The sequence below is a fragment of the Blautia sp. ZXY-1-C6 genome (assembly GCF_056339875.1).
The window spans coordinates 1-57,671 of sequence record NZ_JBWJVQ010000242.1 but is presented as its reverse complement, the minus strand read 5'-3'; the positions used below and the strand labels follow the sequence as shown (position 1 = coordinate 57,671).

At 38.7% G+C, this 57,671-nt stretch carries 54 protein-coding genes and 2 pseudogenes (1 of these 56 running past the window's edge); 4 read left to right on the top strand and 52 right to left on the bottom strand.

Translation table 11 applies throughout. From position 1 onward, the window contains the following. A protein-coding gene (locus AC075J_RS15785; RefSeq protein WP_055200266.1) for an Ldh family oxidoreductase crosses the window boundary here: on the bottom strand, positions 1 to 795 show its 5' portion. Its footprint begins 336 nt before the window's first position; 795 of the gene's 1,131 nt are visible here — the first part of the coding sequence; the start codon lies at positions 793 to 795; the stop codon falls past the left edge of the window. Between the two features lie 518 nt (positions 796 to 1,313). Between AC075J_RS15785 and nudC the strand changes: the two genes are divergently transcribed. After that, entirely contained in the window at positions 1,314 to 2,162 is an 849-nt protein-coding gene (gene nudC, locus AC075J_RS15780; RefSeq protein ID WP_026649297.1) for an NAD(+) diphosphatase, read from the top strand. 149 nt (positions 2,163 to 2,311) lie between these two features. Here nudC and AC075J_RS15775 read toward each other — a convergent pair whose 3' ends face one another. From AC075J_RS15775 to AC075J_RS15675, 21 genes and pseudogenes are all read right to left on the bottom strand, one after another. After that, positions 2,312 to 3,463 (bottom strand): DnaJ C-terminal domain-containing protein, encoded by a 1,152-nt coding sequence (locus AC075J_RS15775; RefSeq protein ID WP_476390484.1) that lies wholly within the window; start codon positions 3,461 to 3,463, stop codon positions 2,312 to 2,314. A gap of 125 nt (positions 3,464 to 3,588) precedes the next feature. Next, complete coding sequence (locus tag AC075J_RS15770) at positions 3,589 to 4,056, bottom strand: Hsp20/alpha crystallin family protein (RefSeq protein ID WP_118330446.1); 468 nt, start codon at positions 4,054 to 4,056, stop codon at positions 3,589 to 3,591. A 187-nt stretch (positions 4,057 to 4,243) separates the two neighbouring features. Further along, on the bottom strand, positions 4,244 to 4,711 hold the full coding sequence (locus AC075J_RS15765; protein WP_008705428.1) for an Hsp20/alpha crystallin family protein: 468 nt from the start codon (positions 4,709 to 4,711) through the stop codon (positions 4,244 to 4,246). A 644-nt stretch (positions 4,712 to 5,355) separates the two neighbouring features. Beyond that, positions 5,356 to 5,772, bottom strand: a pseudogene (locus tag AC075J_RS15760) (conjugal transfer protein); the annotation flags it as partial. An 8-nt stretch (positions 5,773 to 5,780) separates the two neighbouring features. Continuing rightward, complete coding sequence (locus AC075J_RS15755) at positions 5,781 to 6,008, bottom strand: hypothetical protein (RefSeq protein WP_118338533.1); 228 nt, start codon at positions 6,006 to 6,008, stop codon at positions 5,781 to 5,783. 250 nt (positions 6,009 to 6,258) lie between these two features. Then, on the bottom strand, positions 6,259 to 6,819 hold the full coding sequence (locus tag AC075J_RS15750; RefSeq protein WP_182448118.1) for a hypothetical protein: 561 nt from the start codon (positions 6,817 to 6,819) through the stop codon (positions 6,259 to 6,261). Further along, on the bottom strand, positions 6,800 to 7,102 hold the full coding sequence (locus AC075J_RS15745) for an SIR2 family NAD-dependent protein deacylase (RefSeq protein ID WP_182448119.1): 303 nt from the start codon (positions 7,100 to 7,102) through the stop codon (positions 6,800 to 6,802). The genes AC075J_RS15750 and AC075J_RS15745 overlap by 20 nt, the downstream gene beginning before the upstream one ends. Before the next feature lie 30 nt (positions 7,103 to 7,132). Beyond that, the gene (locus tag AC075J_RS15740; protein WP_118338536.1) at positions 7,133 to 8,410 is read right to left on the bottom strand and encodes an IS630 family transposase; all 1,278 of its coding nucleotides are present in this window, start codon (positions 8,408 to 8,410) and stop codon (positions 7,133 to 7,135) included. A 246-nt stretch (positions 8,411 to 8,656) separates the two neighbouring features. Beyond that, positions 8,657 to 8,971, bottom strand: coding sequence for a helix-turn-helix domain-containing protein (locus AC075J_RS15735; RefSeq protein WP_019162573.1), 315 nt, complete (start codon positions 8,969 to 8,971; stop codon positions 8,657 to 8,659). A 79-nt stretch (positions 8,972 to 9,050) separates the two neighbouring features. Continuing rightward, positions 9,051 to 10,007, bottom strand: coding sequence for an ORF6N domain-containing protein (locus tag AC075J_RS15730; RefSeq protein WP_118338537.1), 957 nt, complete (start codon positions 10,005 to 10,007; stop codon positions 9,051 to 9,053). A 176-nt stretch (positions 10,008 to 10,183) separates the two neighbouring features. Continuing rightward, positions 10,184 to 10,531 (bottom strand): TnpV protein, encoded by a 348-nt coding sequence (locus AC075J_RS15725; RefSeq protein WP_118338538.1) that lies wholly within the window; start codon positions 10,529 to 10,531, stop codon positions 10,184 to 10,186. A 329-nt stretch (positions 10,532 to 10,860) separates the two neighbouring features. Next, positions 10,861 to 12,192, bottom strand: a complete 1,332-nt coding sequence (locus AC075J_RS15720; protein WP_118338539.1) for an ATP-binding protein — start codon at positions 12,190 to 12,192, stop codon at positions 10,861 to 10,863. Between the two features lie 372 nt (positions 12,193 to 12,564). After that, positions 12,565 to 14,139: a response regulator gene (locus AC075J_RS15715; protein WP_476390483.1), complete on the bottom strand. Its 1,575-nt coding sequence runs from the start codon at positions 14,137 to 14,139 to the stop codon at positions 12,565 to 12,567. Continuing rightward, positions 14,117 to 15,892, bottom strand: a complete 1,776-nt coding sequence (locus tag AC075J_RS15710) for a sensor histidine kinase (protein ID WP_025578048.1) — start codon at positions 15,890 to 15,892, stop codon at positions 14,117 to 14,119. Before AC075J_RS15710 ends, AC075J_RS15715 begins: the two co-directional genes overlap by 23 nt. A 76-nt stretch (positions 15,893 to 15,968) precedes the next feature. Continuing rightward, complete coding sequence (locus AC075J_RS15705; protein WP_055152187.1) at positions 15,969 to 16,817, bottom strand: MBL fold metallo-hydrolase; 849 nt, start codon at positions 16,815 to 16,817, stop codon at positions 15,969 to 15,971. 20 nt (positions 16,818 to 16,837) lie between these two features. After that, positions 16,838 to 17,476, bottom strand: a complete 639-nt coding sequence (locus AC075J_RS15700; protein ID WP_476390482.1) for a carbohydrate ABC transporter permease — start codon at positions 17,474 to 17,476, stop codon at positions 16,838 to 16,840. Between the two features lie 193 nt (positions 17,477 to 17,669). Next, positions 17,670 to 18,554 carry a carbohydrate ABC transporter permease gene (locus tag AC075J_RS15695; RefSeq protein WP_022380410.1) on the bottom strand — a complete coding sequence of 295 codons (885 nt, stop codon included), beginning with the start codon at positions 18,552 to 18,554 and terminating at the stop codon, positions 17,670 to 17,672. An 87-nt stretch (positions 18,555 to 18,641) separates the two neighbouring features. Further along, a complete protein-coding gene (locus AC075J_RS15690) occupies positions 18,642 to 19,901 on the bottom strand; it encodes an ABC transporter substrate-binding protein (protein ID WP_022380409.1) in 1,260 nt (419 codons plus the stop codon). A gap of 259 nt (positions 19,902 to 20,160) precedes the next feature. Next, a complete protein-coding gene (locus AC075J_RS15685; protein WP_025578043.1) occupies positions 20,161 to 21,210 on the bottom strand; it encodes a PDDEXK nuclease domain-containing protein in 1,050 nt (349 codons plus the stop codon). A gap of 157 nt (positions 21,211 to 21,367) precedes the next feature. Further along, the gene (locus AC075J_RS15680; RefSeq protein ID WP_055152189.1) at positions 21,368 to 21,721 is read right to left on the bottom strand and encodes a TnpV protein; all 354 of its coding nucleotides are present in this window, start codon (positions 21,719 to 21,721) and stop codon (positions 21,368 to 21,370) included. 23 nt (positions 21,722 to 21,744) lie between these two features. Then, entirely contained in the window at positions 21,745 to 22,950 is a 1,206-nt protein-coding gene (locus AC075J_RS15675; RefSeq protein ID WP_055200272.1) for an ATP-binding protein, read from the bottom strand. A 260-nt stretch (positions 22,951 to 23,210) separates the two neighbouring features. Between AC075J_RS15675 and AC075J_RS15670 the strand changes: the two genes are divergently transcribed. Next, on the top strand, positions 23,211 to 24,095 hold the full coding sequence (locus AC075J_RS15670) for an aldose 1-epimerase family protein (RefSeq protein ID WP_055200274.1): 885 nt from the start codon (positions 23,211 to 23,213) through the stop codon (positions 24,093 to 24,095). Positions 24,096 to 24,099: 4 nt separating this feature from the next. Here AC075J_RS15670 and AC075J_RS15665 read toward each other — a convergent pair whose 3' ends face one another. The 10 genes and pseudogenes from AC075J_RS15665 to AC075J_RS15620 all read right to left on the bottom strand — a co-directional run bounded on the left by AC075J_RS15665 (position 24,100) and on the right by AC075J_RS15620 (position 34,611). Beyond that, positions 24,100 to 24,714, bottom strand: a complete 615-nt coding sequence (locus tag AC075J_RS15665; protein WP_055200276.1) for a shikimate kinase — start codon at positions 24,712 to 24,714, stop codon at positions 24,100 to 24,102. Continuing rightward, on the bottom strand, positions 24,705 to 25,244 hold the full coding sequence (locus AC075J_RS15660) for an ECF transporter S component (protein ID WP_070102123.1): 540 nt from the start codon (positions 25,242 to 25,244) through the stop codon (positions 24,705 to 24,707). The genes AC075J_RS15665 and AC075J_RS15660 overlap by 10 nt, the downstream gene beginning before the upstream one ends. 136 nt (positions 25,245 to 25,380) lie before the next feature. Next, complete coding sequence (locus AC075J_RS15655; protein WP_055200280.1) at positions 25,381 to 26,868, bottom strand: lactate racemase domain-containing protein; 1,488 nt, start codon at positions 26,866 to 26,868, stop codon at positions 25,381 to 25,383. Positions 26,869 to 26,894: 26 nt separating this feature from the next. Further along, entirely contained in the window at positions 26,895 to 27,743 is an 849-nt protein-coding gene (locus tag AC075J_RS15650) for a triose-phosphate isomerase family protein (RefSeq protein WP_055200325.1), read from the bottom strand. Positions 27,744 to 27,829: 86 nt separating this feature from the next. After that, positions 27,830 to 28,600 carry a sulfite exporter TauE/SafE family protein gene (locus AC075J_RS15645; protein ID WP_055200282.1) on the bottom strand — a complete coding sequence of 257 codons (771 nt, stop codon included), beginning with the start codon at positions 28,598 to 28,600 and terminating at the stop codon, positions 27,830 to 27,832. After that, positions 28,566 to 29,720: a class II fructose-bisphosphate aldolase gene (locus AC075J_RS15640; RefSeq protein WP_476390481.1), complete on the bottom strand. Its 1,155-nt coding sequence runs from the start codon at positions 29,718 to 29,720 to the stop codon at positions 28,566 to 28,568. The genes AC075J_RS15645 and AC075J_RS15640 overlap by 35 nt, the downstream gene beginning before the upstream one ends. Before the next feature lie 12 nt (positions 29,721 to 29,732). Then, the gene (nagA, locus tag AC075J_RS15635) at positions 29,733 to 30,881 is read right to left on the bottom strand and encodes an N-acetylglucosamine-6-phosphate deacetylase (RefSeq protein ID WP_055200286.1); all 1,149 of its coding nucleotides are present in this window, start codon (positions 30,879 to 30,881) and stop codon (positions 29,733 to 29,735) included. Positions 30,882 to 30,917: 36 nt separating this feature from the next. Continuing rightward, a complete protein-coding gene (locus AC075J_RS15630; protein WP_055200288.1) occupies positions 30,918 to 31,739 on the bottom strand; it encodes a sugar phosphate isomerase family in 822 nt (273 codons plus the stop codon). A 132-nt stretch (positions 31,740 to 31,871) separates the two neighbouring features. Continuing rightward, a pseudogene (gene larC / locus AC075J_RS15625) lies at positions 31,872 to 32,729 on the bottom strand (nickel pincer cofactor biosynthesis protein LarC); the annotation flags it as partial. Positions 32,730 to 33,138: 409 nt separating this feature from the next. Further along, positions 33,139 to 34,611: an ISNCY family transposase gene (locus AC075J_RS15620; protein WP_055200932.1), complete on the bottom strand. Its 1,473-nt coding sequence runs from the start codon at positions 34,609 to 34,611 to the stop codon at positions 33,139 to 33,141. A 174-nt stretch (positions 34,612 to 34,785) separates the two neighbouring features. Here AC075J_RS15620 and AC075J_RS15615 point away from each other — a divergent pair, with 174 nt between their 5' ends. Next, entirely contained in the window at positions 34,786 to 35,844 is a 1,059-nt protein-coding gene (locus AC075J_RS15615) for a LacI family DNA-binding transcriptional regulator (protein ID WP_055200290.1), read from the top strand. Positions 35,845 to 35,959: 115 nt separating this feature from the next. Here the strand turns inward: AC075J_RS15615 and AC075J_RS15610 are convergent, their stop codons facing one another. From AC075J_RS15610 to AC075J_RS15570, 9 genes are all read right to left on the bottom strand, one after another. Then, positions 35,960 to 37,021, bottom strand: coding sequence for an SIS domain-containing protein (locus AC075J_RS15610; RefSeq protein WP_055200293.1), 1,062 nt, complete (start codon positions 37,019 to 37,021; stop codon positions 35,960 to 35,962). A gap of 60 nt (positions 37,022 to 37,081) precedes the next feature. Beyond that, positions 37,082 to 37,933: a class II fructose-bisphosphate aldolase gene (locus tag AC075J_RS15605; protein ID WP_025578020.1), complete on the bottom strand. Its 852-nt coding sequence runs from the start codon at positions 37,931 to 37,933 to the stop codon at positions 37,082 to 37,084. 52 nt (positions 37,934 to 37,985) lie between these two features. Further along, complete coding sequence (locus AC075J_RS15600) at positions 37,986 to 39,011, bottom strand: LacI family DNA-binding transcriptional regulator (RefSeq protein ID WP_055200295.1); 1,026 nt, start codon at positions 39,009 to 39,011, stop codon at positions 37,986 to 37,988. Between the two features lie 97 nt (positions 39,012 to 39,108). Beyond that, positions 39,109 to 40,122 carry an ABC transporter substrate-binding protein gene (locus AC075J_RS15595; protein WP_055200297.1) on the bottom strand — a complete coding sequence of 338 codons (1,014 nt, stop codon included), beginning with the start codon at positions 40,120 to 40,122 and terminating at the stop codon, positions 39,109 to 39,111. Positions 40,123 to 40,215: 93 nt separating this feature from the next. Beyond that, positions 40,216 to 41,007 (bottom strand): ABC transporter ATP-binding protein, encoded by a 792-nt coding sequence (locus tag AC075J_RS15590; protein WP_055152213.1) that lies wholly within the window; start codon positions 41,005 to 41,007, stop codon positions 40,216 to 40,218. Then, the gene (locus AC075J_RS15585; RefSeq protein WP_055200299.1) at positions 40,986 to 41,768 is read right to left on the bottom strand and encodes an ABC transporter permease; all 783 of its coding nucleotides are present in this window, start codon (positions 41,766 to 41,768) and stop codon (positions 40,986 to 40,988) included. The genes AC075J_RS15590 and AC075J_RS15585 overlap by 22 nt, the downstream gene beginning before the upstream one ends. Positions 41,769 to 41,822: 54 nt before the next feature. Then, positions 41,823 to 42,989: a diphosphate--fructose-6-phosphate 1-phosphotransferase gene (locus AC075J_RS15580; protein ID WP_055200301.1), complete on the bottom strand. Its 1,167-nt coding sequence runs from the start codon at positions 42,987 to 42,989 to the stop codon at positions 41,823 to 41,825. Positions 42,990 to 43,384: 395 nt separating this feature from the next. Then, on the bottom strand, positions 43,385 to 43,954 hold the full coding sequence (locus AC075J_RS15575; protein WP_055200304.1) for a chromate transporter: 570 nt from the start codon (positions 43,952 to 43,954) through the stop codon (positions 43,385 to 43,387). Continuing rightward, positions 43,951 to 44,526, bottom strand: a complete 576-nt coding sequence (locus AC075J_RS15570) for a chromate transporter (RefSeq protein WP_025578007.1) — start codon at positions 44,524 to 44,526, stop codon at positions 43,951 to 43,953. Before AC075J_RS15570 ends, AC075J_RS15575 begins: the two co-directional genes overlap by 4 nt. Positions 44,527 to 44,781: 255 nt before the next feature. On the opposite strand from AC075J_RS15570, the gene AC075J_RS15565 reads away from it, so the two are divergent. Beyond that, on the top strand, positions 44,782 to 45,822 hold the full coding sequence (locus AC075J_RS15565) for a LacI family DNA-binding transcriptional regulator (RefSeq protein WP_055200306.1): 1,041 nt from the start codon (positions 44,782 to 44,784) through the stop codon (positions 45,820 to 45,822). Positions 45,823 to 46,110: 288 nt separating this feature from the next. Here AC075J_RS15565 and AC075J_RS15560 read toward each other — a convergent pair whose 3' ends face one another. The 11 genes from AC075J_RS15560 to AC075J_RS15510 form a co-directional block, all read right to left on the bottom strand. Further along, the gene (locus AC075J_RS15560) at positions 46,111 to 47,289 is read right to left on the bottom strand and encodes an ATP-binding protein (protein ID WP_226839656.1); all 1,179 of its coding nucleotides are present in this window, start codon (positions 47,287 to 47,289) and stop codon (positions 46,111 to 46,113) included. Next, entirely contained in the window at positions 47,261 to 47,509 is a 249-nt protein-coding gene (locus AC075J_RS15555; RefSeq protein WP_226839655.1) for a hypothetical protein, read from the bottom strand. The genes AC075J_RS15560 and AC075J_RS15555 overlap by 29 nt, the downstream gene beginning before the upstream one ends. Next, positions 47,506 to 49,245: a GGDEF domain-containing protein gene (locus tag AC075J_RS15550; protein ID WP_226839654.1), complete on the bottom strand. Its 1,740-nt coding sequence runs from the start codon at positions 49,243 to 49,245 to the stop codon at positions 47,506 to 47,508. Before AC075J_RS15550 ends, AC075J_RS15555 begins: the two co-directional genes overlap by 4 nt. Positions 49,246 to 49,571: 326 nt before the next feature. Continuing rightward, a complete protein-coding gene (locus AC075J_RS15545; RefSeq protein WP_173706455.1) occupies positions 49,572 to 50,399 on the bottom strand; it encodes a carbohydrate ABC transporter permease in 828 nt (275 codons plus the stop codon). After that, positions 50,392 to 51,291 carry a carbohydrate ABC transporter permease gene (locus AC075J_RS15540; RefSeq protein WP_055054104.1) on the bottom strand — a complete coding sequence of 300 codons (900 nt, stop codon included), beginning with the start codon at positions 51,289 to 51,291 and terminating at the stop codon, positions 50,392 to 50,394. The genes AC075J_RS15545 and AC075J_RS15540 overlap by 8 nt, the downstream gene beginning before the upstream one ends. Positions 51,292 to 51,488: 197 nt before the next feature. Beyond that, positions 51,489 to 52,778, bottom strand: coding sequence for an ABC transporter substrate-binding protein (locus AC075J_RS15535; RefSeq protein WP_055054103.1), 1,290 nt, complete (start codon positions 52,776 to 52,778; stop codon positions 51,489 to 51,491). A 327-nt stretch (positions 52,779 to 53,105) separates the two neighbouring features. Continuing rightward, positions 53,106 to 53,615 carry a hypothetical protein gene (locus AC075J_RS15530; RefSeq protein WP_025577999.1) on the bottom strand — a complete coding sequence of 170 codons (510 nt, stop codon included), beginning with the start codon at positions 53,613 to 53,615 and terminating at the stop codon, positions 53,106 to 53,108. Positions 53,616 to 53,622: 7 nt separating this feature from the next. Further along, on the bottom strand, positions 53,623 to 54,561 hold the full coding sequence (locus AC075J_RS15525; protein WP_022380179.1) for a helix-turn-helix transcriptional regulator: 939 nt from the start codon (positions 54,559 to 54,561) through the stop codon (positions 53,623 to 53,625). Positions 54,562 to 54,975: 414 nt separating this feature from the next. Further along, positions 54,976 to 55,887, bottom strand: coding sequence for a 4Fe-4S binding protein (locus AC075J_RS15520; protein ID WP_476390480.1), 912 nt, complete (start codon positions 55,885 to 55,887; stop codon positions 54,976 to 54,978). A gap of 113 nt (positions 55,888 to 56,000) precedes the next feature. After that, a complete protein-coding gene (locus AC075J_RS15515; RefSeq protein ID WP_022380177.1) occupies positions 56,001 to 56,165 on the bottom strand; it encodes a CD1871A family CXXC motif-containing protein in 165 nt (54 codons plus the stop codon). Beyond that, a complete protein-coding gene (locus AC075J_RS15510) occupies positions 56,166 to 57,368 on the bottom strand; it encodes a TlpA family protein disulfide reductase (protein WP_476390479.1) in 1,203 nt (400 codons plus the stop codon). Between the last annotated feature and the right edge of the window lie 303 nt (positions 57,369 to 57,671).

Genomic DNA, 57,671 nt, shown 5'->3' with positions numbered 1-57,671 from the left:
TTTATCAGAAGTAACACCCATGGAAAAGATGGAGCTGAAAATCTCGCAGAGCATTCCATAACCGTAACCCTTATGACTTCCGTTTACCTCTTTATTACCACCAAGTGGCATGATTCCGCCGCCCCTCTTGGCAACAATATTGGCAAGTACATCCGGGGCATCTGTGCTTTCCTGACCATTTGCTCCCAGAGCCCAGCCCTGTGGAAGTGGTTTTCCCATCTTATTATACATTTCCAGTTTTCCTCTGGTAACTACTGTTGTGGAGCAGTCAAAAAGGAATGGATAAGGTTCTGCCGGCATTGCCACTGCAATGGGATTGGAACCAAGCATTGCTTTTCGTCCAAAGGTAGGTACCATGATTGCTTCCGAGTTGGTACATGCCATACCAAGTAAGCCCTGTTTGGAAGCCATTTCCGCATAATATCCTGCAATACCGAAATGATTGGAGTTTCTTACAGATACAAATCCAACACCTGTTTTCTTCGCCTTCTCAATAGCTTTCTCCATTGCAAAATGGGAAATCAGCTGTCCCATACCGTCATGTCCGTCGATCACTGCTGATACAGGTGTCTCAAATACGACCTCAGGTTTCGCATCCGGATGGATGGTTCCCTTCTCAATTCCTTTATCATATCTTACCATTCTCTGCATTCCATGACTTTCAATCCCGTACAGATCTGCGGTAAGCAAAACATCCTTGATGATATTCGTCTCTTCTTCATTAAAACCAAATTTACGAAATACGTCGTGGCAAAAAGTATTTAATGTGTCATAACTCCATTTTACATATCCCATAACTGTAAAATCCCTCCATTCAAGTATTACTCATTCCGTTTTTGGTATTACCAATTTGTTAAGTTGATTATACCACTCTCATTTTCAAAGTGCAATACGTTTTTTATTTTTTTCAGTATTTCTTATGTTACTGTATTATTGTTCCCTGGTAATATCCCGAGGCATGCAAGCCAAAATGTTACTGTTCACTCCGTTCTCAGCAACACGCTTTGCAAACTCAATTTATGCTAATCGCATAAATTCGCACGGTATGTCTCGGGTTTTCTGTGACCTTCGCTCACAAAAAACACCTCGCGGGATATCACCAGTGAACAGTAACAATTCATTCCAGATTGCCTGCGGCAATTGGACATCTTCTCTTGTTTTTCTAAAACTGCCGTAATATACTATGTACAGGCAATCCTGCCTGCAGGATTGCCTGCTCATTTAATAAATAATAGATTACTGCTCACTTCCGCACCTGTAATATATTTCACAGAACAACTCTGCGGCGGCAGTAACAGAAAAGGAACATTACTATGATTCAGGATATCGCACCACACACTTACCACAACGAATACAAACCTTCTGCCCCGGATAAGAACAGTTTTATCCTTGCCTACGAAAAAGGCAGTATTCTTCTTCCACATCAGGAACGGGAAGCAGATATTTATTTTCCACGTTTTCAGGATCTGGAGGAAAAAGTTTCAGATCTCTACAGCAAGTATATTTATCTGTTTTCTATCGATGATCAGCGTTTCTATCTGATCCCGGAATTGGATACCACCCTTCTTCCAGATTACGAATTCCAGGATATACGAAATCTTCGGACAGCCCGACCACAGCATCTGGCATTTGCAGGAGTTACAGGACATCAGCTTTTCCAGTGGTACAGCAAGCGCCGGTTCTGCGGCTGCTGTGGAAAGCCAATGCTGCACAGCCAAAAAGAACGTATGATGGAATGCCCTTCCTGCGGCAATCAGGAGTACCCTGTCCTGTGTCCTGCAGTAATCGTAGGAATCACAAACGGAGATAAAATCATTCTTTCCAAATATGAGGGCCGCAGATTTAAGCGTTACGCCCTTATCGCAGGCTTTGCAGAAATCGGAGAAACCATTGAAGAAACTGTTCACAGAGAAGTAATGGAGGAAGTTGGCCTTAAGGTAAAGAATCTCCGCTATTACAAAAGCCAGCCATGGTCCTTCAGCGGTACCCTGCTTTTCGGATTCTTCTGTGATGTGGACGGCGATGATACCCTGACCGTTGACCATGAAGAGCTCTCCATGGCACAGTGGGTAGAACGTGATAAAATCCCGGATCAGGGCAATAATATCAGCCTGACCAAGGAAATGATGATGCTCTTCCGTGATGGAAAAGAACCCAGATAAACAATATTCTATATCAGAAAAAGCTCATAGAATATTTTTCCCTATTATGCTAAAAGGATACATACACGGTAATGTTACTGTGCATGTATCCTTTTCGTTTCTCTGTAAAATTGCTTCACTATATTCTCAAAAATATTTCTGATTACTCTTCACGCCGCACTCCCGCTGCCAAATCCACGGCTTCTGTGGCTTCCATTACATTCCTGCTCAAATTCTTTCAGTTTCCGTCTTGCTTCCGGTGTCAGATTTGTCGGAACTTCAATCTGTACAGTTGCATATTCATCACCGTGTACCGACGGATTATTCATTGCAACGATACCTTTGCCTCTCAGACGTATCTTCATTCCGGACTGAGTACCCGGTTTAATGTTACAGAGAACATCACCGTAAATAGTGTGAACCTTCGCCTCACCGCCAAATACTGCTGTTGTAAATGGGATATTTACAGTTGTATAAACATCTCTGCCTTCCCGTTTATATCCCAGTTTATCCTGAACATTTACTTTCAGAAGCAGGTCACCGGCTTCACCTCCGCCGACTCCCGGATATCCTTTTCCTTTAAGTCTGATAGATTTACCGGATTCAATACCTGCCGGAATATTGACTTCGTAATTCTGGACGCCACCGTTGCTGCTCTGCAGGCGAATAACCTTCTTACCGCCAAAAGCAGCTTCATCAAAGCTGACAGTAACCTCTGCATGAAGATCCTCACCTTTACTGCTGTAAGAACCACCAAAGCCCTGACTGCGGAAATCACTTCCACCTGTACCAAAGCCACTGCCGAAGCTGCCAGTTCCATTGCTTCCGAATCCGTCAAAACCACTTCCGTGAAATCCACTGCCACCGAAACCGCTGCTTCCAAAACCACCGGATGATTTACTCTTCTTAAATCCACCACCAAAGATGTTCTTCAGGATATCATCCATATCTTCGCCATTCTCAAAATGATATTCATGATAACCATTGCCATCACTGTACGAGCCATGGAAACCACCGCCAAATGGATTGCCCTGTGCTCCGCCAAAGCCACTGCCAAAAGGACTTCCCTGTGCGTTTCCATAATTACCGGCACCTTCTTCAAAAGCAGCGTGGCCAAACTGATCATACAGTTTACGTTTCTTCTCATCACTCAGAACATCATAGGCTTCATTTACTTCCTTAAAATGCTCTGCTGCCGAAGCATTTCCCTCATTACTGTCCGGATGATATTTCTTGGCCAGTTTTCTGTATGCTTTCTTAATCGTTGCTGCATCTGCGTTTTTGTTCACGCCAAGAACTTCATAGTAGTCTCTTTTCAATATCATCACCTTCCCTCATAAACACATTCTAACGCAATCATTCCTGACTTCATATTTCTGCAATCCTCATTATGCAAACAACGGGAAGCCAAAAGATTTGACCTCCCGTTGCTGTAACTTAACATCTATTATCCTTCAATGGAGATGCTGTGCTTCTGTTCCACTGCTGGCTTTGCTTCTTTCTTCGGAACAAATAATGTCAGGATACCATGTTTGAATTCTGCTTTGATGTCGTCCTGATGTACTTCTTTACCTACATAGAAGCTACGACTGCAGGCACCTGAATAACGTTCTCTGCGGATATAACGTCCTGTCTCTTTTTCCTTCTCATCTTTATCCAGGCCTTTCTCTGCACTGATGGTCAGATAACCATTTTCAAGTGCTGCATGAACTTCATCTTTCTTAAATCCTGGAAGATCTACAACCAGTTCGTATCCGTTATTCATTTCCTTGATATCAGTTTTCATTACATGATTTGCTTTATGTCCATAAAGTTTCTTCTCTGCATCTTTCATTGCTCTGTCATCATAATAGAATGGGAAATCTCCAAAAAAGTCATCAAATAAATTTTCTCCAAAAATACTAGGCATTAACATAAGTCATATCTCCTTTTCTAATATATTTTATATATGTCAAATCTGTTCACCAGATTTACTTTCCAAATCTATCTTTACAGGTTTTTTCAACCTTTTATCTTCAATCTTTTAGCGCAAGCTTTTATTTTTATATCTGTTTTTAATCTCTGGCTGACCCTCAACGGGTCAGTCAGAATATTTTTATTCATCAGCCTTCAATGGCAATTGTTTTCTTCTGTTCTACTGCTGGTTTTGCTTCTTTCTTTGGTACAAATAATGTGAGGATACCATGTTTGAATTCTGCTTTAATGTCTTCTTTCTCAACTTCTTTACCTACATAGAAGCTACGGCTGCAGGCACCTGCGTAACGTTCCTTACGGATATAACGTCCTGTCTCTTTCTCCTGCTCATCTTTGTCCAGACCTTTCTCAGCACTGATAGTCAGATAACCATTCTCCAGATCAGCCTTAACTTCATCTTTGGTAAATCCAGGAAGATCTACGACCAGTTCATAACCTTTATCAGTTTCCTTGATATCGGTTTTCATTATATGGCTGGCTCTGCGTCCGTAAAGTTTCTTCTCTGTATCTTTCATTGCTCTGTCATCATAATAAAATGGAAAATCTCCAAAAAAGTCATCAAATAAATTTTCTCCAAAAATACTCGGCATCAACATAAGTCATCTCTCCTTTTCTATACCGTTCATCTACATGTGATGGACTCTCAGTTATGCATCTTTACCTTGTTTCTTTGGAACTTAGGTTATCAGGAATCTCATAGAACTTATTTCTTTGTTCTCTTTTTGTTCCCCTTCCTTTGTTCTAGCTGTAATATAACACTTATTATTAGCACTGTCAAGAGGTGAGTGCTAATTATTTTGTGAAGAATTTGTGAACGCTACGAGCCATGCAAAATAGCAAAAATAACGCCCTGCAAGTTTACTTGCAAGGGCGTCTATTTTTGCTATTTTATAGGGCGACAGCGAGGGAATAAATTCCCTCGCTGTGCATGGCGTAACATTCTCTTTCGCACTCAATTTTCTTGATTTGACCACATTTTTACGACAAATTCTTGGAAAAATATATTCGTCTGATTTTCTTACCACATTTTACGACAACGGCTTATGGTTTATACCACAGCAGGTACAGTTTCCGGCAGATTCATTTTAGACATCTCATTTTCCACGTGAGACTTCTCTGCAATATGATTGTAGACATTCATTGTGATCTGTGCATCTGAATGTTCTTCGCTCCGCTACGGTCGGTGCTAAACGGATGTCCACATTACTCTGTTTTGTTGTATACTATTCTGCCGTAATATTTATTCTACGATCTTACAGTTATCGTTCTTATGTAATACAAGCTCATACTGTGAGATTTGTGTCATTTTCGACTTATTATCCAGATACTTCACAGACACACTGACCTTGAGGTTATCGCCATCTTTGCTAAAGACAGGGTTTACCAGTTCTGAAAATACATAGTCGCCAGAAACAGGAGCAAGCACTCCGTCTTTGACATAATAGGCAAGTTCCTTTTCCGCAGCTGTCGGGTACAGCTTAAAGAATGTTTCCAAGAAAACGGTAGCGTCCTTGACTGTATCAGAGCTGACACGACGGACATCGGTTTCCTGTTCTTTCGGCTCATGCTTTGATTTCTGTACTGCTGGAGCAAGTGTCGGATTCTGGGTAATGGCCATTGCACCGTCCTTATCCACATGAACGGTCACGCTGGCTGTCATTGGCATTAAGACTGAACATACTCATTAGTTCTCCGAGCTTCATATAGATTCCGACAAAACACATTATTCCCAGTCAGCTCAATCACCTTTGCATTTTCCAAAACCACTTCATCCAGTTTATCCTCAAATTTCTTATCTTCATCGTACCAGAAAATGATACGACGCTGATAAAACTCAGGCAGAAATACAGCAAATCTGCGATTTAAATCTTGTATTATTTTGTCTGTATCCATGCTGCATTATCTTCCCTCTGTACTTTCAAATATATGGTACTTATCGCTACACCTGCATAAATTTCTTCTATAATCATGGTTCTCTTTCCTTCTTTATCCAAGATCTGGTTGTTGACAAAAAATAGCTTACCTCATATAATGAGTATAGGTTTATAGTGCATCCGTGATGGTGTCTGTTTACAGATGCTATGTTGCCTGTATTCCAGCTGTCCGGGGTCTCCGTGATGGTGTCTGCTTGCAGATGCTTGAATCACGGGGTCTTTTTTTGTCCATATTCCAGAAAATCATATATCCTAATCATTCTGTGAAGATTACTACGATTCGGACTATCTAAAGAACTTAAAATATTGTTGTTCTCTGTAAATATTGCTTGCAAAATACTTCGATACTGATTTACATCTATTTTTTCTTCTGGCATACACCCAAGCAAACGAATTGCCTTCATTAAACTATCTTTTTCTTGTGTCCATACTTCCCATGCTGTTCTTTCTCCAATTGCAGAACGATTACGTTTAATTGTTGATTCTGTGACAATTTCAGTATATGAATGTGGGGCTTTTTCTTCTGCCAATTCGCTTTTCATATTAGATTTTGAAATATAATACCACACCGGCAATTTCCAGGAATTTTGTTTTGCAAGCTCTGGATAAACAAATTCTAATAATTGCTCGCATGAATATAACGAATCGTGTAAAATAATGTTTCTATACCATTGTTCAGAATTTACTGCTCTTGCTAAACCATATACACCGGTCGTTGTTAAACCAATCGAAAGTGCAAGCATATTTTCATCAATACGACCATCTTCCAATGAAATCCAGATTATATTCAACAAAAATAAATCTTTTTTGTAAAATTTCTATTTTATCCAATGGCAAACATTCCACAACATCGCTAAGAATCGCCTGAATATCTGAATCTGAAATAGAGTAACCTATGAAAATAATCGGATATTCCATAAAAATCGTCATCAATTTTGCGGCAAGATATTTTCCTTTGTCATAAAATTTCTGATAATCTGCTTTGTTAATGACAATGGATTCTGGATTTTGTACAGAACCATGAATTTTATAGATTTCCGCAATTCCTTGCAACTGTGAAAATACTAGTATAATCCGTTTTAATTAGTTTTCTGTTTTGGCAGACTTTTTAGGACTGCGTTTTATAGGCTTAGGTGCACGTTTACAACTCAGTTCTTCCGATGCCGCCTTGGCATTGACAACTTCATACACAATCTGGTCAATATCCTCTGTAGCTAGGTCGATACTATCGAGATTATAAGACCCATGGTATGGAATAGGAATCTGATTAATCTCATCAAAGTATTTATAAATCCGCTCCGACAGTTCTTCCTTGCTAGCAACACGTATACCTTGAAGCATTTGCTTTGTGAGTTTGCTGAAAAAACCTTCTACCAAGTTAAGCCAGAAACCATGAGTTGGTGTGAATACAAACTCAAACCTTCCTAAATGGTTATTTAAATATCGCTGTGTTTCCTGCGATGTATGTGCCGAATGGTTGTCAAGGATGAGACGTATTTTATCACCTTCAGGATATTTTGCATCCAACCGTGTTAGGAACTCCACAAAATCTGAACTTTTGTGGGTATCACTCACCAGTGGGATTGCCTCTCCTGTAAGAAGATCTATCGCCGCCAGTAACGATATAGTACCATAGCGGATATACTCATAATCCCGCATATAGCTGCTGCCTTTCTCTGTATTACTAATCGGCGGCAGATCTGGAGTTGTGGAGCCGATTGCTTGTATTCCCGGTTTCTCGTCATAGGATAACGTATGGACAGGGGTTCCCTCAAAAGGTAGCAGATTCCCGTCTTTATCAAACTGCAGTGAAACCTGCTTATAAATTACAAGGACATTGTGCATCTTTGAATCGAAATCAGGATCCCTTTTTTCGCAGTAATATGTGACTTTAAAAGGACGGATTTTGGCATTGGCAAGAATTTTCCTGAGAGAAAATTCTGAAACATGTTCTAACCTTGGATGCCCTTCCTTCACAGCAATAGACTGTATAAAACGAGTAAAGCTGGCGGGATACCAAAATTCAGCAGAAAAACCGTAATCCAGCGGCTTCTGGCAGGCTTTATTGACCACCCATGTGATGTCATCATCGGATATTTCCTGCTTGCGACCTTTTCCTTTGCAATCGTTTAAAGCATTATCAATACCGCCAGCAAAATATTTCTGGAGACATAAGCGGACGGTAGGCACGGTTATATCAAGCTTGTCGGCAATGGCTTCATTGGTATAAGAATCACTTTTTAATAACAAAATCTTTGCCCGGATATATTTTCTGGCTTCCGTTGTTGGACATCGAAGAAGACACTCTAAAGAGTTTTTTTCATCCGTTGTAAGCTTCAGCACTTTTACTGTATTTGGCATCGTATCATTCCCCTTTCATTATGGGAATAGTATACCATACTTCAAACATAAAGACAATTAAAATGGATTATACTAGTTCTTTAATAATTCATATTTAATAACATGGATTATTAATAGCAACGGTTTGTCCAGTATGGGATTTACCATATCTGGTTTTCCTATTTTCTGATGTCCGGAGATAGAAATTTCCTATGACCTGATTGTCCAAAATTGGACTATCCACCCTTAGGCACTTCTCTTCTCCACTTAATCATTTTCTTCTCCTAATGGAACTTCCCGGATAATATATTCGGTATCGCCATAAAAGCCATACTCATTACGCAATCTATGACGTTCCACATATCCATGATGCTCTAATTCCTTAATTGCAGAACGAACAGAATCAATCCCATCTCTGCTCAATGTTGCCAGTCCTTGCATATTGTAATTCCAGTCATCTGGCAAACTTAACATCAGCGATAATAGACCTTTCGCTTTCAATGTCAGATTCTTATTCTTGAAATGGTGATTACTCATTACCGTAAAATTCTTAGTTCTCTCTACACGAAAAATCTGTGCCATGCTCCCCACTTCCTTTCCAGACAGAAAAAGACGCAAGCCATATTCTTATGACTCACGCCTTTCTGCATAACTTACTTTTCTATTCTTCTGTTTCCAATTCCAATCTCTGTAAAATATCTCTTACAATACCTGCATCTTCAATCAGATTAATTCCAAAACATTTTTTACCTGCATCCTTCAAAGACGCACCCACATGATATGCTTTCGTTTTATCAAGAATTAAAAAACGATCATGAAATGCTCTTGTGTACTTCACATCCAGTTTAGGATACTGTGCATTAAAGTTATCTACATCTGTTTGAGATAATTTTGTCCGTTGCTGTGTATAAACTGTCACCGCCACATTTTCTTTCTTCTTTGACAAAATATTTAATGTTCCTACATCCACATATCCATCTACCAGAACAATTTCCATTTCTGCTTTCTGAATCAGTCCTATCAATAAGCTGAATGCATCATATATCTGACCATCAAAAAATATCTTTTGATTAGACTCCTCATGATCTGATATGTACTCAAAAATCTGTTCCAGTTTTTCATCTGTCTTTTTCTGATATTCCAGTTGTTTTAGCTCAACGTTACTAATCCTTTCAAACAAAAGTGCATTGTTGGCTATAAACCGTCGCATTTCTACAAATGCACGCATAATACCTATACTTACATTAATTGCCACCTCGCTATGCAATACACTTGCAAGCATGGATATTCCCTGCTCTGTAAATACATACGGTAATGTACGTCTGCCACCATAACCATTTTCTGTTCCACTGCCATTTGAGGTGCCAAATTGGCATTTCAAGTTTTCATATTCATCTTTTGTAAGCTGAAATCGAAAATCTTCTGGAAATCTGGCAATATTTCTTTTAACGGCTCTGTTTAACGCTCCCGTTTCTACCTGATAAAGCATTGCCAGATCACTATCCACCATGACTTGTTTGTTTCTTACTACATAAATCAGATTTTCAACGTCCGGTGGCATGATTTCAACTATTTGTGTTTCCACTGGTTCCATTTCTCTTACTTTCTGATCCGCCATTCCATCTCCTCTATAACTTGAAATGCCAGACTGGCATTTCAAGTTACTTTACCGCACAATCATTTCTTATGAGTTCCCAAAATCCATGTTCCCATTTTACCCTATTTTTCTCATTCTGCCTACTGCTATTTTTCATACAATAATGAGGTCGCAATCCACGACCTCATCACCTTCATTTAAACATAAATCAATTCATTGAGAATAATCTCTTCTGCAATTGCTTTGTGTTGATTAGCAGCTCTTACCCAGGCAATCTGATCTTTCTCTTTATCCGGCAATGGTTCTTTTTCTTCTAACTGTTTCAGTATTACCTCTTCCCGTTCTCTGGCTGCCTTGTCCACTTCCAGAAGATGCTCTCCAATGGTATCCTGTAAAAGCATCATCTGATAGGTTGAATTTCGATAGTTTTTCAGATAATCTCTGCGAAGAAAACCATACTTGCCAAGTTGCTCCATCTGCTCACCGGATTTATAGGTGAGATTCGGGATCAGATATCCATTTACATTTGTATACATTAATTCCATTTTATTAGCACTCTCCATTTCTCATCATTTTTTGACCACAAATTTACGACATTTACGACAAATCTGACACTGCTTTACAATACCAGACAAAATGACTGATGCCCCGGAAAGCCTGTAAAACAGGCACTTCTAGGATACACAAGACAGGACAAAAATCGACTTCCATTATCAAGAGGTGAGTGCTAATTATTTTGTGAAGAATTTGTGAACCTTGTGAAATCTTCATTGTACACTTTTCCAATTTGTGTTACACTCCCATTCCAAGCTAATACAACGCCCCATGGAGGATCAGTCCACGGGGCATTCTGAAATGTTTGATGTTAACGCTATCATTTTCCCTTGAGATATCGTTTTAATAAGAACGTACAGAAATATGGAAATGTATAAATCCCGTCTTCTATTCCAATATTACTGTCTGCAAGTTTTATTCCCCAGTGAATATCTCTATAAGAATCACCGGATATCAATTGCCTCAATGACTTAGACCGGTTCCTGTTCGCCTTCACTTCTACCGGAACCAACTCATCCTTTGTTCTTACAAAAAAATCTTCTTCCAAGGTAGCATTTTCTTTTTTATAGTAATATAGTCCAAGCCCCTGTTTCACAAACGCCTCTGCTACAAAATTTTCATATAAAGCACCTTTGTATACTCCAAGATTTTTATTCGCCCGAAGGTCTTCTTGTGCTTCCTCATCTAATGAAGCAATCAGCAATCCTGTATCTGGATAATAGATTTTGAATTTTGAGTCATCATAGTTTCCCTTTAATGGAAGCTCCGGATACTGCAGACAATAGCATACAGAAATCACACCTGCATCTTCGAGCCAGGTTATACATCCCATATATTCTCGACTTCTGGCTTTTTTGTCTATTTTACTTAATTGAAATTTTTTATTTTCTTTTGCAAGCTGTACAGGTACGTTCCGATAGACACTTACAATTTTAGTCTGATCCAGACCTTCAGCGTATTTTCTGATATCCTCTTCATAATCCATCTGGATCTGTCTCTGGATTTCCAGAGTATCTGTAAAAAGATTTTTTTCAATATATACTTTTACTACTGCAGGCATACCGCCAAGTACACAATATTCCAAAAACAATTTCTTATAAACTGATAATTCGGTTTCTGAAAATGGAGTTCTTGTCTTCATATGTTTCAGGATATCTTCAATGTGCTTCTCTGAGTATCCTTTTGCCCACAGAAATTCTTCAAAATCCATCGAAAACATTTCATAATCTGTTTTATATCCCACACTATTACTATGAATTTTTCTGTAATTGATTCCAAGCAAAGAACCACTGCATATGACATCAAATCTTCCATCTATCCTGAATGACTTCAGAGCAGTTGCAATATCCGGAAACTCCTGTAATTCATCAAAAATAATCACAGTGTCACCTGCTATAAATCTTTTTGATGTATCTATCATAGAAATATTTTTTATAATATCTTCAACAGCATATCCGTCACTTAATATTGTTTTATATTTAGGTTCCAGAACAAAATTAATACTCACAATATTACTGTAATTTTGTTCTGCAAAATGATTAATAGATTCCGTTTTTCCAATCTGCCTTGCACCTTTTATAATTAACGGAAGTCTTTCTTCATTTTTTTTCCACTCCAGCAGGTACTCATCTATCTTTCTTTTTAAATACATAAAACCCCCTCCTTTTTTCAAAGTTATCACGTTTTATGAGCTTTTGTCAATCTATTATTCACGTTTTATGAGCTTTTATTTATAATATTTTCACGTTTTTATATAAAAACGTGAACTACTTTTCTTAACTACCTTTATTTCTATACGTTAAGTCCCCACTCACTGCTCATTGCTTTTCGCAATCACGCAAAGTGCTTATTTGATTCAATAAAAAAATAAATGCAACCCCTATATCTCTTTTTTCCTGCTTACAGATATAGAGGCTGCATTTGCCTTTATATTTATTTGTATGTAGCGTTGCAAAATCGTCATTATAAAGTCGACTATCCTTATACTTATAAAATACTATACAAAGTTGCAACATAGTAATACTTAAAAATAAGTTGTAATTTTCCGATATTCTGCCGGTGTCATATTCATCTGTCTAGTAAAAACCCGGGTAAAATATTGTAGATTGGGATATCCTACCTGTTCTGCTATCTGAGTAATCTTTAAATTAGACGAACGTAATAATTTTTTTGCCTCCTCCAAACGCAGTTCTGCAAGAATTTCAGAAAATTTTCTTCCGGTAGCCTGTTTGATAAAACGACTGATATACGAAGGATTTCTGTTTACATGTTCTGAAACATTTGTCAGACCGATTGGTTGTGAAAAATTATCATTCAGATATTTATAAATTTGCTGGATTAGCTGATTCTGATCATTATTATGCATACTTTGAATATTATCTGCAATATACTCCAGCCAATATTTCATATAGTCTGCTTTTGTCTTTCTTTCCGATTGTACATGAATCTGTTGCTCAAATGATTCCGTAATCTTATTTTTGCTTTCCTTATCCAATGGAATTCCTGAAAGAAATAAAAATATATTGGCACCTATCAACTCCATGATATTGTTAAAATATTTTTCTGTCTCTTTCTCTGTCTCATTGATAATCTTCTGCATCTGTTCGAATATTTTTTTCTTATTACCGGATCGAAGATATCTGATCAGTTCTGTAATTGCTTCTGTAACATCGAAAAAGTCATTTTCCTTATATTCCATCGGTAAATCCTGATATGAAAGCAACTGCGTACATCCCGTATCTTTTCCGTATTCCAGACATTTCAACACTTCCTTTTTCATCTGTTGAATATCAGACAGATTTTCAGAATAATGGCTGACAGCTATCATACAATCCAGTGGCTGCAACTGGGCCAGTTCTCTTCTGATCAGCTCTAATTTACTGCAGAATTTCCACAGTGTCTTTTCTTCTGTTGGCCAGATCATATAAAAGATACCACCATGTTCCAGTGCCAGTATCTCTTTAAATTTTTTCAGAAAAAATTCATGGATTATATAACTGTAATAGCTCTCTTCTTCCAAAGGCATATGATTCCTGTCATATGTAACAGCCACCACTCTATATCCGTTTATTGCAATCCGCAGCTTCTGCTTTTGCAGTTCCATCTGTTTTTCTGAAAAAATTACAGGTTGAAAAAAGAGTTTTTCCACAAATTGTTGTCTGATCAGCTCCTGATTTTTAACAAAATAATCCTGGAAAATCTGATACATTTCCGTATGTTTTTGTTCTGCATGAAATGCACTAATCGCTCGATTTAAGCACTTGATTGCTTCCTGTTCATCTACGGGCTTTAAAAGATAGTCAAAAACTTTATACTCTATTCCATATCTGGCATATTCAAACTCTGCATATCCAGTCAGAAAAACAATTTTTGCTCCATAATCCATTTGATTGATCTGCTTTGCCAGATCGATTCCAGTGATGCCCGGCATACGAATATCTGTCAAAATAACCCCAGGTTTTTCCTGTTCAATATAATCCAATGCCATCTGTGCATCTGTAAAAGCACAAACCGTATGCATACCCCGTAGTCCCGTTTCCATGATCCTTTTTAATTTGTCTGATATCAATGGTTCATCATCTATAATTACCACTTTCATATCCTTTTTCCCCCTTTGTTTTGGGAATACAGATGGTTACTGCTGTCCCCGATGGCTTTACATGTTCCACAGTCAAACCATATTCCTTTCCGTACAGCAGCAAAAGTCTTTGCTGAATATTAAAGATACCAATGTGTTCCTTCTCTTTCAGTATTCCATTTTCTCTTATTTCTTCCAGCTGTCTGATAATAGTTTCCGGCATCCCATTTCCATTATCTTTTACAGTAATATAAATTGCATCTTCCGTTTCCTTCCCGGTTACTGCTATCATTCCTGTTTCTTTCAATTCTGAAACCCCATGGACAATTGCATTTTCCAAAAGCGGCTGTATCATCAGCTTTGGAATGTAATATTCATATAATTGTTCCGGTATTTCTACCAGACAGATAATATGTTCCTGAAAGCGCATTTTCTGAATATACAAATATTGATTTACATACTTTAATTCTTCTTCAATCTTTAAAAACTGTGCCCCTTTAATAGACATTCTCATAATGCTTCCAAGAGATGTTACCGTCTTTTTAACTTCCGTAGTCTTACCCATATCAGCAAGACTATTAATACAGTCTAATGTATTATATAGAAAGTGTGGGTTAATCTGAGCCTGAAGAGATTCAATCTGGGCATCTTTCATTAACAACTGCTGTTTATATACCTGCTGAATCAGCAAGTCAATTCTTTCCAACATCGCATTATAAACATTTGCCAGTTCTCTAAATTCATCATTGGAATCAACCTCAACATACGCATTGGAATTTATCTCTGTAGTCTGACGTAATTTTACAATAAATTTCTGAATCTGTTCTGCAATTTTAGCCGCAGTTATGAATAATGCAATTGAAATAATTGAAATTGCAGCCAAAATCATCACCATCTCTTTGAAGAAAATTTTATATACACTCTTAAAAAGCAGATTTTTATCCAAAATTCCTACAAGACTACACCCATCATATTGAAGATTATATCTGATAATTTTATAATTTCCAGATGGTTCTTTCAAAATGGTTTTACATTTATCATCAGATAAATTTGAACCATTAACCAGAATATTATTTTCTGAATCCAATATGAGAATAGCGTTCACATCTCTATCCTCTCCTGTCTGTATGATTTTTTCCATACCCGTTTTGTCAATATCCATCATCAGAAATCCGATTTTTTCATCACTTTTTTCTATTTGGGGAACGTAGATATTTCTTGCAAAAGTAATCATATTTTTCCTCACGGGATTTATACGAAGCACCGGCTTTCCATGCTTTTCTTCTGCTGCTTCTTTCAGTATTTCTGCAAAATCATTTGTCTGTTCTATTGTATTATAATAAATTGCATTATTAATATATAATTCGTTAAACTTATTATAAATACACACATTCATTAACGCATCCTGATTATTTGTAATAAGAGATCCTATCTGATAAGAAATCATATCAGTCAGTTTTTCCTGCTCTTCAACACTTAATACACTTTGACGGGTATTTAAATATTCCTGCACTTCATTTGTATAATATAAAAATTTTATGGTAGCCTGATTATAATTATCTAATAATGTATTAACCAGCTTCTTTTTTTCCATAACATTCTGTTCTGTCTGATCATATACCATCTGCTTCATCTGATCAAACATAATAACTGTAGTACTATAAAAAATTAAAAAATATCCTAAAACAACAAATGGGAGACAGGAAATAAGTAATTTATTTCGAATCGTTAATTTTCCATAAAACTTATATAATCGTCCTTTTTTTTCCTTCATCTCTTTTTAGTACCTCTCTTACAAACAGGAATCCCCGGTATAGCGCATATATCATGCGTCTATACCGGAGATTGATTCAGCAGATTCTATCTTCTGTATATAACACAGAAGCTAAAGCCTTTTGGTAAAAATACACTTCGCTCTTTGTCATACCACACTCTTCTTTTTCTCCAAGCAAATGCTTTTCTAATATTTCCTGAATACAGGAAATCTGGTCATCTATATAGATGCTTCCGATTGGTCGAAGATAATGACCCGGAAAAATAAGTTCATATGAATTTCTTAATTGAGATAATTTTTTCAATGATTCCAGATATGTACTCATTGTATCAGAAAACGTATCAAACATCAATACTGGCGTACTTACAACAGTATCTCCGGAAAATAGTAATCTGTATTTTCTGTCTAATAAACAAATTCCATCTTTAGTATGTCCTGGTGTATCCAAAACCTCCAAATCTCTATTTCCAAGATGGAAAACAAATCCTTCTTCTATTCCTTTCATCTCAAAGTCACCCATAATTGATGCATCAAATTCCAGGCTTGCTTCATAATTGTATTCTGGACGGGCTTCCTGTGAACGGAAAAATTCCTTACGTGACTGCAGATTATTCTGTTCCTGAATAACCGGAATTGCTTTTTTATGTGCATAAACCATTGAAAAGCGCCCATTTCCACCCACATGGTCATAATGATGATGCGTATTTACTACATCATAAGGCAGATGAGTCATTGTTTCTACTACTGACCGTATATTTCCTATTCCAATGCCAGTATCAATCAATAAGGCTCTTTCCGTTCCAATAATCAAATACATAATATCTATACCAAACTCATCAATTGCCCATACATCCCTTGATACCTGCTGAAGTGTAAAACCATTTATCTTTTTTATGTTCATATTATCTTCATAAAATGTACTCATCTTTACTTCTCCTGTCTTTTTTATTTTACTGCACCCGCTGTTAAACCGCTTGTAATATGTTTCTGTCCTACAATATAAATAATTATAATTGGTATCATACTTACAACTAATCCTGCAATCAAAAGATTCCATTGAGCATTAGTAGAAGATTTAAACATATATAAATTAACTGTAATTGTACGAAGGTTCACATCGCTGATCATAATACTCGGAAGTAACAGATCATTCCATGTCCAAAGGAAAAACAAAATGCCAATTGTCACTGTTGTGGATTTTACCAGTGGCAAAATAATCTGCACCATTGTTCTGAAAGGTCCCGCACCGTCAATTGCAGCAGCCTCTTCCAACTCTCTTGGCACACTCTTCAGAAAACCAACATATGTCATAACACCAAACGATGTATAAAACCCACTATAAAATATAATCAGTCCTAAATGCGTATTAGTCAGTCCCAGTTTTGTAGATAACATAGAAATTGCAATCATAACTGCATGAAACGGAATAATCTGTCCTACTACAAACAATGTGTATAATTTGTCACCTGTCTTTTGAGGAAGATGTGAAATTCCATATGCACTCATAAAAGACACGGCACTGGCAACTATGACAGTACATACCGTCACAAACAGCGTATTGCGAAATACTGTCCAAAAGTTCATAATCCGCATTGCTTCAGAAAAATTTTCCAGATATAAACTTTTGGGAAATGAGATAAACGAGGTTAATATATCATTATTCGGTTTAAACGCATTCATGATAATAAGAAAAACCGGAAGTATAAAGATAATTCCAAGGCACAGCCACAAAATACTTTTTAAAACTACTGTTTTATTCATTCCTTCTTTTTCCACTTTACATCTGTACCTCCCTTTTTCTAGTAATCTTAAGCTGAATCAATGCAATAATACCTACCAGTAAAAACAGTATTATAGATTTTGCAGAGCCATATCCCATTTTAAACGAACCAAATGCATCATTATATATATTCAGTGCAATTGTCTGTGTACTATTTGCCGGACCTCCACCAGTCAGTGATAACGGAATGTCAAATGCTTTGAAAGCTCCTGCAATTGATACAAAGAGATTAATTGTAATTGTCGGCATTAACAATGGCAATTGGATATAAATAATTTTCTTAATTCCTGTACATCCATCCAGAACAGCTGCTTCCAACACATCTTTTTGTATTGTCTGCAATCCTGTAATGTATAACATCATAAGAAAACCGGTAGACTGCCATGTTGTTACTAAAATAACTGTAAAAGCCGCAGTACCTGCATTTCCAAACCAGCTGATATTAGCCAATGCATCTACGTGCAAAATTTTGGCCAGATTTGGAATGGCTCCTGTAAAAATAAAAGACCATACAAAAGAAACCATTACACCACTGATAATATTAGGAATAAAAAATAAAGAACGTATTACGCCTTTACACCGTACATTTGAATCTAAAAAATATGCTATTACAAAGCCAATCAGATTTGACATTAAAATTGATATTACCGCCAGAATTAAAGTAAATACCACAGAATGAATGAATGTCTCGTCTCCAAGAAGCTTAGTGTAATTTCCCAGACCGACAAAATCTTTATTTCCTTTTATCAAATTCCAATTATAAAAAGACGCCGGAAGTGTTCCTAAAAGCAATGGACCTGCAAGTGCAAGAACATATAATAACATTGACGGAATCGTAAGACCAAAATAAAACCATTTATTTTTTTTACAACAATCCAACATAAAATTATCTTCCTTTCTGATAACAAAAGCTTCTGCAACATTTCTGCAGAAGCTTCTGTTACCACTTATATCTTTCCCGATTTTACTTTACTCAAGAAGCTCTGAAAATTTCGAATCTAACTGATCTAAAGTAGTATCCATATCCGTTGTTCCGGCAAAATATCCCTGAATTACCGGCCCAATCATATCGCCAGCGCCGGACTCAAGCTGTGAGTATACCCATGGTTTTGTCTGGTTATTTGACATATAATTCTTATAATCTTCGAAATACTGATATTCTGTTGACATTGTAAAATCCATTGCAGGTGGTGCTGCGCCCATTGAATCAGCACTATAATGCATCCATCCGTTTTCATCTGTGTTATCGCTTAGATAATTCAGAACCTCACGCACTGCATCCAGATGTGGAGTATTTTGATTTACTGCAATACAAATTCCTACATCTACATCAAGTTTTGCATCTTCCTCATTTTCTGTGAGTGGTACTCCAAACAGACCAACCTGTAAATCCGGATTAATACTTTGTGCATTCAGAAGAGAAAATTCTCCGGTCACAATCATAGCAGCTTCACCTGATGCAAATGCATTAAAGCCTGATGTGGAATCTGCATCCATATAATTTCCACCGGAATTTTCTTTCATCATATCCATAAACTCAAATTCAAGTGAAGAATTATCATTCCTGAAACTTCCTTTTCCTGCATTCATATCTGCAACCCATGACTCATAATCTCCAACTGCGGCTCCCTGCAGACAGCTAAATAAATGATTCAATGTCCATGCATCTTTATAGGTGGCTGCAAATGGTGTAATACCACTTGCCTGAAGTTTTTCACATACTTCTTTCATTTGTGAGAATGTTTTCGGTACTTCTGTAATTCCGGCCTTTTCAAATAACTCCTGATTATAATAAACTCCCAACATTTCCAGAGCCATTGGATACGCATAAATTTTTCCATCATAGCTACATGCATCTTTTACAGAATCATAAATCTTTGTTGCAAATCCTTCCTCACTCAAATCCACAATTCTGTCTGTTGCTGCAAACTGCTGCACCTGTGCATATGGATTCAGGAAAAACATATCCGGAAGATCATTAGATGCCACCTTTGCTCCAAGATATTGGCTATAATCTCCTGATTGCATTTCAACTACAAAATTAATTTTATCCTGGCGCTTATTAAATTCATCTGCACCTTTCTGAAAATTATCTGCTGCTCCAGAAGACCACACCGCTAATTTAACGGTTTCTTTTTCGTCTGAATCCGCTTTTACAACTGTTGCTCCACTAATCATGACTGTCCCCATAGCGACTGTCATCATCAGGCTAATCATCTTTTTCCTCATAAAAACTCCTTTCTTTTACCTGCTTTGTCCTTTTGTTATTTTAGAAGTACTTCTTTTGTTAACAATATAATAACAACCCCTGCTTTCTTTTTCCATACGTCAAATTATGACAAAACATATACATTTTTTTACCTTTCCAAACAGAAAAAGACGCAAGCCATATTTTTATGTCTCACGCCTTTCTGCAAAAAGAAAAAGACGCAAGTCATATTTTTATGACTCACGCCTATCTTGCATTTCATTATTAAATTGAAAACCTTTATTCTTCTTTCCTCTGTTCCAATAGCTCTCTTGCATTTGCAATAGCAAGTGATAACTTCTGTTCTAAAAGTTCTTTTGGAGGCATTTTAGTCATATACTGTCCCACGTGGATGTTTCCATGATCCAATTGCATTAATTCTATGGTTTCCTGCGATTTTTCTGCACATAATATAAGAGCAACCGGACTTTCTTCACCTTCTACTCTTTCATTTTTTTCCAACCATCGCAAATACAGTTCGACTTGTCCTTTATCTTGCGGTTCAAATTCTCCAAGCTTTAACTCAACAAGAACCAGCCTTTTCAAACCTCTGTGATAAAACAATAAATCCATATAGTAATCTTTACCATCCAGCACAAAATGCTTCTGCCTTGCCAAAAACGCAAAATCCGATCCCATTTCCAAAATAAATTTTTCTAATTCCGCAAGAATGGCATTTTCCAAATCTTTTTCACTATAAGTATCACGTAAACCAAGAAAATCAAGCATGTATGGATCTCTGTAAAAAAGATCCAGACTCATTTTTCCATCATCCCGTAATTCGGCAATCTCATTTTTTATTGTTTCTTCTGGTTTCTTCGATATTGCAGTGCGTTCATAAAGCATAGATTTTTTTCTTTCACGCAATGTCCTCACTGACCAGTTCTCTTGCATACACATTGCAGCATAAAAGTCTCTCTTTAACTCGTCATTTATTGGCAAAATCTCTACAAAATGTGACCAGGTCAATTGTTGCGACAATGTCGCAACTTTTTCGAAGTCAGGAAATTCCTGATAAAATTTAATCATTCTCGAAATTGATGTTTTATCAAATCCAGAACCATACTCCTGTTCCAAACGTTTACTGACTTCTGCAACAACTTTTTTTCCATACTCAGGCTTATTATCTCCGGTGAACTCCGCACTAAGTCTTTTTCCAATTCCCCAGTTAAGTGAGATAATGGCATCGTTCACAACTTTCTTTACATCCGTTTTCTTTTCTCTGATCAATGCATTTATTTCATCGTAAATGTTATCAATATTATTTGCTACTATTATCTCTTTTTTCATTATTGATTCCCTTCTATAATTTGAAATGCCAACTTGGCATTTCAAAATCGCACCAACAGGTTATTGTTATATTACCCTATTTTTCTCGTTCTGCCTACTGCAATTTTATATTCTCATACAACAATGAGGTCGCATTCCACGACCTCATCACATTCATTTAAACATAAATCAATTCCTTGAGAATAATCTCTTCTGCAATCGCTCTGTGCTGATTGGCAGCTCTTACCCATGCCATCTGATTTTTCTCCTTATCCGGCAATGGATCTTTTTCTTCCAACTGTTTCAGAATAATTTCTTCCCGTTCTCTGGCAGCCTTATCCACTTCCAGCAGATGCTCGCCAATCGTATCCTGCAAAAGTATCACCTGATACGTTGAGTTTCGATGATTCTTCAGATAATCTCTTCGAAGAAAACCATACTTTCCAAGTTGCTCCATCTGCTCACCGGATTTATAGGTGAGATTAGGAATCAGGTATCCATTTACATTTGTATAAATTATAACAGCGGACATTCGCAATCCGCTTCGCTACTTGCTCAGTCTACAATCCCCAATAACCAGTCTCTGGCATTAATACGTCGAATTCCCTCATATTGTTCTTCTGGTTCTTCATCCATTGTTAAGATAATCTTTGGATAATGATCTCGTATCGCCTGTAATGGTCTTAATTCTCTCAAAAGTGTATTTTCATCTCGTACAGTCAGTGCCACCTGGAAATATACTGTTCCCTTTTTATTCTGTGCCACAAAATCCACTTCATATGAATTGATTTTTCCAACATACACATCATATCCTCGACGTAACAATTCCAGATAGACTATATTTTCCAGAACATGTCCTGCATCTGCCTGCCTCGACCCTAAAAGCATATACCTCATTCCAATATCAACTATATAATATTTTTCAAGAGTTTTTAAATATTGTTTTCCCTTTATATTATAACGTTTTGCCTGATATATAATATAACTCTCGCTAAAAGCCTCTAGATATTTTTCCACCGTTTTTGTATCAATTTTTCGCCCTTCTGAGGTCATCGTATCTGCAATTTTTTTTGATGACAATGGATTTCCTATATTATCAAACACAAATCTTAAGACACTCTTAAGCATCATAGTATCTGTGATTTTTTTCCTGTTTATAATATCCTTTACAACAATCGTATTATAGATTCCTTCCAGATAATCTCTGATCTCATCTGGCTGATTTTTTAATTCCAGTGTAAACGGAAATGAACTATTCTGCAAATACTCAGCATATTTGATTCCTCTGTCATTCATACTGCCAGTACTCTCCATATATTCCTTAAAAGACAACGGCAACATTTCAATCTGAATATATCTTCCTGAAATCATAGTTGCAATCTCACTGGACAACATATATGCATTGGAACCAGTCACATAAATATCTATGTTTTTTTTAATATAAAGACTGTCCAGCACTTTCGGAAAATCTGTTACATTCTGAATTTCATCAAGGAAAATATATGTCATTTTTCCATCAATCAGACGTTCCTTTAAATATTTATATAATTTCCTGTAATCTGTCAGTTCTTCATAATCAAGATCTTCAAAATTAATAGAAATAATCTGTTCTTCCTCAATCCCATGCTCTTTTAAATAATTGCGATAAATTTCCAGAAGCATAGATTTTCCACAACGTCGTACACCTGTAACAATTTTAATCAACTGCTTATCTTTCCAGGCTATCAGTTTTTCTAAATATTCTTTTCTTTCTATAATCATAATAATGCTCCCTTCTTTTTTTACTAATTATATTCCAAAAGCGATATAAAAATCAATAGTTTTTGGATTGCAATCCCAAAACTATTGATTTTTGTGTTTTTGTAGGAACAAAAGTTTTGCATTTAAACATAAATCAACTCCACCCTCTATCTTTCATCCCCAAACGTTTGTCCAAATTTCTATTCCATTACAGTGTTTTTATGATACGCTTGTTTTATGCAGCATATTACTATTATGTATTTATCAGGGAGGGTTTTACTATGCAGATTAAATTACAATCTGACAATTATCATGTACTTTTAAACACACTTGGTGCCGAATTAAATTCCTATTCCAATCCATCCGGGAATGAATACGTATGGAATTCTGATCCCGCTTACTGGCTTCGATCTTCTCCGCTTCTTTTTCCGACCGTGGGAAATGTCCGCAACGGAGAAACTGTTATCAAGGATCATATATACCAGATGCCCAAACATGGTTTTTGTAAAGAATCTGAATTTGAAGTAACAGAACAGACTGAAAATTCCGTCACTTTTTTACTTAAAGCAAATGAAGAAACATTAAAACATTATCCTTATGATTTTGAACTTTACCTGTCATATCATCTGAATGGCAGTACTCTGTCTATGGACTATAGAGTAATAAACAAAGATTCCGACATTATGTATTATCATATTGGTGCACATCCCGGTTTCATGTGTCCGGTCAATAATGGAGAAAATATTGAAAATTGTATTTTAAGATTTGAAAAAGAAGAGAATTTTATTTCTTATGAATATGATATAAAGAATCTGGAATTTAATTTTAATCACAAAGTATCCCAGAAAGCAGAAGGCAACACACTTCCTCTCACAATTTCCATGTTTGATCAGGATGCTGTTTTCTTTGAACACACGAATTCACACTATGTTTCTTTCGTAAATGCAATTACAGGAAAAGGTGTTTCCGTATATTATCCTGATTTTGAATCCCTTGCAATTTGGACACCGGCCGGAGGAAAGGCTCCGTTTCTCTGTCTGGAGCCCTGGAACGGTTCCGGCATTTTTCACCAGGATGATGATATTTTTGCGCATAAACATGGAATCCTCACGCTGGAATCTGGAAAAGAAAAAGCATATCATCTTGAGATTTCTCTGATAGAATAATCTTTTATTTTTCAGTTTTCAGATTCCACATGACCTGTATTGCACCATCCATCACATGGAATTTCTTAAAATAGGCTTCCTCCTTTGGGATCCACATATTCTGAAATTGTTTTGCCTTTTCCGGGCCATTGCGCTTTTTTATATTTTCCATCTGATCTTTGGGAGAAATATTTAAAAATACACGAAGTTGATAAGGGTTCTTAAAGTATGGATGCATACTGTAGGAACCCTCTATAATATTGAGTTTTTTATAAGGAACAGGATATCCCTCCAGCAGATTCCATTTCCGGCAGCTGAACGGCTGATAAAAAACTGTCTGCTTCTGAAAGATCGGTCTTAATACCGTCTCCTCAAACCGCTCATAATCCACATTTCCTCCTGTTTCTTTCAGACGCTGTGGCGTACGCTGTTCCATGCGCAGAAAAAAGTCATCCATTCTGAACAGATTACAGTCGAATACCTGCTCCAGATATTCTCCCAATGTAGTTTTCCCACTTCCACACCTGCCATCAATTGCAACGATCAGAGGCTCATCCAGTCCTTCCTTCTCTTTCTGCAATTGTCTGATTGCCTGAACTACCGGTTCAAATCTTTCTTTGCAGCGTGCCTTTAATTCCATTCTACTGTTCCTTCCATATTATATAAACGTTCTACCAGGGCCGGGATCAGAACAAGCTGGATCAGAATTCCCGGCAATGCATTTATAAATCCTCCCATCAGAAACAGTTCCCAGGTAAAGATTCCTCCTGTAAATGCATATACTGCTGCTGAAACCAGTCCCCATACGATCCGTCCACACAGCATTGCTGCTATGAGTGAAATATACAGGGATTTTATATCTTTTTTCATTTTTTCTGATAAAATTCCTGCCACCAGCCCATAAGTGGCAAGTTCAAACGCCATACAGAAGGCATTCGGAAAAATTGCCGGCATTCCGAACAACACTCCTCTTAAAAGAGGTGTAATAATCCCAATAAGCAAGCCATATGGCCATCCGCAGATATATCCACACAATAATACCGGTATATGCATCGGGCAAAGCATCTTCCCCACTGCCGGTATCTGCATTGTGATAAATGGAAGGATCAGTCCGATCGCAAGAAACAATGCTGCCAAAATTTTTTTTCTTAAAGCTGTATTTTCTTTCATATCCAATTCCTCCGTCTGTCAGTACAAAAAAACGCCTGTGATATAACAAAGCACCCCTGTCAGAAACATAAAAATAACTCTGGACAGGGATGCTCTATATTATAAATACTATACCCTACTATATAATGAAATTATATCAGCAGCAACATGGATGGCGATGTCCATATTCATCCATGCAATCCTGTGCAGGATCTTTCATGCAAAGATGTACAGCTGCTTTTTTGAATGTCATTGGCAATGCCAGGATATTAGGTTCCTGACCAACATATTTCTTCTTGGCATCTTCCAGTGCTTCTTCAAATGTAGCTCTTGTTTTTAATCCCATTCCTCTTGCGTATCCTGGTTCCTCAGCACCTACAATATAGATTGCACTGGTATTCATTTCTGCAATATGTCCACAGGACATCATAGAGAAACCATGGAATGGATGGAATGCATTTGTATAACGATATTTACGGATATATTCTTCATTTGTAGCAAAATACTCACCAAGACGGTTCATATCCGGCAGAGTATTCATATGATCATGCTGGAACAGATCATATAATTCTCTTAAATATGGCCAGCGCTCATCATGGAAATATCCATTACATATAGATGAACAGATGATTACACAGTTATCACTCATAACTCTCTTGAATCGAAGCACCTGTGCACTTAAAGCCTGCATCATCATGATCGGGTTGGTTCCCATTCCATCACCATAATGGAAATTCTGTGGCATACCAAATACGAGTACGTCATATTTCTTTTCTGCCCAATGTACATAAGTTCTCTTGTCAGCAAGTTTCCAGCTGATTGGCATCATTTCCTTGGCATAACCAGAATAGATTGCGATCTGTCTGGACTGTGTATCCAGTACTGCATCACAGCAGAAGAAAGGATGTCCCATTTTTTCTTCCATATGCATACTGATCTCATCAAACTTGTTACGCATCAGACTTCCACCATTAACCGGTGTAAAATCATCTCTGTGCATAACAGACGGTACATGATGACTTGCGATACATCTCCAGTTAGTGATACCTGTTGCACTGTGTTTGTATCCACCTGAATATCCGCCATAAGGATTTCCCTGTACATGACCGATAAGAATTGGAATATCACATTCAAATACATATTTATTCATGTACACCGGATCCCCTCTGTGAGTGGTTCCCAGATATACCATATGCTCCTGATCTTCGCTGTCATGACTGATGATCTGCCCTGTATGCCAGAATTCATTGAATAATTCTTCTCCAAAGATAGCTTTTGCATCTGCTTCTGTACTTCTTGGATGAAGTCCATTGGAAATAATAAAAAGAATATCTTTCTTTTCAATACCTGCAGCATATAATTCTTTTAAAATATATTTAATACTTAATTTTCTGTGGCTGGTAGCCTGCTCTCCGCCTTTTACACGGTCCGGAACAACGATAGTAACTGTTTTTCCAGGTCCTGCCAGTTCTGTTAAAGTAGGCATTCCAATAGGATGAGCCAGGCTTTCCAGATAAGCAGCCTCAAGCTGATCTTCCGGAATGTAAGCCGGATCTTTTACAGTCTCTCCTGGAATAAATACATCAGTATTGTCCGGCAGCTCAGCCGCCATGGTTCCCTGTCCATACTCAAAATTAAGTTTCATAGTAAATCTCCCTTCATTATATATGCTTATTTATTATTTTCTCTACCCATATAGAGACGGATAATTTCAAGGTACTCTTCCGGATAGTATCCAATCTCACCCTGGAATCTTGTCAGTGCGATCAGACCACCATCAATCTCATCAATGGAAGCAAGCATTTCTGCGTTATCCTGTTTCAGACCACCGCCATATACAATGTCCATACCATTTGTCTTTTCTTTTACAAATTTTGCAATTTTGGTAATGTATTCTTTACCTGCCGGTGTTTTTCCCGGTCCTATGGACCAGATTGGTTCATATGCAATCACAACTTTTGAAGTATCTACATCTTTGAGACCAATTTCAAGCTGTTTTCCAAGAACTTCCTGCCACTGCTCCTGTTCCTCACTCTTTTCACCAATGCAGTAAAGAACTTTCATTCCTCTTTCAATCGCACATTTGATTTCCTGATTCAGAAGACGATTTACAGCATCTGTATCTGTAACACCTGCTTCTGCGAGAATTCCTGCTTTGTCATTTCTTTCTTCGCAATGTCCGATAATAGTAGTCTCACATCCCGCAGCAACCATAGCTGAAGCCGGTCTATTTGTAGTAAATGCACCAAAATTTCCACCAACTGCAGTATCTGCTCTGAATACACTCTGGCATCCAATCTGAACAGGGCTTCCTTCTGTTTTTGCAGCCACTGCATTCAGAAGATGCACCTCTGGAAAATACATACCAAATTCTACTTCAGTAGGATCATATGTTTTTAATTCCTCCTGTGTATTTTTTACGATACAGGACGCCCAGTCAGCAACTGGAGCCAGACGGTTTACACCTCCGAATTCCACTGGGACATCAAATCTTTTTAAATTCAGATAAATATGTTTCATAAGATTCTTACCTTTCTCTTTAACAATATTAACAAGCAAATATCTGCCATCCGCTTTCGCTGTCTGCTCATACTCTCCATAAAAACTCACGACAAAAGGAGATAGCTTCCAGCACATATCATAAAAATATATACTGTTTTTTTGATTCCGGCCATAGTAAGTCGTCGAAACAAAAACATTCCGCCTGCTGTCCCAACCGCTGTTCCTGCCAGTGCTGCTCCAACTAAAGGCAGCATAGATCCCGATACATGACCCTGAAATACATGAATCAGAAAAATACTGATCGTATTGATTGTAAAAAACATCTGAAGTGTAGCATTATATTTTTCTTTATCATCTGTTACAGAAAGAAAATATGCTACCATGGGCGGACCTCCGATGTTAAAAAGTCCTCCACAAAAACCACTGATCGCACCGGCAACCAGACCGGAAACAAGGCTGGCCTTCAGATGAACTTTACTGCTGAAGAAGATAAAATATACAGCCAGAATCAGAAGTACTGTTCCCATGATTTTCGACAGAACATCTTCATCCAGAGCCATCAGCGTGTTCACACCCAGAAAACTGGTTACTGTAGCCATGATCACAGGCGGCAGAAGGAGTTTCCAGTCAATAAACTTCCACAGCCTTACAGCAATGTAAATTACCATAAAGAAAGCTGCAATGGCTTCCAGTATGGAGGCTGTATAAAAAGGCATGAACATGGGCCATATAGCCATACAGATGATCGCATAACCGAATCCACTGCTGCTCTGTACAAAACTTCCCGCAAAGGCCACCAGTGCAGTCAATATATACATTTCATTTACATACCCTTTTTGATCAAAGTCCCTTACGATAGCGTTCTGCCATTTCATCCAGGCTTGCCATCTCTACCAGAGGAGCCTTTCCATAAGAGCCAAATTCTACGATCAGAGTACCAATCGCTTCTTTTACCCCCTTTTCAACTACAGCCATAAGAGCAGCAACATCCTCATCCGGAATAATACCGTACATAACAGTGTCCATGATAGGTGTCAGGAATGCACGTGGATCAAACTGCTCTTTCTTTGCTTCCAGAAGACGATATACCTCGCCAATAGACTGGCTTTCTCTCTTTTCAGGATGATTTGCAAAGAATTCTTTCATATTTCTTGTAACAGCAAGACGGATATCTGTATCTACATTGATCTTGCCGATTCCGCATGGAATTGCAGCTTTCAGTTCGTCAATAGAAATTCCGTAAGCATTCTGGATATTTCCACCCAGTGCATTGATCTCATCTACAATATATTTTGGTACAGTTGAAGATCGATGAGATACCAGTACCCCGAAAATGCCTTCATGCATCATACATTCCTTGATGGCAATAGCGATCTCTTTTCGTAATTTGACATTTTTTCCTTTGGATGCACCATGCATGGTTCCATAAGAAATTGCAAGTGCATCAACACCTGTTTTCTTAAAGAACTCGATAGCTTTCAGAGGATTGGTATAAGTAGAAGTAGTTGAAAATACATGATCTTCCACGCCGGCCAGAACACCGAGTTCACCTTCTACGGAAACACCTCTCTCATGTGCATATTTAACAACTTCACGGGTCAGTTCCACGTTTTCATCAAATGGAAGACTGGATCCATCAATCATAACAGAAGTATAACCACCTTCAATAGCCGCTTTGCAGGAATCAAAATTTTTACCATGATCCAGATGAAGAACAACCGGAATCGGAGAATTTTCTGCATATTTCTTTACAGCATCTGCAATATTTTTTGCACCGACTTTTTTATCTTCCAAAGTAGCATTCTGGAAATCTGTTCTTCCGCCCATAAATCCATTTGCAAGGTCTGCACCCTGAAGAATCGCTGCGGAACGGAACATCTCATGAACTTCAATCGCTGCTTTTGCCTGAGCTACTGCATTTACATTAAAAGCGCCCTGAGCAAAGTGATATTTATCTACAGTTTCCAGTAATGGTCTTAATGGTATTAATGGCATAATCTTTTCTCCTTATAATTCTATTTTTCTACCTTTTACAAATGTATCAACGACGGAATACTCTTTATCCAGAATAACCACATCCGCATCTTTTCCGGTATCAAGACTTCCAATCCTGTCATATACATCCAGCATCTTAGCCGGATTGCATGTAAGAAGCGGTAATATCTCTTCAAGAGGTCTTCCTGTAAATTTAATCAGATTCTTAAGTGCACATCCTGTCGTAAGTGTACTTCCTGCTCTGGAATCTCCATATTTCAGTTTTGCGTCTCCATCTTTTACAATAACCGGATTGACTCCCAGCATGTATTCTCCATCCGGAAGTCCAGCTGCCATAATAGAATCTGTTATGGCGATTACTTTATCCAGGCCTTTCATCTTCAGAAGGAAACGAACGGTTCCCGGATGCAGATGGCGTCCATCGCAGATGGCTTCACAATAGATATCAGATTCCAGAACTGCTCCCATAATAGCCGGAAAATGCTGATGAAGAAGTTTCATGGCATTAAATGTATGCGTAGCTGATACGGCACCCTCATTGATACATTTCCATGCAGTCTCATAATCCGCACCAGAATGACCGATCGCAACTTTCATACCAAGATCAATCATTCCTTTAATTGATTCCGGCACTCCTTTTACTTCTGGTGAAACAGTAATATAACGGATATTTCCACCTGCTGCTTCCTGATATTCTTTCAGAAGATCCAGATCAGGAGAAATCAGTAAATGTTCCGGCATAGCCCCTTTATATTCCGGTGAAAGGAATGGTCCTTCCAGATGAATACCAAGAAGATCTGCACAATTTTCATGTCCGTTCTTCTGTGCCTCCTGATGTTTCACAGCCTCTTTTATGGTCTTCAAAGTCTGTTCTTTTGTGTCTGTCAGTATAGATGAAAGCCATGATGTGGTTCCCTGTGTGGCAAAAAAATGTCCGATCTTTTCGAATCCCTGCTGATCAGCCGCATTCACATCTACCCCTGCGCCACCATGAGTATGTACATCTATAAACCCCGGTACTACATAGTTTCCTTTTGCATCATAGACTTCTTCTGCATCTCCATCTTGAGCAGAAACGATTTTTCCCTCTTTCAGAACAATCTCTTCTTCTGAAAAAGCTCCATTTTTATATACTTTTCCATTTATGATTCGAATACTCATGTTCTTCCTTCTTTCTGTTGTCTGTTACTTATCTTATCAATCAAGTGCTGCAACAAACTCTGTGATCTTCAGATTGATGTCCGGATGTGATGTAAGAAGAGATACCGGGAAATCAGAAGTTGCTTCTCCATATGCTGCTCTTCGTACTACTGCCCGGTGCCAGTTTCTGAAACATCCCAGACGAATCTTCCTTGCATGTGAAATCTCATTAATTCCAATGGTAATACAATAATGAGGCATGTCTTCCAGAGCTCCATTAAAATCACCAATCGCATTAGCTGTTCTTGTTTCTTTTGTAATCTTAAGAACACGGGTTTTCTGAGCAAGAAATTCTTCATTTGTAAGGGATGGATCTGCTTCATTAAATGCTACATGACCATTAATTCCAATTCCACCGAAACAGATATCAACGCCCCCCAGTTTTTCAATCAGTTCAGAAATATATTCCGGATGATTCGGATCCGGAAATACTCTCTGATCTTCTGGCATTACCAATTCCGGGCGAACTTTATCATAAACTGTACGTTGCATGAAGCCTCTGAAGCTTAACGGATGATCTTTTGAAATCCATTGTTTCTCATCATCCAGATATTCATCCATGTTAATAAACCATACATTTTTCAGGCTGATATTCTGCTCATTAACCATATCTACAAAATATGGATACTGTCCTACAGGACCTACAGGACAGATAAATACTGTTTTTTCTCCCTTTTCGTTATGTTTTCTGATCTCATCCACCATTTCAACTGCCATAGAATGAAATACTTCTGCATTGTCTTCCATAACAATTACCGGAAGCTTCGGTCCATTACCCACTAACTCTTCCTTTGTATAGCTATAATAACTATGTCCCATATTGCTTTACTTCCTTTCATTTATTATCCAGCTCGTTACCTTTATTGTTGTATTTATTATAGTAGATAAAATTTTTTTAATCAACGAATTCCATGCAAATTTGCCTGGAATCTGCGCAAACGTTTTCTAAGAAATAATCATTGCTCTGAGGATTCCGGGACATTCATACTGACGTTTTCCGGCTCCAATCCCTATTTTCTTTATTTCAAATTCCTCCGGAAGCTTATCTTTCGTTCTTATTGCTGCCACAATAGCAGCACCTGTAGGTGTTACAAGTTCCCCCTCAACAGCTGTCACCTTTATACACAAATGATTTTCGCTTATCACATTCGCAACTGCAGGAACAGGAATTGGTAAAATTCCATGCTGACAGCGGACAGTTCCGCAGCCTTCATAAAGTACAGGTACAACTACATCCGTAATATCCAGATTATCCAGACAGACTGCCACAGATACAATATCTACAATGGAATCAACTGCCCCGACTTCATGAAAATGTACCTGCTCCACAGGCACATCATGTGCCTTGCTCTCTGCTTTTGCAAGAATCTCAAATATTCTCAAAGCAATCTTTTTTGCATTGTCAGTCATTGCACTATGTTCTATAATATGTGCAATTTCTTTCACCCCTCTATGTTCATGGTGATGGTGACAATGTGCAGTTTCTCTCTCATGTGCACATGCATGGTCTGCAATAACATGTTCATGTGTATGAATCTCAGACTCTCCCTCAGTATTCTCATTATGACCATGCAGATACTTCATATCATGATCATGGTTTTCATGATCTTTATCTAACATAACGTCAAAATCACAGGCTTTAATTCCGGATTTTACCACTTTGCCGGTTTTTATCTGAAACCCTGATACAGGAAGACTTTGCAGTACCCTGTCCAAAACTGCCTTATCCGCCCCCAGATCAAGAAGTGCACCGACAGTCATATCACCACTAATCCCTGAATAGCACTCTAAATACAATGTTTTCCCCATAAATTTAAGCACCTCCACTTTAGTTTTATGTACTCTATCAAAAATTATATAAGTTTTTACTTTTTTATCAATAACTTTGAGTTGATTTTGCATTCAAAGTACGCAAACGTTTTCCTTCTTTTTATTGGTTTTTTTATAAATTTACTGTATAATTAAAGTCGTTCAGAACCCCCCGGCGGGGTTCTGAACGACTTTTTTAAAACAGAAGACTCTGATTTTCTGTTTTGCACATAGTTTTAGAAAATAGTCGTATAAAATAGGTAATTGCGAAACTCGCGGTGCTCGTTCGTAACCTTGAACCAAAACAAGGAAGAATTCGCGAAGAGCACGACTTGTGGAATGAAAAATGGATAATCGCACATGTTAGGCGCACTTTAATAAGCTATGGACTTTATGAAAGTGGTAAGTCCTAAGCTATGAGTGGTTTTATGCTTCGAATATATTCGTGGTGATTGATCTTATCTGCGAGAACAACAGTAATAAGTTGTGTGATCCCGGCAAGAATCAGATCAGCATGCAGAGTCCTCTCATTTTGGGTTCGGCGTCCTGCAAGACAGAGATTGTCTTTGATGTGGTTGATATCTCTTTCGACAACAGTCCTGATTTTATAGGTATCATCCCATTTTTCGGTGCCGCGGATCGTTCCGGGATAAGCACGAAGATCCTTTTCCGGGTAGATGTAGACCATCCGCCCACATTTAGAAGAAGTACAAGGGTTGTCACAGAAACAATGACGATGGGATTTTTGAGTTGATTTATCATAAATCCATTTCATTCTTGGACAGACAAATTTATATCTTGTTACTCCACTGTGAAGTTTGGAAGTGCCTTCGTACTTCATTTGTAAAGAAGGATCATGGGGACAACACGGAATACCATCTTCATTGATGGAATAATCCAGATTTTCAAGTCCGGATCTTGCATTCAGCGGAATATAAGCTTTCGAGAAATGTTTGTCATTACCAAAAGTGTCACCGGTAAGAAGGCTCTTATAGAGTTGTGCGGTATCGAAAGCAGCATCACCCAGGAAGGTTTTTGGATTAATCAAAGGATGCTTGGAAAAGAAGTCCTTAAGTGTGGGGATTAAAAGCTTTGAATCATGAACACATTTATCTTCGTCAGGGGAATCGGATTTCTTTTCGACAACGATATCAGGATGTGAAGCCATAAAGTTTTTGTTATAAAAAGATATGTGGCGGATGATGCCCAATCCGTTAGTGACAATGCCGAACTTGAAGACATAGCAAAAATGCCCATTGATATAGAGCTGCTTAATCTCAGGATTAGCAGAAGCATGAGAAGGCATGGAACCATAGGCAGCTTTATAAGGATCATAGGATTTATCAAAGCCCTGAGCTTTCGCGTATGCCTTAAGCTGTTTGATGATCCTGTTAGCATACTTGGGATTATTTTCGGTAACAAATGCTTCTATGCCGGAAGAATCAAAGATGGTCATATCCGCTTTTGCAGAGTCAATCGCCTGACAGATAGGCTCGGTAACATCAACAAGGTTATCGAAAACAAGCTGGAGGTCATCTAAAAAATCCTGTTTGAATCGGGTGATTTTGGAAGCGTCTGGGACTTTAGTAAAACCACAGAATTCCCGAAGTGATTTTGAGTAAGCGAGAAAAGTCAGGAGAAGCTGATCCGTAGGGATAGAGAAAATACGTTGAATAATCAAAGCCCACAGAAAAGCTTGCAAAGGGTATTTACGGGTTCTGCCCGTCGATGCATAGAAATGATTTCTAAAAGAAATCGGAATTAACTCATCAATATCGATATGGGTTTCTAATAGAGAAAGAAAAGCAGGTTTGTCATTTTCAAATTTTTCATGGCAATCTGAAAAAATATCTGCCAAAGAAAGCTGTTTATATGGTATCATAAGTATCAGAATAACTCCTTTCTTGGATGTAGGTTTATAGTTTTTAGTCAACTCTATTATACCATATCCGGTGAGGAGTTATTTGTTTATAGGTAACAAAAAATGCCGTATTTATGCGGCTTGTGGCGTTTCGCAAACGCCTAATAGTCGTATAAAAGATTGCGGGGAGTTATTATGACATTAAAAGAAATTGCCAGGCAGGCAAATGTCTCTGTTTCTACGGTTTCCAGAGTAATAAACCAGAAAAATACAAAAGCGGCAAGTCCGGAAGTTCAGGAACGTATATGGAAAATCGTACGCAAAAGCGGTTATACTCCCAATGCAACAGCCCGAAGCCTCAAATTAGGACAAAAAGCTCAAATTCAGAATACAACGCCCAAATCCATTGCCTGTATTTATGCAAGAAGTAATTCCGCTGTTTCCGATCCATTCTTCTCACAGATTGCAAAAGCGATTGAACAGGAGGCCTTCAAGAGCAACTATTTTATCCGTCAGTCATTTACAGCCATGGATATTGCAAATCCCGATATGGCACGACAGCTTGCTCAATTTCCAGTAGACGGAATCGTAATTCTGGGACGATATGAGAAACAGCTGTTACGCTTCTTTACTCAAAATTATAAAAATGTGATTTATACAGGTCTGAATCCAATGGGAACCCAATATGACCAGGTAGTTTGTGACGGAAGTGATATTTCCTATAGTGCTCTTTCCTATCTTGTGGAGCTCGGACATACGAAAATCGGTTATGTAGGTGAACAGAATAATGAAGTACGTTTCAGCGGTTATAAAGATGCACTTGCCAAACTTGGGCTTCCGTTTTTGCAGAAAAATACCAGTAATGTACATCTTTCTGCAGATGGCGGTTACAAAGGTGCTAATATCCTGATGCACAATAAGGCAGATATCTCTGCAATTTTCTGTGCAAACGATACCACTGCCCTCGGAGTCATTCACGCATTAAAGGAAAAAAATTTTCGAATACCGGAAGATATTTCTGTTATCAGCGTAGATGATATAGAGACAGCTCAGTATCTTTCTCCCATGCTGACCACAGTACATATTCCTCTGGAGGAACTTGGAAGAATAACTGCAAAAACCCTGATCGACCGTATTAACGGCGGACATCGCCTTCCCATGCGTATCTCTCTTCCATTTTACATTGCCAAAAGAGACAGTTGCGGAAAACTTAACAGAAGACGTAAGACTTTTGCAAGTCTTCCTCCTCAGTAATAGAAAAGACTCCCGGCAGCACTTCTTCCTGCCGGGAGTCTTTTCTTTAATACTATAACTGCTTCGCAGTTTGAATCAGGCAGATATTCGCAATCTGCTCCTCAGTTTTCTTAAATTATTTCAATACAATAGCCTGTGTCAGGTGTCTCGGTGAATCTGCATCCAGATTCTTGCTGTCTGCAATATAATATCCCAGAAGCTGTCCGATAAATCCGATGATCGCACTGTACTGCATATCATTCCAGCCTTTATCCATGGAATATACATAATCAGCGATCTGATCAAAGGTATCTCCCAGTTCTCCGCCAAGAACTGCAACTGTTGCACCGTAACTCTTCATCTGCTCCATAAGTGCTTTGTCACCATCTCTGCAGGCTTTATTGCTCAAGCACACGATCAGTGTATTTTCATCTACAAGACTCATTGGTCCATGACGGTATTCCAGATCATAATATCCTTCAGAATTGCTGAGTCCCATTTCTTTCATCTTATTCATACATTCATTGGCGACACCATAATAAATACCCTGTCCAAGAATAATGTAGAGATTCAGGTTTTTATGCTCATTCATGATTTTTGTAGAAAGTTCATCCATTTCTTTCAGAACCTTTTCAGAATATGGAGCATAATCTTTCATTGCAGCAATTTCATCTTTCTTACCGCCTACATACATAGCCATGATAACAGCCATATATAACATACTTGTAAAAGAACGTGTCATGATAACACTGTCTTCAGCTGTATCCGGTGAAAGAATGTAATAGTCATTATATTTTTCACTGTCTTTGTCACAGGTAATAGCCAGTGTAGTAACCTGAGGATAAGTACGAACTTTATCAATAGCCATTCTTACTTCTGTAGTATAGCTTTTTCTGGTGATCGGAAGGATCAGCACATTTCTTCCTTCTTTTACATAAGTTTCCGGGAAATAATACAGCTCAGAGCATGGAACTCCCTTTGACGGAATTCCTGTATAAGTGGAAAATGCTGCTGCTGAAGCCTGTGCCAGATAAAGAGAAGTTCCACATCCTGTAAAGATCAGCTCATCATATTTTTTCTCACTGAAGAATACCTTGTCCAGAGTTTTGAAAATATCCTCCAGAGTATCATTGACAGCCTGAAAAGAAGCCGGCTGCCGGTACATTTCTTTATAGGTCAGTTCACTGTTTTTTTTCATTTATATTTCCTCCTGAATTTAATTTTCCCTTGTGATTTTATTTTAATTGCTTTTATCTTCTCAGGCCTTTCCTTCTGAACCTGCAAGACGGATGATCTTTTTGATGTCTTCTGTCAGAGCATCATTTGCAAGCTGTGACAGTTTCCATGAATGTCCCTGATGATTTGTCTTCAATGCTTCTTCATAATGTTCTACATATTTATAACGGATTTCTGTACCAAAGTTGATCTTCGCAACACCAAGCTTAATAGCTTCTTTGATGATATCTTCTCTCATACCTGTACATCCATGAAGAACAAATGGAATATCTGTAAATTTCCTTACTTCTTCCAGAACTTCCAGTTTGATATCCGGTTCACCCTTATAATATCCATGAGCATTTCCGATTCCGATAGCCAGGGAATCCGGCTGGCACAGATCCAGGAACTGACGGACCTGCTCCGGATTTGCTACATTTTTATTCTCCATCTGAGCACCGGCTTCATCTAATCTTAAAAGTTCTCCGATTTCTGCTTCTACAGGAACGTCGAAACATTTTGCCACTTTGATCACTTCATTTGTAAGTCTGGCATTTTCTTCGATCGGTTTTGTGGAACCATCGATCATCAGGGACGTAAATCCATTCTTTAATGATTTCATGCAGATATCAAAGCTGTCACCATGGTCCAGATGGATCGCGATCGGTACACTTACTTTATTTGCACACCATTTACATACTTCTACAAACCAGTCATCTCCGGAATATGCTCCTGTAGCTACATAATGAGCCAGGATCGCAGGTGAATGCATTTCTTCCGCTGCTCTGCAGATTGCCCAGATAATATCATAGTTTCCACCCTGTGTGTTCATTGCAGGCACTGCATAATGTTCTCTTCGTGCCTTTTCAAGCATTTCCTTACTTGTAACTAACATATTTTCACTTCTTTCCCCTGCTCCCGGCAGGTTATATTTATTTATCTTTTCATTACTGTTTACAATAACATTTTTTCCCTGTGCTTTCCCTGATGACCAGTCTGGCTGTAAAGCTTATTTTTTTATCCACCCCATCATGACGAATCAGTGACAGAAGTGCTTCCATTGCAGATTTTGCCACTTCTTCTTTCTGTATCTCCACTGTAGTAAGAGCCGGGCTTACATAATTACTTATAAAATCATTATCAAATCCAGTCACCATCAGATCATCCGGGACTTTTCTCCCGGTTCTTCCTGCCACAGAAAGTGCCACTGCAGCCAGATTATCATATCTTGCCACTATTGCATCAACAGAAGGATTTTTTTCCAGCAGTAACTGCAGCCTCTTTTCCAGTTTTTTTATATCCTCACATCCGGAAATCCTCTGCTCCTGTGCAAAAGTAATTTCTGATTCTTTTATCTGATCAAAAAATCCCTTCCAGTGAATATCCCTGTCACATTGTTTTCCTGTTTTATCAAGATAAACAAAATTTCGGCATCCGTTTTTCACAAGATGTTTGACACATTCTCTGCTGCCTTCATAAAGCCCTGTATCTACCACAACCGTATCCCGAAGATCACAGCTGATCTCCCTGTTTAAAAACAGTACCATAGGGATTCCTGACTTCACCAGAAGCTTCAGTTCCCTGTCCGTTACACCGGAAGCACTGACAAATAAACCATCAAACTGTCTGCTTAGAATCTGACTTACAAACTCATCTTCCTCCTGGCTCTCACAAAGAGAGATCATATATCCCCGTCTGTAAGCATCCCTGCTCATCTGGCTTACCAGTTCGGAAAAATAACCACTGCTCAGTTCTTCTGCAAGAAAAAGAATCTGCAGGCTGCCTTTTCCGTGAAGAGCCCTTGCAATATTGTTGGGATGATACTGAAGTTTTTCCACAACCTCAAGAACACGCTGCCTTTTTTCCTCTTTCACATAACGATTTTTGTTAAGTACATAAGAAACTATTGTTTCCGACACTCCTGCTTCTCTTGCAACATCTTTTCTTGTTACTTTCTGTCGTCCACTCTCCACTGTTCTGTTCCTTTCCGGATGACTTTCTTAATATACACACGAGTGTATATTTTTTTCAAAGATTACACAGACATCTCTGCCTGTGTAATCTTTCTTATTATTCTGCGCAAGCTTCTTCCATTACATCGAAAAGAACATAATTATCAACTGGTGTTTCTTCACAGTCACCGCTCTCAACAAATGATTTCTGCTGCAGTTCATAATAGCCTTTGACATCATCCATATGATCCCTGATGAATTCACTTGTTGTCCAGTCTGCTACTTCTACCTGATCAAGAAGGGAATTTTTTTCAAGTTTAATCTTGTCAGCAATCCAGCCGCACACTTCATCATCATGGCTGTGGTCTGCACGATAGTCAAATCCTTTGTAAAGAGCTCTTGCAAATCTTACAAGTACGTCATGATTTTCTTCAGCATATTTCGGCATTGCAATCCAACTTGCAAGAGATACAGTTTGATCAATAAATGTTTTGTTATCTGCCAGCTGTACACCATCATCTCCAAGTTCCTCAAGAACTTTCAAAGAGTTCGGTACCCATGTTGCACACGCATCAACACTGCCAGAAAGCATTGCTGTTACAATGTTTGTTGCATCCATATCCATTGCTGTGATATCATCCATCGTCATACCTCCTTTTGCAAGGGTTTTATTCAGGATATCTTCACTGGATGTTCCTGAAGAATAAGCAATTGTTTTTCCTTTTAATCCTTCAATTGTATCTGTTCCTTTTTCCTTACTTCCGATTACAGCATCACCATTAGATACATGTGCAAGTGCAAAGATATCAGCTTTACCGTTGATGCAAAGTTTGTGGGCTCCCTGTCCGATGTATCCAACATCAATAGATCCAGATTCCATAGCCTGAATGATTGTCGGTCCATCGGAGAACTCTGTAAGCTGTACATCAATATTCTCATCATCAAAATATCCAAGTTCAATTGCAGAGATAAGACCATTTAAACTTGCATAATCAGGCATATAAGCTACATTTACAGTTACTTTTTCCGGTTTTTCTTCCTCTGTTGCTGCACTTACGCCCATTGCTCCGCCACAAATGACCATAGATGCGGTTACTGCCATTGCTGCTAACTTTTTCCATGTTTTTCTCATAGTTCTACTTCCTTTCTTTTCCATTTTTCAGGGTAGTATTTAATATTTTCTCTTTATTCTGAACCGTTCCATACCGGCAACGGCCAAAATTCATTATTTTCTTACTTCCAGATACTCCTGATATACCTGACTCCAGATATGATTTTTCAACTCCATAAATCTCGGACTCATCTTAGTTTCCTGATCACGTGGATACGGAATATCGATATCTACGATATCTTTGATACGTCCAGGTCTGGCACTCATAACGATAACTCTCTGAGCCAGAATGATCGCCTCATCTACATCATGTGTGATGAAGAAACATGTTTTTCTTTCACTTTCCCATGTTTTCAGAAGTTCTGTCTGCAGCTGGGTTCTTGTCTGGGCATCCAGAGCTCCGAATGGCTCATCCATAAGAAGAACTTCAGGTTTTACAGCATAGGCTCTTGCAATTGCAACACGCTGTTTCATACCACCGGAAAGTTCCTTCGGATAATGATTTACGAAATCTTCAAGCTGTACCATCTTGATATATTTCATTGCGATTTCTTTTGCTTCAGCATCGCTCTTGCCCTGCAGTTTCAATCCAAACATAACATTTTTCAGAACTGTCAGCCATGGGAACAATGCATACTGCTGGAATACAACGCCTCTCTCTGTACCTGTTCCCTCGATCTTTTTGCCGTCAATGTATACAGCTCCACTGGTTGGAGTATCCAGTCCTGCGATAATATTCAGCAATGTAGATTTACCGCATCCGGAAGGTCCTACCACACAGATAAATTCATTTTCTTTAATATCAAGATTAACTCCGTTTAATGCAGTCATCTCGCCCTTACGGGTCTGATAAATCTTTTTAACGTTATCAATCTTAAGTTTTGTCACTCTCTCTTCTCCTGCCATCCTGTTAACCTTCCTTCTAAGAATTTAATGATTTTTTCCATTACCAGTCCGATGATACCAATGATGATGATATACATCAGCATGCCTGCTGTTTCAAAACTGTTTGCCAGAGAACGGATTCTCATTCCAAGTCCGGCAGTAGCTCCTGTTGTTTCTGCTGCGATCAATGTTGTCAGTGCAACGGAAATACCAAGTCGAACAGCTGTTAAAATAAACGGGGTTGTTGCCGGGAAAATAACTTTTACAAATATATCTCTGTCTTTTGCGCCAAGAACTCTGGCTGCTTTTACTAAAGTATTATCAATGTTTCTTACACCCTGATAGATTGTAACTGTCATGATCAGGAATGTTGCGATCCAGATAACGATGATCTGTGGTTTTCTACCAACACCAGCTGTAATAACTACCAACGGTACATATGCCAGAGGTGGGATGTTACGAATAAACTGAATCCATGGTTCCAGAACTCCTCTGACCGGCAGGTACCATGCCATAAGAAATGCAATCGGTACTGCGGTTATAAAGCCGAGTGCAAATCCGGCCAGGATTGAAATCATTGAACTACAAAAATCCTGTCCCAGTGCCCCATTATCAATCATTCGTTTGGCTGCCTCAAGAATAGCCGGAATAAATGGGAAGCTTCGTGCTGTTTTTGGATTAATGGATAATGCATACCATAACAGGATTGCTGCTGCAAGGGAAATCAGTACCCATGCCCATCCCGGGATAGACTGCATTACTCCTTTTTTCTTTTTTTCCATAGTTACTCTCCTTTCAATGGAACATTTTCATTTTTGTTTTGTATATTTTTCGTTTTAAAGATAATCCTTGAAATTCAGGAATTCCGGAAGTGGATCTCCGATCAGCGGGCGACACCAGTCAACAAATTCCTGTGTTACATCGTTACCTCTTTCATTTATAAAATTGTCAGGCATCTTCCGTTCATAAAGCATAACTTCTTTGATAGGAACAAGCTTTGTTTTCATCTGATACACCGTTCCCGGGACCCGTTCAAAACCTACCATCACTCCGCTGTTTCCTTCAACAGCACTCCTCAGTGCAACTGTGCCAGCCTGTCTTGCTTCTTCTCTGTCCACCGGTGACTGAAGTGCTACAGAAGCTCTTCCGCAAAGTCCGGGTTTTTCGCTTCTTGCTTTTACGCCAAGTTTCTTAACTACCAGATTCGCAAGATGTGAACTTACATCTCCATAATAAACAGCTCTTTCTGATTTAAAGATCGGAGGAACAATAGATTCTCCATTTGCATCATGAAGTCCCTCACTTACCAGAACCACTACTCCACCCTGTTTTTTCTGAAGCCTTGATACATCTTCAAGAAACTCATCTTCATTGAAGTTTCGTTCCGGCAGATAAATCAGGTGAGGTGCATCTCCCTGTTTCCTTCTGGCCAATGCCGATGCAGCTGTGATCCATCCGGCATTTCTTCCCATGGCTTCCATAATACATACATGAATGGGAAGAGATTTTACATCTTCACCAACTTCCTGGGTAGAAGCTGCAATAAATCTTGCCGCACTTCCATATCCTGGTGAGTGATCTGTCATTGCGATATCATTGTCAATCGTTTTTGGAATTCCAACAACTTTGATATCCTGATCCTTACAGACCTCATAAATATGTCCGCATGCATCCATAGTTCCGTTTCCGCCATTCAGAAGAACATATTTAATATCATGTTTTTTAAAGATATCCACCATTTTTTCATAATCTTTTTCATATAGAGGATATCTAGAAGATCCAATTGCCGAAGCAGGTGTATGCAAAAGAAGTTTCAATTTTTCATCATCAAACGAAGTCAAATCTATGAAAGTTTCTGAAAAAATTGCTCCGGTTCCACCAATCGCTCCGTAAACTTTTCCAACCTCCGGATTTCGTTTTGCTTCTTCGATCACACCGTAAAGGGATGCATTGATGACTGCTGTAGGCCCACCTCCATGTACCACTAATACATTTTGTGACATATTCCGCTTTCCTTTCTATTGTTTATTGTGCATCTTACAATAAACTTTTTATTTTTCTTGAATATGTTTTATTCAATTTCACTTTGTACTCTTATCTTAACATATTTTTACAAAAACAAAAGCACAATTAGAGAAAACGTTGTCTGGATATTTTGTATAATTTGCCATGTTGTTTTTTGTCTATTTTTTATTATTATTTTATATTATTCTTTATTTTTTCATCCGTTTTCACTTTTTTTCAAATATCCGTCCAAATTTTACAGGTTTATAGAAAACAAAGAGATCAAAAAGACGTTCATCTTTTTGATCTCTTTGTTTTTTATTGTTATATGTCTGATTAATTTGACTATTTGCAGTCCGTCATTACACAAACGTTTGCTTTATCATATAGTGATTTACGCTTTTTTTACAGCGCTCAAAACCACATTTGCCACACCACACAAAACCATTGCCAATATAGGATTTATTTTAAATTTACGAAGCAGCACCAACGCGATCACAAAAAATATGATCATTTCCACACATACATTCTGGCGTATAAGATTTACAGTACCATCAATGAAAAATGCAGAAATTAAAATCGTTACCCCTGCTTTGGCGATCATCGATACAACTGCCGGTCTGAGAGATGCCAGTGTTCCCTGAAGTAAAGACATATTCCGATACTTCATATAAACATATGCCAGCAAGGTTACAATAATACAGGAGGGAAGAATACATCCCAATGTAGCAATTATTGCACCTAAGATTCCCGCTATCTGCATCCCTACAAAAGTAGCAGAGTTTACTGCAATCGGTCCCGGCGTCATTTCAGCGATCGTTATCAGATTCGTAAATTCGCTCATTGAAAGCCAGCTGTGCAGATTCACCACCTGTTCCTGTATCAGCGGCATTGCGGCATATCCTCCTCCAAAACTCAATGCCCCGACCTGGAGGAAACTTAAAAAAAGCTGAATATAGATCATTTTTCCCTGCCTCCTTTTACTATTGTCCGTACCATTCCAAATACAGCTACCAAAAGTATTATATAGATAATGTTAACATTCAGGAAATAGCTGAGACAAAAACTGATGATCATTATCACCACATTCACCCAGTCCTTTGACTTTACAACATTTTTCCCCATATCATACACTACGGACATAATAACTGCCCCAACTCCCGCAGTCATTCCTTTTAATAATGCCGCAATATAATAATTGGAACAAAACGCATCATAAAATACAGAAATAACAGATAAGATCACCATCGGAGGAATGATCGCTCCAATGACAGATACCAGCATTCCCGGTATGCCGGCAAGCTTATACCCCACAATAATCGCTCCGTTTACTGCAATCGCTCCAGGTGAAGACTGGGCGATCGCAACCAGATCCAGCATTTCATCTTCTTCGATCCAGTGATAATGATCCACAAATTTTTCTTTCAGCAAAGTAACAATTACATAACCGCCGCCGAAAGTAAATGTGCTGAGATACAGACATGCAAAAAATAATTTTCGCAGTACATATCCTTTACTTTTTGTTTTTTCTTCCATTTTATTTCCCCCATTTTTTAATGCATTCTATAGATTCTATATTTTATCTTATCATGTACTAAAAAAAATTCACTTCATTTATCAGCAAACGTTTGCTTTATATTTTCATACATTTCTTATATTGCATCTGTATTTTTGTCTTTGAATCAACTATACTTGTGTTAACAATATAGCTGTAAATTCATACAGCAATCTGACATCCTGGTTCTGACATAAGTATCATAAAACACTGCACCCCAAGAAAGGAGGTCTCCTATGACGCTGAGAGAAATTGCAGCAGAAGCAGGCGTATCGATTTCAACAGTCTCACGTGTAATCAATCAAAGTACTAATAGCCCCGTGAGCAGGGAAGTTCAAGACCGTATATGGGAAATAGCCAAACGTACCAATTATATTCCAAGACATTCAAAAAAAAATACTGTAGAACCTGATTCATCTTCCACAGAACCATTTCGTTCTATTGCCTGTCTCTTTGCACGGGTTCCGGATGGAGCATCTGATTATTTCTTCTCTACATTGGCCAAAAATATTGAACAGGAAGCATTCCGTCATAACTATATTTTAAAGTACACATTTTCTGCTTTTGATATCGATGATCCTTTTACTCTACAGTTAATTGCCAGCAATGATATTGACGGCATTGCCGTTTTGGGTCGTTGTGATAAAGAGCTTTTGAAATTTCTGAAAAAACATTTCCAGTATGTTGTTTATTCCGGTCTGAATAATCTGGATGCAAAATATGATCAGATTATCTGTGATGGAACACAAATCAGTTATGATGTCGTAACCCGCCTTATAGAACAGGGTCATAGAAAAATCGCTTACATCGGCGAAACACAGAATGAAAACCGGTATGTTGGATACTGTTCTGCATTGACAGATGCAGATATTTCTGTCAGTCCCAAATACGTCTCTAACATTGTTCATTCCACAGAAGAGGGATACAAAGGTGTCTGCCATCTTCTTAAAAGCGGCTGTGATGCAACTGCTTTCTTCTGTGCTGATGATATTACGGCAATCGGTGCAATGAAAGCTATCAAGGAATACGGTCTTCGCATTCCCGAAGATGTATCCGTTGCCAGCATTGATGATATCGATACAGCACAATATCTGATTCCCTCATTAACAACAGCACACATTCCTCTTGATGAAATGGGAAAAATGGCAGCCAAAATACTGATTGACCGTATTGAGGGCGGTCATGAAAAGCATTTAAAAATATTATTTCCTTATGATATCATCGAACGTAAGAGTACTGCTGCCTTCCGTAAAATCCATGGCAACCCTCAAAAATAATTTGCTTATAGCAATCCTCGTAAATAATGTATCTTAATCCAATTAATTCTGCAGTGGATGAACGCAAAAAAGAAGGTGCAAACCACATTTCTATGATTTGCACCTTCTCTTATTCTATATCAGTAGTTCAATCTCAGATAAAACTCTTTCAGCAATCAGTCTTATCAGCCTTCCTGTGATGACTGTCAGTTCTGTGACTCACGCCTTTCTCTACTCATATTTTCGTCATCCAGACTTTTAACTCTATTTATGATAACTTACTCATAACAACAGACCTTACAGATGGCATCACTTTCCACAACACTCCACAATGGTTTTCTCCACATCTTCTATCTGGAAAGGTTTTGCCAGGTGTGCAGTCATGCCGGCTGCGAGACATCTTTTGGCATCTTCCTCAAATGCATTTGCAGTCATTGCAATGATCGGAATTGTTTTTGCATCTGCCCTGTCCATGGCACGTATGGCTTTTGTTGCTGCAATACCATCCATAACAGGCATCATGACATCCATCAATATGGCATCAAAGGTTCCCGGAGGATTATTTTCGAAGTGCTCCACTGCCTGTCTGCCGTTTTTTGCAACTGTAACCTTTGCACCGTCATCTGTCAGCAGCATTTCTATGATTTCAGCATTAAGCTCATTATCCTCGGCTGCCAGCAGATGCAATCCACGAATATCATATTTCTCAGCAATTTCCTCATCCTTTTTCTGTTCCTGGGCAATCTCAAAGGGAATGGTAATGACAAACACAGATCCAACTCCCACCTGACTTGTCACTTCAATACTTCCATTCATCTGCTCAATCAAGCCTTTAGTGATCGCCATTCCCAGACCGGTTCCCTGATAAACACTACGGGCATCTGTTTTTTCCTGTGAGAACGGATCAAAAATATGACTCAGGAACTCCGGACTCATCCCTATACCTGTATCAGAAATCGTCCATCTGTATGTACAGATTCCATCATGTACATCTGCAGCCTCCATTACCGTAGTGATCTTTCCTCCCGGCTGGTTATACTTAATACAGTTTCCATAGATATTCAGAAAAATCTGGCGAAGATGCAGTGAACTTCCATAGACATAAGGATAGGGAACATCCTCCTTATTTTTCTCATAAATCCACTGAATATCCTCATCTGCTGCCTTGTGAGTGATAATACTCTCAATCTCATAGACCAGATCTTTGAGGCAGATATATTCATGAGTCAGAACAATATGACCTTCCTCTATTTTACTCATCTGCAGAACATCATTGATAAGGGAAAGCAAATAATCCGCTGCTATCTTCATCTTTTTATGATTTTCCTGTATCAGTTCCTTATCCTCAAAATGAGTCTCGTCAATCTTTAACAGACCAATAATACCATTCAGAGGTGTCCTGATATCATGGCTCATACGGCTGAGGAAATTCGTTTTTGCCCTGCTTTCAGCACGCATCTCATTGAAGGCGTGCCTGTTCCTGCTCATCCCGTTCATGTCTCTGTGTGGTATCCTGCAGCAGAATGATCGCATAAATCATAGGCACCTCCGCAAGGATTTCTGTATCAAACACCACCATTCTGGTCATAAGAACTGTTTTCTGTACCCAGCGGATACTTCCATCATCTTCGCGGGCACAATATTCCACAGACATATTTGTTTCTCCGTTCTCAAACCTCTTACGAAGCTTTTCACAGTTATCTGTCATGCAGTAACCGGCAATTGTTTCCTGGGTGATTTTTTCTCATATTCCCAGCAATAATCCCGATAAGAACATGGAAGCGGGTAGTCCATAAAAAGTTCCCGGCTCTTCTGTTCTTTTCCATTCAGTACGACCCTTCTTTCCAGAGCATCCTTTGTCAGATTTACTGTATAGATCACATCTGACAATTCCAGAAGCGCATCCACATAGCTGTCATTTTCCAGGATTGACTGTTTCAGTTGTTCATAATAGAGCTGAAGCTGCTCTTTTGCACCTGTCTGACCTTCAGAAGTCTTTCGGATGGTTTCAAATGCCAGAAGAAAATGATGCAGCTTTTTGTCTTCATCCCAGTCCACCGGAATCAGTGTAAAGCGGTTATATGCCCCCTGTTTTCCGATATTATACTCATATTCCAGAACATCTTTCTTCGTATGCATCTTCTTTTGAAGTTCCGAAATCTGCAGTCCTTCGCGGATATCTGCCTGACTGGATTTTTCAACCTGTTCCTCTATGATCTGTTCCACTGCTCCGGAATATGCACCATCAGAGGCCAGGAAAAAATTTTCACTGGAACGAATCGCCCGATAGGTATCCATCCTGGCATCACAATACAGACAGTCTGAGAAATTACTGCCATGCTGATTAAGCAGCTTTAACAGCTGATATCCCTGATGCTTTTCTGCAGCAGCTTCTTCCCTTTTTACATGATTCTTATTGATATACATGTTTTTGTCTGCGCAGTTAAACAGTTCTCTCATTGTACTTCCGGGAAAATCGCTGGCCAGTGCAAAGCCTGCTGCATAGCTCAGGGGAGTATCCGGATACACTTTGGATTCCTCTCTCATATCTCTGCGCACCTTTTCAAGGCACTGTGTCATCTGTTCCCTGTCCAGTCCATGGGTAACTGCAAGAAACTCATCTCCACCTGCTCTTCCCACAAACTGCTCTGCCGGCATGGAAGCCCGCAGACAGATGGCAAATCTACGGATATAGGCATCACCGGCTTCATGTCCTCTGCTGTCATTAATACGCCGGAGATTATTAAGATCAAAACTGCAGACACCGGTATCTGCATCCGGTTCTGTCTCACTCAGCAATTCTTCACATTTATTTTTGTTCGGAAGTCCCGTCGCATCATCCAGATATACCTTTCGCTGCAGTAAACGGTTCATTGCAGCATATTGTATTGCTTTTATGAGCTCATATCCGATCAACAGCATCAGCACAACTATATCTGCTGTGATATATTTCTCAAGCAATGATAAGGAAGTGGCTTTTTTCTGTGAATATTTTTCGGCCAGACCTGTTGCTTCATCACAGATCACAAAAAACTTCTCACTTTCCGGAATAATATCTGTGTTCCTGGCCCCTTTGAACCTCACAAGATGAATTTTCTTATACAGGTCAGAGAATTTATCATCCAGTTCCTGCATTTTATTCTGAAAATCAACATCATCGAGACGCACAAGATTTAATTCATCATCTCCGTTTCGCAAACCGTCAATAAAAGTTCTTATCTCACGGATCATCTCATTTTCCTGCTGCGTGGAAAGCTCGAGTTTTATGAGTCTCTGTGTCTCTCCCCTGACTAAACCGGTATAATTTACAATACGGGCCGTTCCCTGAATATCTGAGACAATTCCCATCATTATGATAATAAGGATAGCCAGAATAACTGCCAGAACACCAATACTGACCTGAATAATACTTGATTTCTTTTTCTTATTCTTTACTTCAGACATGGCCCTCCCCCTTTTGTTTTATTTTGGAAAAATACTTTCTGCATTCTAACTATTTTACCGTACTTTTTCCGTTATGCCTACCACAAATTTATTAATACTATATCGATTCCATAAAATAATGCTACCTTTTCGGAACCATATGGTTCTGTATAGTTGCAGTAATGCATATTAATCAAGAAGCTTGCTATAAATTTCCAAACAGGCATCAAAAACACCCGGCAAAATTACTTTTCATAATCTGCCGGGTGTTCTCTTTCGCCCTCTCTGTATAGATTATTAATAATGTCTTCCAGACGGTCGAAGTTATATTTTTCTTTTTCAGTTTTTTATTTGACTGCTCCGGTAATACCTTCTGCAAACTGTTTCTGTAATACAAAGAATACGATCATTGTGGGAATAGAACAGAACAATACACCGCACATCAGCATACCATAATCTGTCACATAGCCTGTGATCAGGTTGGCGATCAGCATTGGCATGGTCATTGCCTTGTTGTCTGTCATGATTACCTTTGGCCACAGATAAGAGTTCCATGCATTCATAAAGGTAATAACAGCAGCTGCTGCATATGTAGATTTCATTGTAGGAATGAACATCTGGAAGAAAATCCTTACTTCATTGAGTCCGTCAATACGTGCAGCTTCAATAATATCAACCGGGAATGATCTGGCATTCTGACGGAACATCATGATCATAAACGGCGTGGAAATAATCGGAAGGATAAAACCTACTGCTGTATTCAAAAGTCCTGCCTTGGAGAACATTTTGAATAACGGAACCATAGTTGCAACCTGCGGAACCATCATAGCCAGAAGCAGGATTGAAAATACTCTGTCTTTCCACTTATCATGGTAAACTTCAAATCCGTAACCTGCGATAGAGCAGACCAGAAGACAGATCACTGTAGTAAGGATTGCATAAAAGAAAGAGTTTCCAAGTGCTCTCCACAGTGGCTGCTGGGATGTAAGATTACGGAAGTTTTCCATAAAATAGCTTCCCGGAATAATTCGTCCACGTGATACATCTGTGGATGTATTAGTTGCGGCTGAAATCATCCAGTATAACGGGAATACTGAAATAAATGACACGATGATCAGAAAAATATAGGTTGGAATCAATCTTCTCTGAATGGCTGATTTGTTTTTCTTAGTCACGTGTATCACCTACTTTCAAATTAATAAATGCAAGTACAGCTACCATAATGAATATGATAAATGACATTGCTGCTGCATATCCAAAGTTTGGTACGTTAATAAAACATGTATTGTAAATATAGTGGGACATTGTGATTGTTGAGTTTGCCGGTCCACCCTTTGTCAGGTTAACAGACTCATCGAACAACTGCAGTGTACCATTAATTGACATGATAAATGTCATAATAATTGTCGGTTTCAGAAGCGGAACAGTAATCTTCCAGAAAGTCTTCCAGCCATTGGCGCCATCAATCTTGGCTGCTTCATATACAGAATATTCAATATTCTGAAGTCCTGCCAGATAGAATACCATGTTATATCCGGTCCATCTCCAGATCAGCGCAAGGATAATTACAATCTTGGCACTGGCGGAATTTCCCAGGAAATTATAGCCGGTAGATAAGATCCCAAGTTTGATCAGAATACTGTTGATCAGACCATCTGTAGCAAACATGGAACGGAAGATCAATGAATAGGATACCAGGGATGTTGCACATGGCAGAAATACACAGGTACGGAAGAATCCCTTAAATTTCAAATCTTTGTTATTCAGAAGCTGTGCCAGAAGAATTGCCAGTATCAGCATGATCGGCACCTGAATGATCAGATACAGGAATGTATTTACAATAGACTGCTGAAATACCTTGTCTGCCAGAATACGTTTATAGTTGCTGAAGATCGGATCTGCAAATCTCATATTTGCTCCGGCTCCGGTCTGCAGGGAAATGATAAATGCACGTATCATTGGATAAAAGCTCATGATCGCGATCATGATAGTTGCAGGAGCCAGGAACGTCCATCCTGCTGCCCTCTGCTTGCCAAGCAGAGACATACCTTTTTTCTTAGAATTCACGTGAACTCCTCCTTTCAAAAAACTCTGTAACTGTTCAGCATTTTGCCGGACAATTACCAACTCTTTGCAATAAGATGGGGGACTGCTGGCAGTCCCCCGCACTTACCTGTTTTCATTCACTTAATCACTGTCTACAGATTGCTTCACAGTTTCACTGTTCCCGCAGTCCTGACATCATCTGATCCTGCGATCAGAATTTATTCAGTCATCTTGAATGCCAGAGTATCCTGAGCTTCCTGAAGGGCATCTTCTACAGGTGTGCCGTTTACGATATTTACAACTGCTGTGTTGACGCATTCTCTTGCTTCATAATGATACGGTGTTTTTGTGAACTCCGGAATATGAGAAGAGTATTCTACAATTGTGGAGAAGATTGGCTGTCCACCAAAGAATTCATTTGGCTCGTTGTAAACCTTAGATTCACCTGCCGGCAGATAACAGGAGATTGCACCTGCTTCCGGAAGGATTGCATCATAGAAATCTGTGCTGGAACCAAATGTACTTGCAAGGAAATCTTCTGCAAGTTCTACATTCTGGCAGTTGGATGTAACATACCAGGAAGATCCACCATTGTTTGCATAGTTTGTGGCTGTGTCAACATCGTCTACTTTAGGCATTGTTGTGATCTGCCACAGACCCTTCTGATCTTCTGTAGACATCAGAGTAGCTGTGATCCAGTTACCATTTACAATACCTGCTGCCTCACCGCCTGTAATAGTAGCGATATATTCATCCCAGTTATTTACAAGTTTAACAACGTCATTCTTAACCAAATCTACATAAAGATTGATGCATTTCTCTGCAACTTCATTGCCTACGATGTAAGCTTCGCCATCTTCGTTTACGAAGTTAGCTCCGCAGGACTGCATCATCATCATCAGAGTATCGCCACCTGTAGCTTCACTTGTAAGAAGATATTTTCCGGTTTTTTCATGAACATCTTTACCGATTTCCATGAACTTGGACCATGTGATATCTGTCAGATCATCAATAGTATATCCTGCCTCGTCAAGGATATCTGTACGATAGCATGCAATAACAGCACCATTATCAAACGGAACACCATAGTGTGTATCATCTACCATGGAATAGGACTGTTTCAGTTTACCAAAATCATCCCAGTTAATGTTGATATCTTTCAGATCTGTGAATGCATCCGGATAGCTCTTCAGATATTTCTGATAGCTGTTGTCCTGCATAAGAACGATATCAGGAAGTGTGCTGTAATCGCCTGCATTTGCTGCTGTTGTCAGTTTAGTCTGGCAGTCATCAGAAGATGTCTCTACGATATCTACAGAAAATCCCTCATGATCTTTTGCATACTGATCTGCTGCGATCTGCATGGATTTGATGTTGAAGTTCTGATCCCACGCCCATACAGTTAACTTGTTGTCATCATCAGATTTCGCAAAAACAGCTGTAGCTGATCCTGCAAAGGATGCTACCATAGCACCGGTCATTAATACTGCGAGTAATTTTTTTCTCATATTTATATCCTCCTTTATTAAGCTTATTCTTTCTTCCGAATCGCTTGTAAGTTGATTATAGCATCCGATTTTCAGGTATAGTTTGCATAACCGCACACATAATGTGCAATTTCGACCATTTTATGTATTTTGCACTATTAAAAATATTTAAAAATATATTTTTTGTTCACTTTCTCATTTACTATGTTTTTACTATGTAATTTTAATAACAAAGGCCACTTTCATGGACAAAAAAATATATATTTTTGTCTTTAAAAATGACCTTTGTTATTTTTTCATAAATTTTCCGTTCAATTTTTGTACATATTTTACAGTTTTTAATTCATTTTATGCAAAATAGACTTTTTCAGGATATTGTGTTTTCATCGCATGAAGCAGTTCCTCATTAAGATCAAGAAGCAGTTTTATTTTGTGCCCGTCTTCCCGGATGATCATTGTATAATAAGGAGTATCTTCATCATAAGAGGTATAATCGTATTTTTTCAGCTTCTCCGTTCCACCATTCTTTTTGTACCTTGCAACACTTTCATGCCAGTGCGGTGCCACTGTCTCCAGATTACTCAGTTCCAGTATATGAGCTGTTTTGCGATACTTCTTGCCATAGATCACATCTATTTCAAACTGACCGTTTTCCATCATGTATTCATAATCCTTCTGACTGAATATATCAAAGACAAAATACAGCCCCGCAAGCAGAAATCCCGGAAGCATAAATGCCTGGGAAATCGTGATTCCCATAACCACAAAAAGCACTGCAAAAATAATCATTACCACACACAGGACTCCGGACATACTCTTTTTCTTTCTTGATACCTGCTCCACAATCTTATAGTTCATAACTTTTTTACCATCCTTCCTCTGAATGAATATCGAAATCCAAAAGCTGCTGTTCATAATTCTCCGGCCGTTTTCTCCATTCAACCGGAGTCACTCCCATTATCTGTCTGAAGTTCCGGTTAAACGTTGAATTGGTCGTGAAACCACATTTGTGCGCAATATCTGCCACCGGTATATCTGTTTTCTGCAGAAATTCACAGGCAGTATGAATCCGCACAGAATTAATATACTCCAAAGGACTTACTTTCATATGCGATGTAAATACTCTTCTGAAATGAGTTTCACTGATGTGACAGATTTTCGCCAGGTCCTCAATCCGAATGTCCTCCATATAGTGATAAGAAACAAAATCCAGTACACGGGTGATCATATTTGTAAGTTTCCCTGTTTCCTCTTCCACCCTGTCTTCCGGTGAAACCCGGTTCAGTCTGGCAATTTCTACTAGTAATGCCGCAAGAACTCCACTGGATTCTTCAATATAAAATTCTTCTCCCTCACGCATGATATTCATGATCTTAAGAATTTTTGCAGCTATAGAGGGGGACTCATTCTCTTTCAGAAATAAAGCCTTAGAATATATTCTCTGAATCATTTTTTCAGCCTTTACCGGATTGTTCAGAAATTTTTTCATGAAACCTTCCACATCTATGAAAAGATACTCCCATTTACTGACCGTACCCAGATCACTGTTAGTCGTATGAGCATAATTGGGTGGAATCACCGTAAATTCTCTTCCCGAAAACCGCATTTTAGCCTCACCAAACGCCATAACTCCATCCCCTTCGTAACAGAAACCAATCTCCAGATAATTATGAAAATGAAGATAATCCACATCATTTCCATAATTCTGAACCCACTTCTGTCCCAGAAGAGCCAGGATCGGACTTCCGGCAGGCATCTGGTAATAGCGGAATTCCATCTTCGGTTTTTTTCTCTTCTTTGCCATACAGTCACCTCATTTTCTGTTCTGTATTTTCACAATATGATTCTACCAGTTTTTTATATATTTTTCGATATTTTTGTACATTTTTTAATAAAAACATACAAAAATACCTGGCAGACTACTTTTTATAATCTGCCAGGTATCCCTTTTCCATATCTGTTATTATCAATCTTTTTATTCACAGGCTCATGGCTGAACCCGAATAATTTTGACTGATAGCAGTTCTATACATACCTCTAGTACAGCGTTTCGTAAATAACTATACCAATCGCGTAGGATGCGGATTCGAGTGTGCTGGTATAAAAACGCAGGCGTAGCGGGCTACGCTGAGGCTTTTAGACCTGTGCAATCGGATTCGCAGACAAGTGAGTGGTATAGTTATTTCGAAAACGATGTACTAGTATCACTTTATTTTCTTCATGATTGTGGTTTTCTTCTGATTCCACACTGGATTGCATCTGTCGGACAGACTTTGCGGCATCTTCCACAGCGGATACATTCCAAACTGTTGGAGTTTTCCACAGGGTCTACGATCATCTGGCAGGCTTTTGCACATTTTCCGCATTTTATACACTTATCCTTATCCACTCTGTATTTATACAGGGAAACAGGATTAAAGACGGAATAAAATGCCCCCAGAGGACAGATATATTTGCAGAACGGACGGTAGATTAAAATGGAGAGAATGATTGTTATGACAAGGATCACATTCTTCCATATGTACAGCCAGCCCAGTGCACTGCGCATGGATTTATTCAGAAGTACCAGCGGCAGTCCGCCCTCCAGTGTTCCTGCCGGGCAGATCAGTTTGCAGAAATAGGGTGCCCCCTGTCCCATAATATCCACCAGAAACAATGGAAGCAGAATTACAAATACTGCGAAAATCACATATTTCAGCTTACGAAGCAGCTTGTCGCCTTTGAATGTGCGGATTTTCTTAGGAAATGGAATCTTATTCAGCAGATCCTGAATCAGTCCGAAGGGACAGAGAAAACCGCAGATCAGCCTTCCCACCATAGCTCCGATGAAGATAAGAAATCCCACCACATAATAAGCCATCTTGAAATTCCAACTCCCTATCACAGCCTGAAGAGAACCGATAGGACAGGCGCCAACAGCACCGGGGCAGGAATAGCAGTTCAGGCCCGGAACACAGGCATTTTTCAATTTGCCTGTGTAAATTTTGCCTGTGACAAAGCCGGTAACATGACTGTTTGTAATGAACGCCCACAGTGCCTGGATTCCGTGGCGGGGCCACTCATTGATCTTCATATTTTTTGTGTTTTGTTTCTTATTACTTTTGTTATCGCTGTTCTTTTTATTACTCATGATAATTTATTTTCTTTCTATTCATATCTTATCCACAGACTTATCTTATGACAATGTTTCAGTCAGACGGATATTTGCAACCTCCGCAGGGGAACTTACCTGATTCTGTTAAATCATCCAATTCCCACACATTCCATACAGATATTAATGGCTTTTGTAAACACCACTGCCAGCTCTCCGCGGGAAATCCCATATCCCATAAAGCAGACTCCCACAAGCATAAGAATCACAGCCGGCCATTTACTGTTCCATATTTTGCTGTTTTTTAATTTATTCATTTATTTTCCCTCTGTGACATTCTCCAGCTCTTTTTCCACGATCTCTTTCCACTCGTCCAGACTGTGGCTTCCGGAGTAGGTCTCACCTACAATATTTCCGTTTTTGTCAACAAAGAAGGTTTCCGGGAAAGCAGAGATTCCATTGAGACGTCCGTTCATCATTCCGGAATCCGGGATCAGGAATGGATAAGATGCCTTTGTTTTCTTCTGAAGTACCTGAGCCTTTTTCACTGCTTCCTCATCCTGCTTTCCACCACTGCCTACTGTATCCAGTGTCACGCCTACTACTCCCACACCTTTATCCTTCATCTCCTGATAAAGTTTCTCCAGATCAGGAATCTCATTGACACATGGAGAACACCAGGTGGTGAAAATATTTACCATAGTCAGATCATATTTGCTGAAGATATCCTGTGTGTAAGTTTTTCCATCAACTCCTGTTGTTTCAAATTTACCTACATTTGTTCCTTCAGTCGCCTCTGTACTGTCAGAAGTATCCTGTGGCTGGTCAAATGCAGAGAGATTCTGGAAAGGAGTCATTTCTGTAAGTGTTACCTCAATCCCCTCCACATCCTTTAACAGGTCTGCATCTGCATCCTTGTTTGTGCTGAGATAATATTTATATTTACCGTCACTGCTGGTACCCAGTTCTTTATGCTCTGTACAGCCGGTAATCGTATCCAGATCTTTCTGGGATTCCTCATCATACATTCCGATCACACCTACTCTGCTGAGACTTTTCAGCCAGTCGTCATATCCGGTGCCCATCTTGTCCACCTCTGCATTCTTCTGCTCATCTGTCAGGGTGCACCAGCTGGCTGTGGCATATGTGACTGCATCTGCATTGTCATTCCATCTCTCATCTGTGAACATGGAAATGTTCTTCTTCTCCATCTGCTCTTTCAGGTCTTTGGAAATCCCTAATTTCATTCCAAGGAATGGATATTCATAAGTATCCTGTGCCGGCTGAGCAATCTCTGACGGTTTGAAAGATCCTGCGATCAAGCCCTCGGAAGCTGCCACACTGCCATCTTCTGCTGCCTGAGCATCCTTTCCATCCATCTGAACCGCACCTGCACCGGCTTCCTCTGCAGGCACTGAAAGAGTTTCCTCTGCATGTGCAGTTACAATACCTCCCATAGATGTCACACTTAATACACCTGCTGCAAAAATCGCCATTAATCTCATTCTTCTGTTTTTCATTATAAGTAAGCTCCCTTCATTTTTTACTGTTATGATTTTTATATTACTTTTAAGCCAAGCCGATAAAAACATACACTTCTCTACCTGCTCCTAACCAAATAACTGCTTCACAGTTTAATTGGTTAATTCCTTATGTCTGTCCGCAGATTTGGATTTTGTCCCCGCATAACAGGCATCGTTTTATTGATATGCACACATTATAGCATCTGAGAAATAAAATCTGTGTTAAGAAAATAACTTTTTTCAAAATTTTATTTCATGGCCAGTCACAGACAAATCTGAAACTTGGTGACATGCTCTCGC

Excerpts from the sequence above, each read along its gene's own strand:
- nudC (WP_026649297.1), top strand. The coding sequence starts at position 1,314 with ATGATTCAGGATATCGCACCACACACTTACCACAACGAATACAAACCT.
- AC075J_RS15770 (WP_118330446.1), bottom strand. The coding sequence starts at position 4,056 with ATGTTAATGCCTAGTATTTTTGGAGAAAATTTATTTGATGACTTTTTT.
- AC075J_RS15765 (WP_008705428.1), bottom strand. The coding sequence starts at position 4,711 with ATGTTGATGCCGAGTATTTTTGGAGAAAATTTATTTGATGACTTTTTT.
- AC075J_RS15755 (WP_118338533.1), bottom strand. The coding sequence starts at position 6,008 with ATGGATACAGACAAAATAATACAAGATTTAAATCGCAGATTTGCTGTA.
- AC075J_RS15740 (WP_118338536.1), bottom strand. The coding sequence starts at position 8,410 with ATGCCAAATACAGTAAAAGTGCTGAAGCTTACAACGGATGAAAAAAAC.
- AC075J_RS15735 (WP_019162573.1), bottom strand. The coding sequence starts at position 8,971 with ATGGCACAGATTTTTCGTGTAGAGAGAACTAAGAATTTTACGGTAATG.
- AC075J_RS15730 (WP_118338537.1), bottom strand. The coding sequence starts at position 10,007 with ATGGCGGATCAGAAAGTAAGAGAAATGGAACCAGTGGAAACACAAATA.
- AC075J_RS15725 (WP_118338538.1), bottom strand. The coding sequence starts at position 10,531 with ATGGAATTAATGTATACAAATGTAAATGGATATCTGATCCCGAATCTC.
- AC075J_RS15720 (WP_118338539.1), bottom strand. The coding sequence starts at position 12,192 with ATGTATTTAAAAAGAAAGATAGATGAGTACCTGCTGGAGTGGAAAAAA.
- AC075J_RS15715 (WP_476390483.1), bottom strand. The coding sequence starts at position 14,139 with ATGAAAGTGGTAATTATAGATGATGAACCATTGATATCAGACAAATTA.
- AC075J_RS15710 (WP_025578048.1), bottom strand. The coding sequence starts at position 15,892 with ATGAAGGAAAAAAAAGGACGATTATATAAGTTTTATGGAAAATTAACG.
- AC075J_RS15705 (WP_055152187.1), bottom strand. The coding sequence starts at position 16,817 with ATGAGTACATTTTATGAAGATAATATGAACATAAAAAAGATAAATGGT.
- AC075J_RS15700 (WP_476390482.1), bottom strand. The coding sequence starts at position 17,476 with ATGAACTTTTGGACAGTATTTCGCAATACGCTGTTTGTGACGGTATGT.
- AC075J_RS15695 (WP_022380410.1), bottom strand. The coding sequence starts at position 18,554 with ATGTTGGATTGTTGTAAAAAAAATAAATGGTTTTATTTTGGTCTTACG.
- AC075J_RS15690 (WP_022380409.1), bottom strand. The coding sequence starts at position 19,901 with ATGAGGAAAAAGATGATTAGCCTGATGATGACAGTCGCTATGGGGACA.
- AC075J_RS15685 (WP_025578043.1), bottom strand. The coding sequence starts at position 21,210 with ATGAAAAAAGAGATAATAGTAGCAAATAATATTGATAACATTTACGAT.
- AC075J_RS15680 (WP_055152189.1), bottom strand. The coding sequence starts at position 21,721 with ATGTCCGCTGTTATAATTTATACAAATGTAAATGGATACCTGATTCCT.
- AC075J_RS15675 (WP_055200272.1), bottom strand. The coding sequence starts at position 22,950 with ATGATTATAGAAAGAAAAGAATATTTAGAAAAACTGATAGCCTGGAAA.
- AC075J_RS15670 (WP_055200274.1), top strand. The coding sequence starts at position 23,211 with ATGCAGATTAAATTACAATCTGACAATTATCATGTACTTTTAAACACA.
- AC075J_RS15665 (WP_055200276.1), bottom strand. The coding sequence starts at position 24,714 with ATGGAATTAAAGGCACGCTGCAAAGAAAGATTTGAACCGGTAGTTCAG.
- AC075J_RS15660 (WP_070102123.1), bottom strand. The coding sequence starts at position 25,244 with ATGAAAGAAAATACAGCTTTAAGAAAAAAAATTTTGGCAGCATTGTTT.
- AC075J_RS15655 (WP_055200280.1), bottom strand. The coding sequence starts at position 26,868 with ATGAAACTTAATTTTGAGTATGGACAGGGAACCATGGCGGCTGAGCTG.
- AC075J_RS15650 (WP_055200325.1), bottom strand. The coding sequence starts at position 27,743 with ATGAAACATATTTATCTGAATTTAAAAAGATTTGATGTCCCAGTGGAA.
- AC075J_RS15645 (WP_055200282.1), bottom strand. The coding sequence starts at position 28,600 with ATGAAATGGCAGAACGCTATCGTAAGGGACTTTGATCAAAAAGGGTAT.
- AC075J_RS15640 (WP_476390481.1), bottom strand. The coding sequence starts at position 29,720 with ATGCCATTAATACCATTAAGACCATTACTGGAAACTGTAGATAAATAT.
- nagA (WP_055200286.1), bottom strand. The coding sequence starts at position 30,881 with ATGAGTATTCGAATCATAAATGGAAAAGTATATAAAAATGGAGCTTTT.
- AC075J_RS15630 (WP_055200288.1), bottom strand. The coding sequence starts at position 31,739 with ATGGGACATAGTTATTATAGCTATACAAAGGAAGAGTTAGTGGGTAAT.
- AC075J_RS15620 (WP_055200932.1), bottom strand. The coding sequence starts at position 34,611 with ATGATACCATATAAACAGCTTTCTTTGGCAGATATTTTTTCAGATTGC.
- AC075J_RS15615 (WP_055200290.1), top strand. The coding sequence starts at position 34,786 with ATGACATTAAAAGAAATTGCCAGGCAGGCAAATGTCTCTGTTTCTACG.
- AC075J_RS15610 (WP_055200293.1), bottom strand. The coding sequence starts at position 37,021 with ATGAAAAAAAACAGTGAACTGACCTATAAAGAAATGTACCGGCAGCCG.
- AC075J_RS15605 (WP_025578020.1), bottom strand. The coding sequence starts at position 37,933 with ATGTTAGTTACAAGTAAGGAAATGCTTGAAAAGGCACGAAGAGAACAT.
- AC075J_RS15595 (WP_055200297.1), bottom strand. The coding sequence starts at position 40,122 with ATGAGAAAAACATGGAAAAAGTTAGCAGCAATGGCAGTAACCGCATCT.
- AC075J_RS15590 (WP_055152213.1), bottom strand. The coding sequence starts at position 41,007 with ATGGCAGGAGAAGAGAGAGTGACAAAACTTAAGATTGATAACGTTAAA.
- AC075J_RS15585 (WP_055200299.1), bottom strand. The coding sequence starts at position 41,768 with ATGGAAAAAAAGAAAAAAGGAGTAATGCAGTCTATCCCGGGATGGGCA.
- AC075J_RS15580 (WP_055200301.1), bottom strand. The coding sequence starts at position 42,989 with ATGTCACAAAATGTATTAGTGGTACATGGAGGTGGGCCTACAGCAGTC.
- AC075J_RS15575 (WP_055200304.1), bottom strand. The coding sequence starts at position 43,954 with ATGATCTATATTCAGCTTTTTTTAAGTTTCCTCCAGGTCGGGGCATTG.
- AC075J_RS15570 (WP_025578007.1), bottom strand. The coding sequence starts at position 44,526 with ATGGAAGAAAAAACAAAAAGTAAAGGATATGTACTGCGAAAATTATTT.
- AC075J_RS15565 (WP_055200306.1), top strand. The coding sequence starts at position 44,782 with ATGACGCTGAGAGAAATTGCAGCAGAAGCAGGCGTATCGATTTCAACA.
- AC075J_RS15560 (WP_226839656.1), bottom strand. The coding sequence starts at position 47,289 with ATGAGCAGGAACAGGCACGCCTTCAATGAGATGCGTGCTGAAAGCAGG.
- AC075J_RS15555 (WP_226839655.1), bottom strand. The coding sequence starts at position 47,509 with ATGACAGATAACTGTGAAAAGCTTCGTAAGAGGTTTGAGAACGGAGAA.
- AC075J_RS15550 (WP_226839654.1), bottom strand. The coding sequence starts at position 49,245 with ATGTCTGAAGTAAAGAATAAGAAAAAGAAATCAAGTATTATTCAGGTC.
- AC075J_RS15535 (WP_055054103.1), bottom strand. The coding sequence starts at position 52,778 with ATGAGAAAAAAATTACTCGCAGTATTAATGACCGGTGCTATGGTAGCA.
- AC075J_RS15530 (WP_025577999.1), bottom strand. The coding sequence starts at position 53,615 with ATGAACTATAAGATTGTGGAGCAGGTATCAAGAAAGAAAAAGAGTATG.
- AC075J_RS15525 (WP_022380179.1), bottom strand. The coding sequence starts at position 54,561 with ATGGCAAAGAAGAGAAAAAAACCGAAGATGGAATTCCGCTATTACCAG.
- AC075J_RS15520 (WP_476390480.1), bottom strand. The coding sequence starts at position 55,887 with ATGAGTAATAAAAAGAACAGCGATAACAAAAGTAATAAGAAACAAAAC.
- AC075J_RS15515 (WP_022380177.1), bottom strand. The coding sequence starts at position 56,165 with ATGAATAAATTAAAAAACAGCAAAATATGGAACAGTAAATGGCCGGCT.
- AC075J_RS15510 (WP_476390479.1), bottom strand. The coding sequence starts at position 57,368 with ATGAAAAACAGAAGAATGAGATTAATGGCGATTTTTGCAGCAGGTGTA.